Raw genomic sequence first — 56,809 nt, forward strand, 5'->3', positions numbered from 1 at the left:
GGGCGGGGTGGCGGGGCCGCTGCCGGGGGCGGACGCGGCAGGGCAGCCGCCGGGGCGCCGGGCCTGCTCGCCCCCTGCGGCGGTGGGCCAGGAGCCGGGCCGCTGGGCGGGGGCCGGGGCTTCGGCGGGGGGCTGCGGGGCGGGCTCGGCGGCGGGCGGCGCGTAGGCGGCAGGCGCGGGGGCCGGCGCCTCACCTCGTACGGCGGCACGGGCGGCGTCCGGACCGGCGGGGGCGGCAGGTGCGGCCTGGGGCACGTGGGCCTGCGGGGCGTGGGCCTCGGGCCCGGGGACGTACCCCATGGGCACAGCGGCGGCGGGCGGCACCGCGAACGAGGCGGCAGCGGCAGACGCACCCCGCTCCAGCCGGTCGAGCCGGGCCTGCATCGACCGCTCGTCGTCGAAGGCGGCGGGAAGCAGGACCCGGGCGCAGATCAGCTCCACCTGGAGGCGCGGCGAGGTGGCGCCGCGCATCTCGGTGAGCCCGTCGTTGACCAGGTCGGCGGCGCGGCTGAGCTCGGCGGCACCGAAGACGGAGGCCTGGGCCTGCATACGCTCGACGACATCGGCGGGGGCGTCGATGAGCCCCTTCTCCCCCGCGTCCGGCACGGCGGCGAGGATCACCAGATCGCGCAGCCGCTCCAACAGGTCCGCCACAAACCGTCGCGGGTCGTTGCCGCCCTCGATGACCCGGTCCACGACCTCGAAGGCGGCGGCCCCGTCACCGGCGGCGAAGGCGTCGACGATCGAGTCGAGCAGCGAGCCGTCGGTGTATCCGAGGAGCGAGGTGGCCATGGCGTATGTCACACCGTCGTCACCCGCACCGGCGAGCAGCTGGTCCATGACGGACATGGAGTCACGCACGGACCCGGCGCCGGCCCGCACGACGAGCGGCAGGACACCGTCCTCGACAGGACTGTTCTCCCGCCCGCACACATCGGCCAGATAGCTGCGCAGGGTCCCCGGGGGAACGAGCCGGAACGGATAGTGGTGCGTACGCGACCGGATCGTCCCGATGACCTTCTCGGGCTCGGTGGTCGCGAAGATGAACTTGAGGTGCTCCGGCGGCTCCTCGACCACCTTCAGCAGGGCGTTGAACCCCGCCGGGGTGACCATGTGGGCCTCGTCGATGATGTAGATCTTGTAGCGACTGGAGGCGGGCCCGAAGAACGCCTTCTCGCGCAGATCACGGGCGTCGTCCACACCACCGTGCGAAGCGGCGTCGATCTCGATGACATCGATGGACCCCGGCCCGTTGCGCGCGAGGTCCTTGCACGACTGGCACTCCCCGCACGGGGTCGGCGTGGGCCCCTGCTCGCAGTTCAGACAGCGGGCGAGGATGCGCGCACTGGTCGTCTTTCCACAGCCACGCGGCCCGCTGAACAGGTACGCGTGATTGACCCGGTTGTTCCGCAGGGCCTGCTGGAGCGGGTCAGTGACATGCTCCTGACCGATGACCTCGGCGAACGACTCGGGGCGGTAGCGGCGGTACAGCGCAAGGGACGACACATCTACGAGGTTATCGGGGCGGACTGACAACCAACCCCACACGGCCCACGCGCAGGCTCCCGGCCCAGCTCAGCCACCGGAAGACGGCCCGGAACCCCGCACCTGGCCCAGTCCCGGCCCCGGAACGCAAAGGGCCCCCCACGCACCCGCCAGAGCCAACCTACCCTTGCTGCCTTCCGGCCCTGGGGGAGTTCAGTCAGATAGCGCCACGTGAGGGGCTGACGCCCACCTTAGCGGATCCCCACCCCGTCCGGTCCACCCGCCCGTCCACCCGACCGCCCCGGCGGACGACCTGCACGGCCCCTCCGGACGATCTTCGGCGAACGTGTTCGCGAGCACCCTCCAACGTCTTGTATTGTTTGCGGCGGAGGATTCGCCTAGTGGCCTAGGGCGCACGCTTGGAAAGCGTGTTGGGGGCAACCCCTCACGAGTTCGAATCTCGTATCCTCCGCCATTGCTCTCACCGGGCAATACGTTGTAGGGCCCCACCGCTTGCGGTGGGGCCCTACGGCGTTGGTGGTTGCCGTTGTCGCCTACCGCCCGTTGAGGGTGGCCCGGCAGGCGTTGCAGTACATGGCTGCGTGCGGCCCGTACCGGCGCATCATCTGGCGGCAGCCGGCGCACACAGCGCGCGATCGGCCGCCGACACCCACATGTGCCGTCCGGCGCGGCCGCTCCCCCGACTGGGCACGTAGACCGGAACGCTCTCCCCCGTAGCGCTCCGCAGGACCAGGTCCTCGATGAGGACCGGCTTTCTCTCCGGGAGGCACAGCGCCGGTACGAACCAGTCCGCATGGATCGCACCACAGTGGCCTGCCCCCTCGCTGACGAGGCAGTGGCGCTCGCTGCTCGGGACGCACCTCCAGACTTCGAGGTGCCGGTACCCGCCGCGGATCACCATCTCCCTGCCGCCGGCGATGTCCCTCCACGGCATGTCGTCCACGCGCGCCCACGGGGCCCGGTCGATCAGGGAAGCCGTCCGGTTCTTCGCCACCCAGAGCGGAGTGATGCCGTTCTCCACGGCGTTGACCGACCGCCGGTGCACGCTGCTGGGGCTGAGGTGGTGGTACTGGAACTCCCAGCCGACCCTCAGTCCGGCGGGGCCGGTGACGACGGCGTCCGAGACGCTCCGCCGGTTGGCGACGGGAACCTCGGCCTCGGCGTCCAGGCCGTACCGCCCTGCGGTCGCGACGACCCGCTCCTTGGTGGCCTTGTGCTGGGCGCTCTCCTCCGGAGTCGCCTTGTGCGTGATCGGCAGATGCGAGGCGACGAGCGGCCGCCGGCCGCCGACGCGCCCTCGGCGGATGAACATCCAGGGCGACTTCCCACCCGACTCCGACAGGCACTCGCGCTTGTCATGGTGCGCCAGGCATTCGAGCAGCTGTGGGTCGCGCTCGGAGACACTGGCGGTGATCTCCCGGAGGAGACCGGGACGGTACGGGTGCCCGAGGTCGGGCAGAGACAGATTGATCTCTATGCCATATCCGGTGTGCCACACCCCATTGGCCATCTCTCAACCGTAGGGATGGTGACGGACATTCAACAGAGCGCCGCCGAGCGCACGTTCCTCCATACGCTCCCGAAGGCATGGAAATTGTCAGAAAACCGCCCTGCCGACCCGGAGTTGCGTCACCATCCACCTATGAGCCAGGGACAGACGCATGGGTAAGCGCGAACGCCGCCGCAAGCGGGAACGGGGCAAGAACCCATCACCACGGCGACCGGTTACTCCGGAGCCGATCGTTCGCGAGTTTCCCTTGGACGCTCCCCGCCTCCGCGTCGTGATCAAGCACGATGCTCCGGAGGACGCCCAGAGAATCAGTGCCCTTTACTGGGAGATCAAGGACGACGGAACCTGGGCCCGGACCGTCGGCAGCATCGGCGTGGCCGGCGACATCAGCGCGGTGGCCGCAGCGCACTCGTACGCCACGCTCCTCAACTGCCCGTGCGCGAACTGCTCCGAACCGATCTCCGTCACCAATCGGTCCTGGGCCAACAAGGTCGGCGGGAAGAACCTCGACGCGGAGGCTCCCGCGTACCTCTGCGGAGAGTGCACGAAAATCCGGCAGCAGGAGGAGACCGAGCGGAAACAACGCGCCGCCGAACAGAAGCGCATCGAGCGGGAACATGAGCAGCAGCAGGCTGAAAGGCTCCAGCGTCTGGTAGCTCACGTCCTTGCGGACGAGGGGAGAAAGACCGAGCCGGCCGATCCCCTCCCGAAGGACAGCCCTCTGGCCCTTGCCCTCTACGTGGCGTTGATCAGCTATGCCACACGTAATCCCGGCAAGCCGCTTCCCAGTCTCACGAGTACCGGCCCCTTGGGTTGGACAGGTGATGCCGAGCAGGACAGAGAACTCCTGTCCGATCTCTACCACGCGAAACTGCTGGCCCTCGCGCCGGAAAGTCCGCCGCAGGCGTTCACTCTCTCTCAGGACGGCGACGGCATCGCCTTCTTCTCCACCGAAGTCGCGTGGCGGGTGGTCGGTGGCCTGACCGCCGCGCAGGAGCGCGTCACGAAGATCGAGGATGACCTCCGGACTCGGCCCGGTCCTGAGCCGGCTGAGGCGCGTGAGGCCTTCACCGCGCTGGTGGACCGGCTGGAGGTCCTCGACATCTCCGGCTACCTCGACAACCTGCTCACCAAGAAGTACGGCTATCCCGCGGTGCCCGAAGCGCGGCGCGAGGAGCTCGCCGACGTGATCCGGAAGGGCTTCGCTCACGGGTACACCTCCGGTCAGATGATCTGCTTCGCCTGGCGGGCTGCCGACTCCGCCGCGGCGTGGAAGGAGCGCAATCCCCGGATGGGGCCACCGGAGGCGGCGTCCGCCTCGGTGACCAGCCTCAACGGCAAGATCGACAAGGCGATCGAGCTGCACCATTCCATCCCCGAGTACGAGGCCCCGCGTTGGCACGCATCGCCCCTGGCGCTCGCCTGTTTCCGGCGGCTGCACGCCGACATCCGCCGGGTGTACGCCCGCGAAGTCATCGGTGCGTGCACCCAATGCGACCACCTGGGCCTCAAGGAGACCGTCCACCCCGAGACCGGCGCGGACACCGTGTGGCGCTGCACCCATCCCGTCGAGATCCCCGCCCAACCCCATGGAGAGGAAGAGCCGAGCGGCCGGGATGCCGCGTCCGACCCTGCCGGCGTCTGATCCCTGGGCTCCCTCGACGTCGGCGGACTCGGTCGTTGCGGGGTCTCACACCTCGCGGGTCCGCGCCAGACGAAGGGCGGAGACCAGGAAGAAGACGCCGCCGATGAAGGCGTAGCCGGCCAGGTTGGTCAGGGAGGCGTCGTCCGCGCCCGCCTGGGCGAAGAACGAGGCGCCGGCGAGGGTGGAGATCGCTCCGCTGGCGATCATCGCCCACTGGCCGCCGAGGTGGCGTCGGGCGGCGCCGACGAGGAGTTGGACGACTCCCGCGGTGATGGCCCAGACGCCCCAGACCCGCAGAACGGCGGGGATGCCGGACGTGGCGGCGACGGCGAGGCCGATGGTGGTGAGGGTGCTGAGCGCGATGTTCACGTACAGGCCGCGTACCGGTTGGGCGTTCGCCCGGGCGGAGCGGAGGTCGATGACCGCGCACGCCACGTCGAACAAGGGGTAGATCACCAGCAGCGTGGCGGTGAGCGCGCCCAGTGTGTCGGCGGTCGCGAACAGCAGGGCCGCCCACACCGCGGCGAATCCGAAGCGCAGGAAGTACAGCTTGCGCAGGGCAGTGGGGACGCCGGTGGGAGCGGTGGCGGTGAGAGTGTCCACGGAAGTTCCATCCAGGAGGAGAGAGGCGTCACGCTGGCGAGGGAGAACGTTCGGTCTCTTTGTATTGAAGGAGGCGCGGACCGGACCGTCAAGACCGAACGTTCTCCCTCATCGGTGCGGTAGCCTGACCGCATGAGTGAGGGCACGGGCGGAAGCAGCACGTCGGCGGCGCGGGCGCGGCTGCTGGACACGGCGACGCGCATCTTCTACGCGGAGGGCATCCACTCCGTAGGCGTCGACCGGATCATCGCGGAGGCGCAGGTCACCCGCGCCACGCTGTACCGGCACTTCACCGGCAAGGAAGAGCTCGTCCTCGCCTACCTCGACCAGGCCGACCAGGGGATCCGGGCGGGCATCGAGGCCGCGCGGGCGGGCGAGGAGTCGGCGGCCGACGCGGTCCGGGCGGTCGGCCGGTTCATCACCGGAGGCATTCAGAACCCCGGCTTCCGCGGCTGCGCCTTCCTCAACGCGGTGGCCGAATACCCCGACCCCGCCCACCCCATCCACCAGGCCGTCATGGCCCACCGCCAGTGGTTCCTGGACACCGTCACCGAGTTGCTGGCGCAAGTCGGCGACCAGCCCGCCGACGGAGCCGGCCGGCACCTCGTCATGCTCCGCGACGGCGCCATGGCCGCCGGCTGCCTCTCCGACCCGAAGCCGATCGCCGAGACCTTCCTCCTGGGCGTCGAGGGAATTCTGCGGGCGCGCGGCGCCTGAGCGGCTTCAGCCGGCGGCCACCTGCCAAGTCCCTAACAAGAGCTCCCGCGCCGCGTAGTAGGCGCGCAGCGCGGCCTCGCTGCCGGAGCCCATGGCCGTCATGATCCGCTGGAAGCGGGGCGAGCGCAGGTCGCCTGCCACCATGATGCGCGGGTGTTGGCCGGTGGGCGGGCAGTAGCCGTCGGTGCCCCGGACCAGGTCGCCCGTGGGGGCGGTGGGCGCGCTGCCGAGGCTGAGGTGGACGGTGTCCGCCGTGATCGTGTGCCGTCGGCCGTGCGGGGTGATTACGTCGGCCGTCACCGTGGTCCCGTCCGAAGGGTGCAGCGTCAGGTGCTCAACGGGCAGGAGCGTGACGCGGGGGTCGTCCCGGATCTCCTCGGTCTTGTACGCGTCGGTCTGCGGGTAGGCCACGAGCAGGCGGGTGGCGGTGGCCGGGTGGGCTCGCAGGAAGGTGCCGATCGGGCGGTCGCCGCCGAGGACGAGGAGCGTACGGCCTTCGGCGTCGTCCGGGCCGGCCTGCCAGAGCGGGGGCAGGGTGAGGTCCCTGGGGGCGGTGGTCCAGGGGACGTCGCCGGGCTGGAGGGGGCCGACTCCGGTGGCGACGACCGCGTACGGGGCCGTCAGGTGCCGACCTGTGTCGAGGGTGATGGCGACCTGGTCGTCGGCGACGCGGAGTTCGATGACGTGGCAGCCGAGTTCCAGGTGGCACAGCTCCGTGTTCGCCAGTTCCTCGGTGATGGCTTCGGCAAGCGCGGGGCCGCTGGTGTGGCCGCCGAGGACGTTGTTCAGGGCCGGGATGCGGTAGAGGTTGCGGCAGAGGGTGTCCGGCTCGATCAGGACCGAGCGCAGGCCCACGCTCGCGGCTGTACGCGCGGCGGCGCAGCCGGCCGGGCCACCGCCGATGACGATCAGGTCGGTGGCGTGGGCTTCACGTGATCCAGGTCCAGGGCGGGGCGACATGTCGGCCATGGTCGCCATTCCAGCACCGAGGCGGTCGACACCGGAGGTCAGGGCCAGGCGGGTGGACGACACACAGACGGTGATCACCGACAGATGGGACGGCGCACCCCGGCGCCCGCGTCAGACATCCCAACGTGATCGTGGTGTACGACGCCGTCGACCATGAGTGTCTGCCCTGCACCGTCACGGAGTACGGGCCGGCGGTCACCCTGGGCGGCGCCCTGCGGTCTCGGGGGCCATGGTCGCCGCCCCGAACGTCGGACCTCTGCCACGCGTCGCGTCGGGGCCCGGTGCCCGCCGGACACCGGCTGCCGACGCCCGCTGCCTGACTCTGCGAGCACGTGGAGAACGGGACCGGGAGTGGACATGCACCGTCCCGGCCCCGCCGCCCTCTGTTCAGTACCAGGCGTCGGCCCGGCCACGCGCGATCCGCGCACCCGCTTCGAAATCGTCGTAGTGCACGCGCACGTCCTGGATGCTGAGAGCCCGCATCAGGTCCGTCAGCCGCACGACGTACCGTCGCCCGACTTTCCTTAGCGGGCAGGGGAATTCCCCGCTCCTCGCCCGCTTGTACGCCGTGCTCAGACCCAGGCTCAACGCCTCCGCGGCCATGCGCATCCCCACTTCCGCCGGAAGTCCGAACACAGCGGAGAAGGCGACGGACTCATCACGATGGCGCTTCATCGGGCGGGCCCCCGCATCCCGAACAGGTCCAACTGCTCGCTCACCACGGGCTCGACGCCACGACTCGCTCGGCGTCGCCCACGTTGACGTATCTGGCGCACATGGGCCAGAAGGCCCAGTCGGTACGCCAGCGAACCGAGGCGTTCGCCCTGTGCCTGCTGGGCGAGAGTCCTGGACATCCTCTCGACGCGTACGACTTCATCGGCTGCGATAGCCAGCGGATCGGGCCCTACCGGCTCCTCCACCGTTCCCCACTCCCCCACCGGCATCTCCTCCGGACTACGGCGGCCTGTCCGCCACCCGGCGTCGAAAGCCGCATCGACCAGGTACTGCTCTGCGGCCGATGCGTCCACCCGGCCGAGGGTTCGCACACCCTCCAACGTTCCTTGCAGCAGGGCGGAACACACGTCGGCGTGCTCGGCCCCGGTGCGGCGGGAGAGCGAGTACGCCGCTCCTCTCAAGCGCGGCGCGAGCAGCCACACGGCGAGAAGCGTCCAACTCCGTCCGCTCTCCGCATCCTTCTCCAGGTCCCGCCGGATGTGGTCGGTGATGTGCCGCCAGTGAGCGATCCGGTCAGGGTGGTCCGGTTCTGCTCGGAGGGCCTGGTATCGCAGATCGTCCAGCGAGATGCCTGTTCCGGCACAGTGTGGCTCCGTTTGTGTGTCCGAACCGCCGCACAGCGGCCGGCCGTGGGCGTACCGCTCCTCCACGGACCTGCAGATGCGGGTGAAGACATCGGCGGACGGGCACGGACTCATCGCTCACCCCCGGGCCACTCCGGGCCGGTGTCGCCCCGCGCCCAGGCGCCGGGGTCGAACTGGCGGGTGGTGCCGTTCGCTTCGGAGGCCATGCCTTCCCGAGTCGTCTGCCGGCTCCCGGTGCTCGACGGTTCCGCCGCGTCGGTCGGGTGGCCGGCCGCGTCTCCGCCGTACGGAGGCGGCGGAGAGGAAGCGGGTCCGGGCGGCGGCGGATCCTCCGTGGCGGCCTCTTCGAAGGGGTCTGCAGGAGTTCGCCCACCCTCGTGGTCGGCCCGGCGCATATGTCTGCGAATGTTCTCCGCGGCCTCCGGCCGGCCCGCCGCGTCCGACATACGCGCGAGGCGGTCAAGGAACACCCTGGTCTCGTCCGACCCGTCGGTGAACCCCTCGCCGTCCAGCCAGGCCGCCAGGCTGTCGGTCGGCGGCTGCTCCTGCCCCGCCGCCGAACGGATCGGCCCATGGCCCGACGGGGCCTGCCCATCGCCCGGCTCCGGGTGGTCGAATCCGCTCATCGGCTCCCCTTCCACCGGCTTTCCACGGTCCCGGAACAGGTCCCGGTACTCCTCGGGAATCTCCTCGTCGTTGGCGGCGGCGGACAGGACCGTCAGAGGAGCGATCATGTCCACCGCGCGCTCGATCTCGTCGTCGTGGCGGGCCATCCACCAGACCACGGCGTTGCCGGGGCTCCGTAGAACGTCTTCCCCCAGGTACTCCCGGAGGTTGCGCTCGTGCTGCCGTCGGCTCTCCCAGCTGCCCATGGCCTTGCGGAGACCGTCCAGCTCTTCCAGATGCCGCTGGTCCCTCGGCCGCAGGACCAGCCGGACGTCCGTGGCGAAGGCCACCACCAGCCCCGAATCATCGAGAGAGGGTGTTCCCAGCAGTCCCTCCAGCGAACGCTCCAGGAACGTGCACCGGCCGGGATCCTCGGTCAGCGTCATGTTCTGCACTCGTTGCAGGACGGATGTGGCGGCCAGCGCGGCCGGGTTGCCGTGCGTCGAGAGAGCGAACCTTCCGGCCGGCCGCCACCAGACGACGGCGGAGAACAGGAAGGGGCAGTCGTCGACGGCGCTCTGGACGGGCACCACCACGATCGACGTCTCCTGGTAAGGGACTTCGGTCGGCGGCTCGGGGGTCGACTCGTCCAGGTCCTGAGCTGTCGGCCGGCTAGCCTCCGCACGCGACACCCGCATATCGATCAGCAGAGCAGCGGCGATGAGCGAGGCCAGGAGGAACCACAGCCAGAGCGGCCAGCCGAGCGCGGCTCCCACCGCCAGGACGGCGAGAACGAGTCCGGCGGAGAGAAGACGCGTGATGTGCTGGGTGTTCATGGCCCTTCCTCTGTCCCTCGTGCACCTGTAGCGGAGGAGAGGCCTCCGACTCCTTGTGCAAGGTCGATCTCCCGGCAGAACCGGTCGGCGGTCCGCACGCGGTCGTCACGCTGCGCCCGGAATTCCTCAGGCATGTCGACGGGCTCCGAATCGGCCCAGTCGCACGTCGCCACGTAGAGCTGGTTCAACAGATCCCTGTCTCCGTAGGCCGCGATCAGCAACGCGTTCAGGACCTCGTCCCCCACCTGCCGCAGCGTCAGAGCGGCGAGCCAGCGCTGGGCCGCCGGGGACCAGGCGCGCGCCGGTTTCCCCGCCATCACGGCCCGCCAGGCGAGGACGAACGCCTGCCAGGGCGGGTCGACGCGCCGTTCAGCGGGGTCGAGCAGCGCCAGCAGTACGTCCAGGCCGCCGTCCACCGGTCTCGCCCGCGGCAGGAGGCGGTGCACCAGCCGCCCGTACAGCCGGCGGTTGCCGCGCGCCAGCTCCAGGAGAGCGGAGCGGGCACCCTCCTTGATGTCCTCGGGGTTCTCCTGCCGCAGGGTGAGATGCCTGAGCCGGACCATGGCCTGCTCCGGATGGGTGACAGCCATCACCTGCCGGCACACGACCGTCAGCACCCGCGCGAGATCGGGCTCTATGCGCGCCGTGGTCACCCACTGGTAGACATGCGAACGGAACCGCGACCCGTATCGCTCGTGGCTGAGGCCCAACTCGAGCGCCGCTGCGGCCTCGGCCCGCAGCCGGCCCCCTGCCGAGGGCTGGGTCCACTTCTCTATGAGCAGGTGCAGATCATCGGGCCGATCGGTCCGCAGGGCCTGTTCCGCGAAGCGGCTGACCAGACGCGCACGGTCCTCCGCCCCGAGGCCGGGAAGCTCCATGCACTCCCCCACCCAGCTCCGGAAGTCCGCGCGGAGGTCGGGAAAGTTCTCCCAGAAGTGCCGTCTGACAGCGTCGTCGTAGGCGAGCCTGACGAACCGCACCCGCCCGTCGTCCTCCCGAACGAGGGACAGCTCCTCGAACTGTTCGCCCAGACCCGCCCGAGCCAGCCTGGGCGTTTCGTCCTGAGGGTGCCCCAGAACGCCCAGGAGGCTGTGCGCGGCGCTCAGCACCGTGTCCGCCGGTCCGCCACTCGTCATGCTCGCCGCGAGCAGCAGTGCGCGTTCCTCGGCATCCCGGTGCTGCCGCAGGTCTCCGGCCACCTGCTGCGACCAGTTGGTCGCGGCGGCCACGGCCTCCTCCCGCCAGTGCTCGAATTCCGTGCCTCGCCGGGCCCGGTCCCGGGCCTGGACCACCAGGCCCGCCAGACGGTCCAGCTCCCCCATCGGAGCGGTCTCGAACAGATGCGGCAGGTCGCCGTGGTCCAGCTGTTCGTACGCGAACCCCACACCCCGCACCCTCAGGTGCCGGCTGAAGACCGCCCGCCCGCTCGGCCGTTGGAGATGCACGGCCAAGGGGGCGAGTTCAGCGTCGAGCATCCATTCCAAGCCTGACGGAGATACGGCGACGAGCCGGGCACCGCTCTTCTCGACCAGCGCGCAGTAGGACATGAGCGTGCGCTGAGCGGCCGGATAGTCTCCGTCGCCGATGCTCGACAGGTCCAGCAGGTAGCGGTCATCGGGCGACGGGTCGAGAGGCTCCTCCTCCCTGACCGTCGGCAACTCCTCGATGCGGCTGCCCGGCACCGACGCCCCTATCAACAGCATGGTCGCCGCGGAGCGCCGGCCGATGCCGGGCGGGCCTTCCAGCAGCACCGCCGCACCGGGCTGCGCCAGCCGGTCGGCCGCCCGGGCGTATCCGCCGGGCCATACGAAGCACTTGGCGAGCCGACGCCGGTGCTCGCGTACGATCTCCAGCCGGTCGACCCCGGTCCTGACCAGGGGTTCTCGCGGGCCGACCGAGTAGTAGTAGATGTTGTTCTGGTCACCGCCACCGCTGTGCACCGGCCCCTGCGGGTCGCTGATCGACGTGCCACCCGTGCCGATCACCGTTCCTCGTCCAGAGGCCGTACGTTCCGGTCCGCCCGCTGCCGGACTTCCCCGTGGTTCTCGCCCACGTACTGCACAGGGCCTCCGTCGCCGGAGATACGCGGGCCCAGGTACTGCTCACGCGCCTGATACAGGTGTCCGCTCCCGGTGTGGACCGGGCCCTGGGGCTCACTGACGAAGGTTCCGGAGAAGTCTCCGTTGACATTGCCGATCCCTCCGTGCTGGCGATGCTTGATCACCCTTGCCTGCACCCGGGCGCTCTTGGCCCCGTCCGTCCCACCGTCCCGGTCGGCCGCCGACACCGCCGAACGTGGTCGGTAGCCGTTGCTGCGGGCGGCGGCTTCGAGCTCGGGCAACAGCTCCACGAGGTCGTCGGCCAGCCCCATCAGATCGGCGTCCGCATTGCGGTGGCTGAGCCGCCGGTACTGGCAGGAGGCCAGCGCCTCGATGTCCTCGGGAAGGTCCTGTGAGCGCAGCCTCTTGGCGCCGCCGACCAGCAGAGGGATGACCACGGCCCCCGTCTCGAGCGCTTCCCGGATCTCTCGCCGGGTCCAGTCGTCCTGGTCCTCCAAGGGGCTCGGGCCATCAGGGTCTCCCGGCTGCAGCCAGCGGGGCCCCATGACGGCCAGCAGCACGCTGCTGCGCCGAACCGCCGTGAGCAGCTCCTGGGGGAACCGGCTTCCCAGCCCGATGGACTTGCTCGCCCGGAAGACATTGTCATTGCCGAACACCCTGGAGAGCTCCCTGTCCACGAGTGTGGCGGTGGCTTCTTCGTCATTGGTTCGATAATTCACAAAGATCAAAGGCATGCGGAATCCCTTCTTGGTGATGACCCCATTGGAGGCGGGAAAAGCAAATGAATGCCGCCGGGCCGCCGAAAGCTCGAGCAGGTGGAAGAAGTCCCGGCAGAGCGAAAAGCGGCCTGCGCGCTATGCGGCCGAAACCGCCATGGCTGGAAACGACCGTCAGCGGCCAGTGCCGAGTACGTTGGCGAGTGCGGGACGGAGCCCGCGCACCGCCGGGTTTCCCCGGAACCGCAACCATTCACGGTCCAGCCGGCGCACGTCCGTACGGACGGTCGCCGAGGGAACGACGCTCATGAAGGCCAGCAGTTCGCGGGCCGTTTCACAGGACCTCTCGATCTCACCCGACGCGGCGAGCGCCAAGGCGTGCCGGAGGCCGTACCGTGCACGGGTGTTCAGTGCATGGGGTGCGATGCGTCGACACTCGCGTTCCAGCACTTCGGCGGCCCGACCGGGGCGGCCCAGGTCGTAGAGGCACCACCCCTCCACCATCGAGACCGGGTCCTTGAGCTGGGTGGTGCCGAGCACCGGTCCGGCCGATGGGCCCACATCGGCGGCGAGGAGATCACGCGCCCGGTCCAGCGCCCTTCCGCAGGCCTTTTCGTCGCCGGCGAGCGCATGGCCCTGGGCCTCGCGCTGGGCCGCCAGACCTCTGACCCTGGGGGGCGCGGCGCTGCGCTGGGCCTGGCGGGCGAGTGCGATCGTCCGGGTCGCGTTCCCGTTGTAGTAGGTGACGAGCGCACGGCGGACCAGCGCGTAGTCCACCAGGTCCGTGTCTCCACCGGCCCGTGCCAGCTCCACCGCCTCGGCCGTGGCGTGCAGCGCGGCGGTCTCGTCGCCGCTCTCCTGGGCCATCCATCCGATGTACTCGGTGAAACGGGATGCGGTGATGAGCAGACCGGCCCGGGAGGATCCGGTGGTCCGGGAGGCCAGCGCCGTGACGGTGGAGGCCTGTGAGCGTAGAACGGGCAGCATCGCGGCGGGCGCCAAGCTCTGGCCCAACAGCTTCATCTGATGCAGCTGTTCCTGGAAGAGGGCGCCCGGCGGTAGGTCCTGACCGCCGACATGAACGGCTCCGCCACCGTCCACGATACGGGCGGCGAGCAGGGAGCCCACTCCCGTGACGATCACCCGGCGCCGCGCAGGCCTCGGCTTGCTTCCGGCCTGCTGATCCTCCGCCGAGAACAGTCGACGCAACCGTCCCCCGGCATTGAAGTAGGCATCGCAGCACTGGGCCAGATTCATCGTGGGGGGATTTACTCCCCGCTCGATCTTGGAGAGGTGTCCTGTGCTGTAGGTCGTTACTTTCGCCAGCTGTTTCAGCGTCATTCCCGCCTCTTCGCGCAGCCGACGCAGCTCCGCACCGAAACGTAACGGGACGTCCATATTCCTACCTTTCCAACGCCCTGGACGACGGATTACTCCTCGGTCGCCTCCTGAAGAAGATTCTGGCACGGCCACGCGTTGTTCTGCCGGGTAAAGCGAAGTTTCATGTTTCCTCCTTCTGTTCGGGCGCGGGAAATCGTTGCGCAGCCCGCAGTTCCCTGGTGTGATCACGGCCCGGAGTCGGGCGGGCGACGTGCAGGGATGCCGGTGATGCCGATTCCGGAACCCAACCCGTTCGGCGATGCGAAACATTCGGTTCCGCATCACACGATTTCCGTGATTACCCCTGCCGACCGCACGAGCTGACTATCGTGTCGACGGGCCGAAGACCGAGTGGGAGGGGCCAGGTGTTACCGGAAGCACTGAGCAGGATCGCGGCAGAGGCCGGTGTGGCCGTGGTGGAGACGGCCGGAACCGATCACTGGGCGCTCTTCGGGGAGCAGGTGGCCTCCTGGCTCGCCCGGGACGGGCAGGCCGCGCAGGCAGACCTCGCCCGCCTGGCCGAGACCGAGGCCGCGCTGCGGGCGGCCGTCGATGCCTCGTCCCGAACGATCGCCGCCCGCCATGCGATGGCCTGGCAAGGCCGTTTCACCGCCGTGCTGGAACAGTTGACCGCCGAGGAACGCCATCCTGCGGCCGCACACCTGCAGCGTCTCGTGCGCGACCACTCCGCCGGCGGTGCCCCGGCTGCCCCGGCTCCCGGCGTCATCGCCGGCGAGAACGTGCGGCTTCAGGCCGACCACGGCTCGCTCACGGTGGGCCTGGTGAATGGAGACGTCAACTTCAACTCCCCTTTCCAGCCGGATCCGGCCCAGGGCTGACCGGACCGGGTGATTCAGGCCCACCCCCAACAGAACGCATCGCGCGGGAGGCGGCCGACGCCGCCCGCGAGGCCGTCCTGGCCGCCCGGCAGCGCTTCCTGCGGCGCGGCAGACGCGTCCGGCCTCCGTTCGGCCTGGCCGCACGGTCCCACGCACAGGAGTTGCTCGACCGGCTGACAGCAGGGGACGGGCCTACCACCCTCGTCTGTGAGGGCCCCGCGGGAATGGGTAAGTCCGCCGTCGTCGAGGAGGTCATCGGCCTCGCGGCCGACCGGGGATGGCCGGTCCTGCCCTTTCGGATGGACGAGGTGGAGGCGGACGACCGGACCGCACTGGCAGTGGGCTTACGGCTGCGTCTTCCCAGCTCCCCCGCCGAGCTGATCGCCCAGGTGGCGGACGGCGGTCCCGCCCTGCTGGTCGTGGACCAGCTCGACGCGGTGAGCAGCTACAGCGGTCGCATCCCTGAAGTCTTCGAAGCCGTCGACGAGATGCTGGAAGCGCTGGCCACCTCGCCGAACGTCAAGGTCGTGCTGGTGGCGCGGACGGTCGATGTCGAAAAGGACCCTCGGCTCACGAGTCTGGTCGACCAGGAGGACACGGTCGAGCGGTTCGCGCTGGGACTCCTGGAAGACCGAGCCGTTCGCGCAGTCCTCGAACACGGCGGCACGCCTGCGGAGAGGCTGGGCGCGGAGACTTTGGCCCTGCTGCGGACCCCCCTGCATCTCGCCGTCTTCAGCAGACTGACGAAGACAGCACGGACGACGGCCTACCGGAGCCTGCAAGACCTCTACGACCGGTACACGGACGAGAAGCGACGTGAGGCGGAGCGATCGCTCCCCCGTGAGGCCTGGCCGGCCATCACCCAGCAGCTGGTCGAGGAGATGAGCCGACGCGAGACCGTCACCGTTCCTTACGCGCTCCTGGACCGGTTCGCCAGAACCGACCTGGCCGTGCTCTCCTCGGCCGGAATCCTTCTCCACGCGGAGAACGGCCGTATCGGGTTCTTCCACGAGACGTACTTCGACTATCTCTTCGCCCGCTCCTTCGTCCTGGCCGGCCACGACCTCCATGACTTCCTCGCGGCGAGCGGACAGGCCCTGTTCCGCCGGGCACAGACCCGCCAGATCCTGGAGCATCTGCGGGACACGGACCGCACCGCCTTCAGAGACACGACGGTCCGCCTGCTCACCTCGGACCTGGTCCGGCCGCACCTGCGGTTCGTGGTCCTGGCCGTACTCGAACACCTCGACGCCACCAGCGAGGACTGGGCCTCGTTGGAACCGCACGCGTGGGGCGAGGACGTGACCGCGGACAGCCTCCGCCGTCTGCTGGCCCTGCCGTCCTGGTTCGAGGCGGCCGACACCGGGAGCTGGGAGAAGTGGCTCGCCGCACCCGAGGTCGTACCGCTGGTCCTCCCCCACCTGGAGTGGAGCACCCAGCACCATCCGGCCCGGGTGACGGAGCTCCTCGAACGGTATCGGGACGCCGACGGCCCATGGCGGCAGCGGCTCATCTCCTGGGTCCAGTCGCGGCCCTCGGTGCACGCCTTGATGCTGATCCTCGCGCTCATCGGCCGGGGTGACTTCGATGTCGCGCCCGACGGGTCCTCCGACGTCGGGGCGGACTTCTGGCGCCTCTTCGAAGAACTCGCGGACAAGGACGCGGTCGCGGCACTTCAGGTGCTGGGAGCCTTCCTCACCCGCGCTTTGCGGCAGGCCGCCGCCGCGGAGCACGGCGACCCCTTCGCCTCCGGCCATCTGCCTACTCGCGCAGGGACCAGCCTCGGCACGCTCGTCACCGAGGCGGCCGAGGCAGCCCCTTCGGCAGCGCTCGAACACGTCCTGCCGTTCGTCGTCGCCGTGGCGAGGGCCAGCCACACGGCACTCGCGGACGTGTCACTGCTGCGCCCCCGGTGGGCGCTTCCTCCTTCCGAGTTGCAGCCCGACCTCGATGAAGCCCTTTACGGGGCAGTTCACAAGAGCCTGCGGACCATGGCGCAGCAGGACCCCTCCTCCATCGCCAAGGCCATGGGAATCCTGACCACCGCGGGTGCGGGGCGCGCCATCAACTTCCTGATCTGCCGGACCTACACGGTCTGGAACCGCCCGGACGAAGCGCTCGCCTGGCTGATGAGCGACCCTGAGCATGCGCGTATCGGCTGGATGGACAGCGCGTGCTGGGGTTCTCGTGAACTCATCGCCGCGGCGACGCAGAGGTGCGAGGACGCCACTCTGGAGCGGCTCGTCCACCTGCTGCTCCACCTCGTCCCCAGGTGGGAGCGGATCCCCGAGAACCGTGAACTGTTCGGGCGGACGCAGTACGTGCTCCTCGACGCGGTCGACGAGGAGCGCCGCACCACCGCCGTGGAAAGGCGCATCGGCGAGTTGGAACGAAAGTTCGGGCAGCATCCTCCGGTGGGGCCCCGGAATTCAGCGGCCCACCTCGTGGGTCCTCCGGTGCCCCGCTCCGCGGGTGAGCACATGACGGATGAGCAGTGGCTGCGCGCACTGAGGAAGTACGACACGGAACAGACCAACTGGGACGGTGACGTCCCGACGGGTGGGGCCCGCGAACTGGCCTCCTTGCTGGGCTCCATGGCCGAGCAACAGCCAGAGCGGTTCGTCCGGCTGGCACTTACCTTCGATGAGACGGTTCCGGCTCCGGCCTTCGACGCCGTGATCAATGGGGTCGCGGGAAAGACGGATGCCGACAGCCTGCTCGAGCTCTGCGTTCACGCCCGCCACCTGGTGGGGACAAGCGTAGGCAGAACCGTCTGCCGAGCGATCGAAACCGCTGCCTCGGGAGTCGTGGGGCACCCCGACCCCATCGACCTGATGGTCAGCTGTGCCGACGACCCGGACCCCCACTTCGAAGCGGCGCGAACCGGGGCGGTTCCCGGGCAGGAGTCCTACGGTGGCGACCTCCTGACGGCGGGGATCAACTCCACGCGAGGAGAGGCCGCGCTCGCCGTCGGCGCCCTGCTCCGGGCCGCGGATACCGCACCCCAAGGGCTCCTCCCGCTGCTCGGCAGACTCGCCGTGGACCCGGTCATGCCGGTCCGCGTCTGCGCTGCGGAGGCCGTGGTCGCCCTGCTGCGTCATGCCCCGGAGACCGCCCTCGACCTGGCGGAAGACCTCTTCACCGACGCACCCGTCGATATCCACGAAGCCTTTACCACCCACAGACTGCTCACCTGGGTCCTGATCCGCGACACCCGGCGCTTCGCGCCGGAACTGCTCCGGGCGCTCGACGGACCGGAGATAGCCGCCCGGCACGCCGGAGCGACCTGGTCCGTACTCAGCATGCAGGGACGGCTGATTCCCGGCCTGCCGGCCGACCCCGCCGAGTTCGGGACGGCGGCACGCCAGGGAGCCGCCGAGGCGGCTGCCGGGGATCCCACGTACGGCGCATCGTTGCTCCAGGGGATGTTCCACGACGGCGATGCGGAGGTACGCGCAGCGGCAGCCGGCTCAATGACCGACGTGGCGTCGCTGCCGCCCGGCGCCGCGGACGACCTCATCGGCGCATTCCTGAGCAGCCCCGCTCTTCCGGAGCACCCTGAGACGCTGGCCCGTGCCCTGGCCGGCTCGGCGTCGCGGCTGCCTTCCCGGGCGATCGAGGCGTGCCAGGCACTGGCATCCGTTTCCGAACGGAGCAGCAGGGAAGAGCGACGCGGCTACGCCCTGATCCAGCGTCATCTGATCGAGGCGGTGCTCCGCCTGTACCGCCAAGGTGACGCCCAGGTACGCGCACAGTGCCTCGACATCATCGATGCTCTCTACCGCACCGGCGCCCACGGACTGACCGACGCGCTTTCGGGAGAGCGCTGAACCTGCACGTTGCCACGTCGTCTCGCAGCGGCACCGTGTCCGCAGAAGGATCGACCACCGCCGGACGAAAGGCCCCATCGACCCGTCCCGGGCCCGTGGCTTGAACGCGCACTGCCTCCGCGTCGGCGAAACCGCTGCTCAGCAGCTTCGCCACCCTCGCCGAGTCCAGCGCCCTGGATGAGATTTCCGGCCACCCTTGGTCCGTTCGGTGGACCCCAGACAACCCCAGACACCCCACACCCCCTCTCACAGGCCGGACACAGCGTCGCCACAGGTGAGTTGGGGCCGTGCTGTTCGTCCGCGTCCCGTCACGCACCCGGAAAGCCGGAAGTACGAGGAATGATGACCAGATCCCAGCAGGGCCGCACCAACCGCCTCGCCCGCCCCTCGATCGCCGTCGCCGCGGCCGTCGCCGTGACGGCGGGGGTCGTCGCCGCCGCGCCTGACGCGAAGACGGCGGCGGTGGCAGGGCCGAAGCTCAGCCTGATCGCCGCCTCCAAGTCGGTGACGCTCGACTCGTGGAAGGAGGAGCCCGGGGTCTATCTCGATCTCGGGACCTACCTCACCTCCGAGAAGGGCGCCTTCGAGTTCAAGGTGACCAGGAAGTCCTACAAGGATCCGGTCGTCGCCTCGCAGATCATCCGGAACGGGAAGAAGACCACCACCAAGGTGCTTCCCGCGGGGCTGGTGAAGGACTTCTCCGGGCTGCCGGACTTCATGGAGGTCAGCGTCGTCGACGCGGCGGGGAAGTCGGTGCTGAAGAAGACCGAGAGCTTCTGCCCCAACAACGCCTCCGGGCGGGTGCGGCCCGACGCTCCCGCCAACTCGAAGTTTCCGCAGAGCTGTCCGGCCAACCCCTTCACCCTCGGCTCCGTGTGGGGCGTGGAGAACGGGTGGGCCGCCAACACCTATGCCGGTTACTACTCCGCGCCGGTCCAGCTGGCCGCCGGCACGTACACCGCCAAGATCTCCGTGACCAAGAAGTACCGCGACCTCTTCGGGATCGCGAACAAGCCGCAGAGCGTCAAGGTCACCGTGCGCGAGCGTAGTTGGGAACAGCCGGAAGGTGGTTCCGGTGGCGCTGCCGCCAAGGTCGCCTCCAGCTCCCCGCACGCCGGTCATGCCGGGCACCAGGCCGCCGCCGACCCGGCCCCCTCCGGGCACGCCGGCCACGGCGCCCCCGCCCGCACCGACGCCCCCGCCGCCGCGACGACCGGCGCCGGGGCCACGTTCAACGTCGGTCACGGGCCCTACCCGCCGGCGCCGCCCGCCCTTCCCTGGGCGCTCAAGAAGCAGGCCGCCGAGAAGCAGGCCGGGAAGGACGCCTTCGGGGCGCAGGGGTTCTCCGCCGCTCGCGTCAGTGACCGGGCCGGGCAGACCGACGGGTCGCGCCAGGCGCCCGGCGCGCAGCCCAACGCCAAGCGGCCGACCGGCAAGGCGGCCGTGCCCAACGTGCCCAAGCCCGACCTGCGCTCGCTGCCGGCGTACGGCATCACCGTCAGCGACGGGTACGAGGACGTGCCCGGCAAGGACTACCTCGCCTTCAGCGCCAACGTGTGGAACGCGGGCCCGGCCAAGCTCGTCGTGGACGGTTTCCGCTCCCCGGGCAAGGAGCTGATGGACGCCTACCAGTACTTCTACGACGCCAAGGGCAAGCAGGTCGGCTACACCCCCACCGGCACCATGGAGTGGGACCCGCGCCCGGGCCACGAGCACTGGCACTTCACGGACTTCGCCAGCTACCGGCTGCTGAAGGCCGACAAGAAGGAAACCGTGCGCAGCGGCAAGGAGGCCTTCTGCCTCGCCAACACCGACGCCGTCGACTACACGGTCAAGAACGCCAACTGGCACCCCAGCAACACGGATCTGTCCACCGCGTGCGGCCAGGAGAACTCGATCTCCGTCCGTGAGGTTCTCGACGTCGGCTCCGGTGACACCTACACCCAGGACCTGCCCGGCCAGTCCTTCGACATCACGAACCTGCCGAACGGCACGTACTACATCCAGGTCCTCGCCAATCCGGAGAACCGCCTCAAGGAGACCAACCACAAGAACAACAGCGCGCTGCGCAAGGTCGTCCTCGGCGGCAAGAAGGGCGCTCGTACGGTGAAGGTCCCCGCCCATCACCTGGTGAACGCCAACTGACCCCTTCTCTGTGTCTGTTCGTGCCGTCGGCCCCGGGAGCTTCTCCCGGGGCCGGTCGCATGTGCGGCGGCACATACGCCTCACCTGCTCCTCCCCTGTCGGCCGCCTCTGCCGGGGGCCAAACCTGACTTCTCGCCAAGTCGACCGGTACCCGTAACTTCCGGGCCAGGGCTCCGCACACCGCCCTCGCCGCCCCTTCCCGGTGCGATCTCCCCGGTCAGCGCGGTGGAGGAAGGTTTGTCCGGAACCCGTGGGTGGTGAACGTTTTTCCGGGCTGCCGAATGGTCGGAGCGTGTCGCCGGGCGGCCGCACCATCGCTCACCTGGCCCTGCATCAGTTACCTGTGCGTAGTGCATATGTGGCGCAATTCACTCCACCCGAAAGAGGGCTCTGGGAGCATCTACGCCAACGAGATCGGGCCGTACAGACCGCCGCGGGGTGAGTGGCCATGGGGGTGCTCGGCGATGAGCTGGCCTTCGGGCGGGCTCTGACCGCGCCGGAGTACGAGAACGTCATGGCTCTGGGGCGGCGCAAGGAGTTCCCGGCCGATGCTTCGCTCCTGACCGAAGGCGACCGGACCAGCCATGTCGTGATCGTGCTACGGGGCTGGGTGACCGTCTCCTGTGCCACCGACCGGGGCGCCACCCGGCTCATACTCGGGCTGCGGGTACCCGGCGAACTCCTGTGAGCGATGGCCGCGTTGGACAACCACCCGCGCAGCGCCACCGTACGGGCGCTGGGGCCCACGGAGGCGGCCGTCATCGGCGGTGACGCCTTCCGTCGGTTTCTCGCCACCCACCCCCGGGTCAGCGGACTGGTGATCCGGCAGCTGACCTTCCGGCTGCGCAGCGCCGACCAGGAGCGCTCCGCCCTCGCCTCGCTGACCGTCCTGCAACGGCTGGCCAGCCGGCTCACCAAGCTCTCCCGGGTCGAGGCCTCGGGCCCCTACACACCCAGCGCGCCGGGCCCCGCGCACGCCGGCACCGTCGTCCACCTGGCCCAGGACGAGCTGGCCGCCACCGTCGGCGCCACCCGCGAGGCGGTCGCCAAGGCGCTGCGGCTGCTGCGCACCCAGAAGGTGGTGCGCACCGGTACGCGGATGGTGGAGATCCTCGACCCCGCGCTGCTCGCCCTCCTCGCGGAGGGGCACCGGGAGTAAACCCCCGCTCTGCCGTGTGTAAACGGCTACAGACGGCCTCCGTCCCGGGCCGGAAGCTTTACGGGGACGGCAAGCGGAGAAGAGCGGGGGGGGTGGGGTGGAGCACGACGCGTTGGATGCCGGTGAGGCGCGCTACGAGCTGGTGATCAGCGTGGACGCCAGGGGTTCCGGGCAGTACAGCGACGACGAGAAGCCGCTGATGCGCCGGCAGATCTACGAGGTCCTGGAGACCGCGTTCGCGCAGGCCGGGGTCGGCCGGAACGCCGTCCACCTGGAAGACCGCGGGGACGGCGTGCTGATATCCGTTCCCGGGCGGTTCGCGGTCGCGCGGCTGCTCGGCCTGTGGATGACGGAGCTCCACGAGAAGCTGCACCTGGACAACCGCCGCGAGCGCCGGCCGCTCGGGCTCCGGGTGGCCATGCATGTGGGCCCCGACTTCCGCACCAGGCAGCAACTCCAGCACCTCCTCACCGAGTTGCTGCACCACCAGCGCGCCGACACCGTAGGTGCCACGCGCCTGGCCGCCCGCCTCCAGGACCTCCCGGACCACCCCCTGCTGACCCTCCTGGGCGCCGAGGACCTGCCCTGGGCCTCCTCCTCACCGAGCTGGGCCACTCCGGCCGCCTGCGCACCCGCGACGACGAGACCGCGCACGCGCTCTGCACCGAAGTGCTGCGGAACAACCTCTACGTCAGACAGAACCGCCGGCACGCGTCGGACAGCCCGTCGGTGGCGGAGATGCGCGAACGGGCGGGCGACCTCTTCTCCTGGGCGGTCGCCCCGCTCGTACGGGACCCCCGCCACACCCTCGACCTGGGCGAACTGCTCAACCTCATGGTCCTGGAAGGCCGCACGACCGGCCAGGACCAGCTGCGCCGGATCCTGGTCTCACCACCGGGCGGCCGGGCCCCGGATCTGCCTCCGCAGCTCTGGCAGCAGGTGGTGAAGGGCCTGCTCACCCCCACACCTGCCCCGGCCCCGTCCTCGCCCCCTCCACCGTCCCCTCCGCCGCCTCCGCCACCGCTCCCCGCCGTGACCGCCGCGGTCATCACCCTCACGGCGATCGTGATCAACTGACCCCCACCGCCCGCCGATCCGTGATCCGCCCCGTCACGTCCGCGTCCAGGTGGGCCGTCCCCTCCGTGCCGCTCACCGTGACGCGAACTCTCGGCCCCACCCCGGCGCCGCCGCCCGGGGTGACGTCGATGCGCCAGCTCTCGGCATCGCGGACGCCCAGGGTGGCGCGGGCCTCACGGACCAGGCCGGGGAGGAGTTCGTACGGGAGGGACGGGAGGTGGACCGTCTCGGCGAGCGGGCGGGCGGAGTCGCCGCGCACGGCCATGCGGTGGTCCTCGATGCGGAGGGAGGTGACGTACGCGCTGTCCACCCGGGCCTCCAGCTCCATCGCGGTCACCCGCATCCGCCCGAAGGTGAGCAGGGAGGAGGAGGGCCCGGAGACGGTGGTGGAGGTGGAGAACGTACGGGAGGCGGACGAGGAGGAGGGCTCCTTCGGCGCGCTCCCGCCGGCGTCCCCGGACGTGAACAGCTCCCCCCGGAAGGACAGCACCACCAGCGCCGCCCCCGCCAGCAACCCGACCAGCACCAGCAGGCACCACGCCCCCGCGCCCCCGTCCGGATCCCTCACCAGGGTGGACTCGGGCGCGGAGTCGATCTCCGCCTCCTCGGCCCGGCGGCTCCACTCGGGGGTCGGCCGGGTGACGATCAGTACGTCCCAGGGCTTCTCCGGGTGGTACTCCACGACCGCGATCCCGCGTGGCCGGTAGGCGGGGATGTCGACCAGGTTGACGGACTGGCTGATCTTCACGCGGTAGGCAGGCCGCTCGTCCTCCGGTTCCGGTGCCACGGTCAGCCGGAACGTCACCGGCACGTCGGCCGTTTCGCCGCCCGTGGCCCGCAGGTCCTCGATCCGGGCCAGGGCGGTCCGGCGGGCCGGTGGCGCGTCGCGCCCCGCGCCCCGCCGCCCACCGAGAAAGGCGAGCAGGACCAGGAGAGCCAGGACCCCGCCCCCAGTCGCGAGAACGGGCACGTCCTTCAGGATCACGCCGACGACGAGGGCAGCGAGAGCCGCGCCGATCACCGCCGAGACGGCCGCCAGGCGATGGGCGGCCAGGACCCGCCCGACACCCGAACGCCTTTGTTCCACAGGCCCGTTGACTTCACTCACACGCCGCTGCCCCGTCGTCCCCATGACGGCGATTGTGCCGGTCGTGGGGACAACAGGGCAGGGGACGGAAGAAGAACGGGAAGAACGGGAAGAACGGAAGGAACAGGCAGGACGGGTAGAACGGGTAGAACGGTCAGGACGAGGAGGTCAGTCCTCCCCCTCCAGATTCCCCTCGGTCTCCAGGTAGACCTGCCGCAGCGCCTCCAGCACCGCCGGGTCCGGCTTGGCCCACATGCCGCGCGACTCGGCCTCCAGCAGCCGTTCCGCGATGCCGTGCAGGGCCCAGGGGTTGGCCTCCTGGAGGAACTGCCTGTTCTCCGGGTCGAGCACGTACGTCTCGGTGAGCTTGTCGTACATCCAGTCGGCGACGACGCCGGTCGTGGCGTCGTACCCGAAGAGGTAGTCGACGGTCGCGGCCAGCTCGAACGCGCCCTTGTAGCCGTGGCGGCGCATCGCCTCGATCCACTTCGGGTTGACGACCCGGGCGCGGAAGACGCGGGAGGTCTCCTCGACGAGCGTGCGCGTGCGGACGGTCTCGGGGCGGGTGGAGTCCCCGATGTACGCCTCCGGGGCCTTGCCCTTGAGCGCGCGCACGGTGGCGACCATGCCGCCGTGGTACTGGAAGTAGTCGTCGGAGTCCGCGATGTCGTGCTCGCGGGTGTCGGTGTTCTTGGCGGCGACCTCGATGCGCTTGTAGGCCGTCTCCATCTCCTCGCGGGCCGGGCGGCCGTCGAGCTCACGGCCGTAGGCGTAGCCGCCCCAGACCGTGTAGACCTCGGCGAGGTCGGCGTCGGTGCGCCAGTCGCGGGAGTCGATGAGCTGGAGGAGCCCGGCGCCGTACGTACCGGGGCGCGAGCCGAAGATCCTTGTCGTGGCGCGGCGTTCGTCGCCGTGCTCGGCCAGGTCGGCCTGGGCGTGGGCCCGTACGTAGTTCTGCTCGGCGGGCTCGTCGAGCGAGGCGGCCAGCCGTACGGCGTCGTCGAGCAGCCCGATCGTGTGCGGGAACGCGTCCCGGAAGAAGCCCGAGATGCGGAGCGTCACATCGATACGCGGACGGCCCAACTCCTCGTACGGGATGGGCTCCAGGCCGGTCACGCGGCGCGAGGCGTCGTCCCAGACGGGCCGGATGCCGAGCAGCGCGAAGGCCTCCGCGATGTCGTCGCCCGCCGTGCGCATGGCGCTGGTGCCCCAGAGGGAGAGGCCGACCGAGGTGGGCCAGTCGCCGTTGTCGGTGCGGTAGCGGGTCAACAGGGAGTCCGCCAGGGCCTGCCCGGTCTCCCAAGCCAGCTTGGACGGAACGGCCTTGGGGTCGACCGAGTAGAAGTTACGGCCGGTCGGCAGGACGTTGACCAGCCCGCGCAGCGGCGAACCCGACGGACCGGCCGGCACGAAGCCACCGTTCAACGCGTGGACGGCGTGCGTGAGTTCATCGGTCGTGGCCGCCATGCGCGGAACCACCTCGGTGGCCGCGAAGGTGAGGATGTCGGCCACCGCGTCGGGAAGGCCCGCTGCCACCCCTGCCACCGCCGCCGGGTCCCACTCCGCGTCGTCCATCGCCTGGACCAGCGCACGCGCCTGCTCCTCGATGGCGTCCGCGTCGGTGCGGGTCGCGGCCGACTCGTCGAGCCCGAGCGCCTCGCGGAGCCCCGGCAGCGACGCCGTACCGCCCCAGATCTGGCGGGCGCGGAGGACGGCGAGCACCAGGTTGACCCGGTCGTTCCCGGCCGGCGGGTTGCCGAGCACATGCAGGCCGTCGCGGATCTGGACGTCCTTGATCTCGCAGAGCCAGCCGTCGAGATGCATGATGAAGTCGTCGAAGCCCTCGTCCTCCGGCCGGTCCTCCAGGCCGAGGTCGTGGTCGAGCTTCGCGGCCTGGATGAGCGTCCAGATCTGCGCGCGGATGGCGGGCAGCTTCGCCGGGTCCATCGAGGCGATCTGGGCGTGCTCGTCGAGGAGTTGCTCCAGACGCGCGATGTCGCCGTAGCTGTCGGCGCGGGCCATCGGCGGGACCAGGTGGTCGATCAGCGTGGCGTGGACGCGCCGCTTGGCCTGAGTGCCCTCGCCCGGGTCGTTCACGAGGAACGGGTAGACGAGCGGCAGGTCACCGAGGGCGGCGTCCGGACCGCAGGCGGCCGACAGACCGGCGTTCTTGCCGGGCAGCCACTCAAGATTGCCGTGCTTGCCCAGGTGGATCATGGCGTCCGCGCCGAACCCGTTGTCCTCGGCGGAGGCGGCGATCCAGCGGTAGGCGGCCAAGTAGTGGTGGGACGGCGGGAGATCGGGGTCGTGGTAGATCGCGATCGGGTTCTCGCCGAAGCCGCGCGGCGGCTGGATGAGGATGAGGAGATTGCCGCGCCGCAGAGCGGCCAGGACGATGTCGCCCTCCGGGTTGGCGGACCGGTCCACGAACATCTCACCGGGCGCCGGACCCCAGTGCTCCTCCACCGACTCCCGGAGTTCCTGCGGGAGTTGGGCGAACCAGCGGCGGTAGTCGGCGGCCGGGATACGGACCGGGTTCTTGGCCAACTGCTCCTCGGTAAGCCACTCCTGGTCATGGCCGCCCGCCTCGATCAGCGCGTAGATCAGCTCGTCGCCGTCCCCGGAGACCAGCCCCGGGATGTCGGCCTCGGGCCCGAAGTCGTACCCCTCGGCGCGCAGCCGCCGCAGCAGGGCGACGGCGCTGGCGGGCGTGTCGAGCCCGACGGCGTTGCCGATCCGGGAGTGCTTGGTCGGGTAGGCGGAGAGCACGAGCGCGATGCGCTTCTCCGCGTTCGGGATGTTCCGCAGCTTGGCATGCCGTACGGCGATCCCGGCGACCCGGGCCGCGCGCTCGGCGTCGGCGACGTACGCGGGCAGCCCGTCCTCGTCGATCTCCTTGAAGGAGAAGGGGACGGTGATCAGCCGGCCGTCGAACTCCGGCACCGCGATCTGGGTGGCCGCGTCCAGCGGGGAGACGCCCTCGTCGTTCTCCTCCCACGCGGCGCGCGGGCTGGTGAGGCAGAGCGCCTGAAGGATCGGCACGTCGAGTCCGGTCAGCGCGCCCGCGTCCCACGACTCGTCGTCGCCCCCGGCCGACGCCTCGGCGGGCCGGGTGCCGCCCGCCGCGAGGACGGTGGTCACGATGGCGTCGGCGGCGCGGAGGGCGTCGATCAGCTCGGTCTCCGGCGTACGGAGGGAGGCGACGTACAGCGGGAGCGGCCGGGCCCCCGCGTCCTCGACCGCCGTGCACAGGGCGTCGATGAACGTGGTGTTCCCGCTCATGTGGTGGGCACGGTAGTAGAGGACGGCGACCGTCGGGGCGCCCTCGGGCACCGCACGGGCGGAACGTTCCAGCGGGCCCCACGCGGGGGCCGGGGCGGGCGGCTCGAAGCCGTGGCCGGTCAGCAGCACAGTGTCGGAGAGGAACCGGGCCAGCTGCTCCAGGTTGGCGGGCCCGCCGTGCGCGAGGTAGGCGTGCGCCTCGGCAGCGATCCCGATCGGCACGGTGGAGGCGGCCATCAGCTGCGCGTCCGGAGCCTGCTCACCGGTCAGCACGACGACCGGCCGCCCGGTGGCCAGCACCGCGTCGAGCCCCTCCTCCCAGGCGCGTACGCCGCCGAGGAGGCGGACGACGATGAGGTCGACGCCGTCCAGCAGCGCCGGGAGCCCGGCCAGGTCGACGCGGGAGGGGTTGGCGTACCGGTAGCTGACCGGTCCCTCGGAGGCTCGTGCGCTCAGGAGGTCGGTGTCGGACGTCGACAGGAGCAGGATCATGCTGCGTCAGGCCTTCCTCGGGGTGTCCACGCCCCGGGCGGTGTCGGAGGGATCTCCCCGCATCCGGCTCCAGGAACCGGGCGCTGCGCCCGGCTCGGAAACCGGACGCTCGGGGAAGGGAGTTCCTGACTCGCCCGGCCGGTGGTGGCGGCCGGGCTCACAGTGGCGGGACCGCGCCGGAATCTCACCGGGCTTCCTCCCCTGTCGCCGTCTGGCGATGGCGGCCTGAACGGACCACCGCCTGCATCCTAAGCGGCGGGGGTGGGGGCTGGGCAGGGGGCGGGGGTGCGGTGGTGATCACTGTTCGCGGGCGGTGGGGCGGGTGGCCGTGATCCCCTGTCCCGCAGGTCACAGGCGCGAGCCGGGGCCCTGTCCCGCAGGTCACAGGCGCGACCCCGCCGCCGGGACCGGCCCGGTCGGTATGCTCGCCGCCATGCCCGATTCCGCCCCCTCGCCCCTTTCCGCGGGCGGCGCCTCCCCCCGCGACGGCGGCGCGGCAGGTGCCACCCCCCACGCCGGCGGCGACGCCTGCCCGGGAACGCTGCGGCTGCACCGGGCGGACGACGGGGCGCTGGCCCGCGTACGCATCCCCGGCGGCGTGCTGAGCGCGGACCAGGCGGAGGCGCTGCTGACCGCGGCGGCCCGGTTCGGGGACGGTGAGCTGCATCTCACCTCGCGAGGCAACGTACAGCTGCGCGGCCTCGGTACGGAGTGCGGCGGCGAGCTGGCCGCCCTGCTCACGGACGCGGGCCTCCTGCCCTCCGCCGCCCACGAGCGGGCCCGCAACATCGTGGCGTCGCCGCTGGCGGGCCTGGACGGTTCACCGTCGGTCGGGCGGTGGCTGACCGAGCTGGACCACCTGGTCTGCTCGTCGCCCGCCGCCGCCACGCTCTCCGGCCGCTTCCTCTTCGCGCTGGACGACGGCCGGGGCGATGTGGACGCCCTCGGCGCGGACGTGACGCTGATCGCGGAGGGGCCTTCCGGGGCGGCCCTGCTGCGGATCGGGGCGGCCGACGAGGTGTTCCGGATCCCGGTCGCCGAAGCCCCGCGCGCGGCGCTGCTGGCCGCCGAGGAATTCCTGCGCGCGGCCCGGGAGTCGGGCGCGTGGCGCGTGAAGGACCTGCCGGAGGACGTACGGGCGAAGCTGGTCGGGTCCATCGGCTCGGGACCGCCGGGCCCGGCGGTCCCTCGCCCCCGCCCCCGTACCACCCCGTGGCGCGGGGTCGTCATCCTCGGGCCGGTCCCGCAGCCGGAAGCGGCGGACGCACTCCGCACGCTCTCCGAGTCCGGCCTGATCACCGCCCCCGACTCCCCCTGGACGGGCGTCGGCGCCTGCATCGGCCACCCCGGCTGCGCGAAGTCGCTGTCCGACGTCCGGGCCGAAGCGGGGGCCGCTGTCGGACCGCCCGGCAGGCTACCTGTGTACTGGTCCGGGTGCGAACGCCGCTGCGGCCACCCCCACGGGGAGTGGATCGACGTGGTCGTCACGCCGGACGGCCACCGGATCTCCCATGTACGGGGAGAGCGCCGGGACCTCCCGACGACGGTACGGAACGACCCGGCGCGGCTGGCGGCAACGGTGGCCGAGGCCCGCGCCTGAACACCCGTAACACCCTTCCTTGACGACCTCACGGCAGAAGAAAGCGACAGCACTGTGCACCAGTACGAGAAGGACGGACCGGCGATCTACCGCCAGTCCTTCGCCACCATCCGCGCGGAGGCGGATCTGGCCGGGCTGCCCGCCGACGTCAGCCAGGTCGCCGTCCGGATGATCCACGCCTGCGGCATGGTCGACCTCGTGACGGACCTCGCCTTCTCGCCGAACGCCGTGGCCGACGCCCGCGCGGCCCTGCGCTCCGGCGCCCCGATCCTCTGCGATGTGGCGATGGTGGCGAGCGGGGTCACCCGCAAGCGGCTGCCCGCGAACAACGACGTGGTGTGCACGCTGTCGGACCCGTCCGTGCCCGAGCTGGCCGCGAAGATGGGCACGACCCGCAGCGCGGCGGCCCTGGAGCTGTGGCGGGACCGGATGGAGGGGGCGGTGGTCGCGGTGGGCAACGCCCCGACGGCCCTGTTCCGGCTGCTGGAGATGATCGAGGAGGGCGCCCCGCGCCCCGCCGCCGTCATCGGCGTCCCGGTCGGCTTCGTCGGCGCGATGGAGTCCAAGGAGGCCTTGGCGGAGCACGCGTCGGGCCTGGAGCACCTGATCGTGCGGGGCCGGCGCGGCGGCAGCGCGATAGCGGCGGCAGCGCTCAACGCCATAGCCAGCGAGGAAGAGTAGTGATGAGCGAGTCCAGCGGCGGCACCGGCCGCCTCTACGGTGTCGGCCTCGGCCCCGGCGACCCGAGCCTGATGACGCTCCGGGCCGTCCAGGTCATCGGCGAGGCCGACGTGATCGCGTACCACAGCGCCCGCCACGGCCGTTCGATCGCCCGCTCCATCGCCGCGGCCCACCTGCGCCCGGACCACATCGAGGAGCCCCTGGTCTACCCCGTCACGACGGAGACCACGGACCACCCGGGCGGCTACCGGGGCGCGCTGGAGGAGTTCTACGAGAAGGCCGCGGCCCGGCTGGCGGCGCACCTGGACGCGGGCCGGACGGTGGCGGTACTCGCCGAGGGCGACCCGATGTTCTACGGCTCGTACATGCACATGCACAAGCGTCTGGCGGACCGGTACGCCACCGAGGTCATCCCGGGCGTGACGTCCGTCAGCGCGGCGGCGGCCCGCCTCGGCACCCCCCTGGTCGAGGGCGAGGAGATCCTCACGATCCTCCCCGGCACCCTCCCGGAGGAGGAGCTGACGGCCCGTCTCGCCGCCACCGACACGGCGGTGGTGATGAAGCTGGGGCGGACGTTCCCGGCGGTGCGCGGGGCGTTCGAGGCGTCGGGGCGGCTGGCGGAGGCGCGGTACGTGGAGCGGGCGACGATGGCCGGGGAGCGCACGGGCGACCTGGTGGACATCGACCCGGCGTCGGTGCCGTACTTCTCGGTGGCGGTGCTGCCGAGCCGGGTGGACGCGCCTCGGCCTTCTGGGCGGCAGGGCTCGGGCGAAGTGGTCGTCGTGGGCACCGGCCCGGCGGGCCCGCTGTGGCTGACGCCAGAGACTCGGGGCGCCCTGGCGGCGGCGGACGCACTCGTCGGCTACACCACCTATCTGGACCGGGTCCCGGTCCGCCCCGGCCAGGCGCGGCACGGCTCGGACAACAAGGTGGAGTCGGAGCGGGCGGAGTTCGCACTGGACCTGGCCCGCCGGGGCCACCGCGTCGCGGTGGTCTCGGGCGGCGACCCCGGGGTCTTCGCGATGGCGACGGCGGTGCTGGAGGTGGCCGCGCAGGAGGAGTACGCGGAGATTCCCGTACGGGTCCTGCCCGGGGTCACCGCGGCGAACGCCGCCGCAGCCCGCGCGGGCGCACCGCTGGGCCACGACTACGCCACGATCTCCCTCTCGGACCGCCTCAAGCCGTGGGAGGTCATCGCGGAGAGGCTCCGCGCCGCGGCCTCCGCCGACCTGGTCCTCGCCCTCTACAACCCGGGCTCCAAGTCCCGTACATGGCAGGTCGGCAAGGCGCGCGACCTGCTCCTGGAGCACCGCTCCCCGGACACCCCGGTCGTCCTGGCCCGGGACGTGGGCGGCCCGACGGAGAGCGTACGTACGGTGCGGCTGGCGGACGTCGACCCGGCGGAGGTGGACATGCGGACGCTGCTGATCGTGGGCTCGTCGCAGACGCGCTGGGTACAGCGGGGCGAGTCGGGCAGGTCCATCGTGTGGACGCCGCGCCACTACCCGGAGGCGTAGAGCTTCCGTACGACCCACTCCCCGGCCTCGTCGGGCGTGGCGGCCACCGGCACCCCTTCGGGAACCGGTGGCCGCCGCACCACGACGACGGGAATCTGGGCCTCGCGGGCGGCGGTGAGCTTGGGGGCGGTGGCGTCGCCGCCGCTGTCCTTGGTGACGAGCACATCGATCCCGTGCCGCCGGATGATCTCCCGCTCACCGTCAAGGCTGAACGGCCCCCGATCAAGCAGGACGTCCATATTCCTCGGACAGGGCGGCTCCGGCGCATCGACGGACCGCACGAGAAACCACAACGCATCGAGACCTTCACCGGCAAAGGCGGCGAGCCCCATCCGCCCGGTGGTGAGGAAGACCCGCTCACCGAGTACGGGCAGCAGCTCGGCTGCCTCGGCGAGCGACCCGGCGGAGTGCCAGCGGTCGCCGTCCTGGGCGACCCAGCCGGGCCGGCGGAGGGCGAGGAGAGGAACATGGGCCTGGGCGGCGGCCAGGACCGCGTTGCGGCTCATGGTGGAGGCGAAGGGGTGGGTGGCATCGACAAGAGCGTCGACGCGGTGCTCACGTACCCACTCCGCAAGCCCCTCGGCGCCCCCGAACCCTCCGACGCGCACGTCACCGGGCGGCAACCGGGGAGCGGCCACGCGCCCGGCGAGCGAGGTGGTGACGCGCACGCGCGGTTCACCGACCAGGCTCTCGACGAGCCGACGGGCCTCGGTGGTCCCCCCGAGAACAAGGACGTGCTTCACGTGCACCATGCGGAACGGACTCTTCTCATGTACGACGCTCATGACCGCTGAGGCGCGGGGCGGTCGCAGTGCCCAACTCAAGCACACGGGCCTGCGCCCCGGCTGGACGACCGGTGCGTGCGCGACGGCGGCGACGACGGCCGCGTACACGGCCCTGCTGACCGGCGACTTCCCGGACCCGGTGAGGATCACGCTGCCGAGGGGCCAGACGCCGGCGTTCGCGCTGGCGGTGGAGGAGCTGGGCCCCGGGCAGGCGAGCGCCGGGGTGGTGAAGGACGCGGGGGACGACCCTGACGTGACGCACGGGGCGCTGGTGAGGGCGACGGTACGGAGGCTGCCGCCGGGCTCCGGGGTGGTGTTCCGGGCGGGCTCCGGCGTCGGTACGGTCACCCTCCCCGGCCTGCCGCTGGACGTCGGGGAGCCCGCGGTGAACCCGGTGCCGCGCCGGCTGATGCGCGAGCACGTGGAGCGGGTGGCGGCGGAGCACGGGGAGGCGGGCGACGTGGAGATCACCGTCTCGGTGGACCACGGCGAGGAGATCGCGCGCTCGACGTGGAACGGCCGCCTGGGCATCCTGGGCGGCCTGTCGATCCTGGGCACGACGGGTGTCGTGGTCCCGTACTCCTGCTCGGCCTGGATCGACTCGATCCGCCGGGGCGTGGACGTGGCGAGGGCGGCGGGCTTGACGCACGTGGCGGGCTGCACGGGCTCGACGTCGGAGAAGACGGTGGTCGCGGAGTACGACCTCCCCGACATAGCCCTCCTGGACATGGGCGACTTCGCGGGCGCGGTCCTGAAGTACGTACGCCGCCACCCCATCCCCCGCCTCACGATCTGCGGCGGCTTCGCGAAGCTCTCCAAACTGGCGGCCGGCCACCTGGACCTGCACTCGGCCCGCTCCCAGGTCAACAAGCCCTTCCTGGCGGACCTGGCCCGACAGGGCGGCGCGACCGAGGAGCTGGCATCCCGGATCGCCACGGCCAACACGGGCCTGGAGGCACTCCGTCTCTGCGAGGCGGCGGGGGTACGGCTGGGCGACCTGGTGGCGGCGCGGGCCCGGGACGAGGCGCTGGCGGTCCTGCGGGGCGCCCCGGTGGAGGTGGACGTGATCTGCATCGACCGGGCGGGGGTGGTGGTGGGACGGGCGTAGGTTCTCCTCCCCTAGCTCTTCTGGAGAGCGCGGGTGACCCCGGCGACGATGGCGGTGGTCAGCACCCAGCCGAAGGCGATCAGCAGATAGGCCAGCCACTGAACGCCGCCGTTCGACCAGTACCACCCGCCGCGCTGCCCCAGATCGCCGATGGGCACCAGGAGGTCGAGGGTGTAGACGAAGGGCTGGAACGGACTGCCTTCGCCCTCCTTGACCGCGCTCGGCGTGTGCGTACTGAAGACCACCGTGCCCAGCAAGGTCAGCGCGAGGAGCCAGACGCCGGCCATCCAGGGCCGGTAGCCGTAGCCCACGGTCACGTCGAGCAGGTGCCCCCACACCCGCGCCGGCGGGGAGAGGGTGAGTCGCCGGTGCCGTTGTTTGGCCAGCAGCACCCGGCGGGCGTGGTCGTCATGGCCGATCTGCCGGTACCAGCCGGCGAGTTGCTCGTACGGCTGCGGGGCATAGCCGGGATTCCGCCCGACCCAGTCCAGCCGACGGGCCACCTCGTCACGCGCGCGCGTCCCGTCGGCGCCTGCCACGGCCGGGTCGCCGCCGGACCGGATGGACCCGTAGGTGAACCCGTCCAGGAGCACCTTCTCGGGCCAGCTCTGCTCGCTGTCCCGGAACCAGGTGGCCTGCGCGGACCGGAGATCCACCAGCCCTGAGGGCGTCGCCGCGAGCCGGTGGTCGAATTCCCCCACGGACATCGATGCGCAGTCCAGGGCGGTACCAGTACCGCCCCCGTCCAGATGTGCGCCCTCGAAGGTCAGCAGCCCACCTATTCGGGTCCTTGGCAGCCGCACCTCCCCTTGCGCCGTGAACCCTTGTGAGCAGTCCACGGACGAAGCGACCACGGCGCCTGCGGCCAGGGCGACGCCACCGGGGTTCTCCAGCCGTGCGCCGGGCAGGAACAGCCCGTTGAGCAACTGCGCGCCGGGCACCCGCAGCCCGCCCCGGGTCACGAGCCGCTCGCCGAAGACGCTGCCTTCCAGGACGAGGCCGCCGGCGAGCACCGCCCACTCACCAGGTCCCGAGACCTCGGCATCCTCGACCACCAGATTCGCGGCCATACGGGCGTTGATCAGGTTGAGAGCGCCGCCCGCGACAGCCGATCGCCGCAGGTCCAGATCACCCCCGATGCGCGCGAGTTCGGCGTCGACGCCCGGAACCCAGCTGTCCGCGATCACGATGGTCCGGGTCGTAGCGCCGTACAGCCGGACCGGCTCATCCAACCGGCAGCCCTCCAAGGACAACGTGTGGGAGATCTCCGCCCCTGACAGATCGAGCCGCCCACTGACACGCGCCCCCACGAGCCGCAGGGCAGCCACGGCGCCGGACCGCTCCTCCTCGTTCGCACCGAGCAGCAGCGCCGCGACGACGGCGGCACGGACGGTTCGCCCGGCCCCCCACCGAGCACCGTCAGCCGGATCATCCGCCTCTGCCACCCCGGTACGCAGATCAACGCGACGCCCCTCGGGAAAGGCGTCCCACAACGCGCGCTCCGGCGGGGTCAACTCCTCATATGACAGCACCAGTGCAGCGTAATGATCTGGGCGCCGGGAGCCTGGCGGTCGAGCGTGAATTCCTCCAGCACACCCGCACAGCCCCTGACACCACGGCCTGAGCCCCACGGCCCACAGCCCCACCGCCCCACCCCCGCGGCTACTGCTCGGCGCCGCCCCCGGCAGCGGCGGCGGCGAGCCGAGACCGCCACCCGTCCGAACCCCGCCCGGCCTCCACGGCCTTGGCGGCGTCCTCGGCAAGGTCCACCCCGAGATCGGCGGCGCGCCGCTCGGCCCACCGCGCCCAGGCGGCAGCCTGCTGGCAGTCGGGACACAAGGTCGCCCCGCCATAGGCCCGGAACACATGCTCATTCCCGGGCCCCTCACAGGTCACGAGAGGAGCAACGCGCGGAGGAACAGGAGGCACATCAGGCAGGGCAGGCGGCGCGGGCTCAGCAACGGAGGCGGGCTCAGGCGCAGGCTCAGACACGGGCGCAGGCGCCTCGGGCATCTTCATCTCCAGCCGATGCCGCAGGAACCCCACAGCGGACCGCACCCCCTTAGCAGGCAACCCACTGCTCAGCACCCGCCGGAGCTCACCGGCAGACACCCCCCGCCGCAACCACTCAACGGCCAGCCCGACCAGCTCACGAGCCTCACGAACCCCGAGACGCAACTGCCGATCGAAGTTCCGCAGGGACAACAACACCCGTTCAGCCTCGGCCTCTTGAGCCGAGAGCTCCACCACCTCCCCAGCCACGACCACGCCTTCGCCTTCACCTTCGCCTCCGCTGGGCGCTTCGGTGGGTGGGCGGGATGAGTTCTTCCCCAGTTCTTCGTCTACCGGTAGTTGATGACCGACGCTCCGAGGACCCGGCTGACCGACGGTCGGAGACTGCGCACTCGGAGAAGCCCCCGCCCCCACACCGGCCTCCCGCCACACCACAAGGGCATCGGCATCGGTCAACGGCACATTGGAGACCAACTGATGGGTGGCCCACAACCCACGCTCCCCAGCAGCCCGCCGCTCATGAACGAACCCGTTCACGACCAACTGCTCCTTGGCCCGCTGAAAGGCCCGCCCCTTGATGCCCAGCTTCTGCCCATGCTCGGACAACGCCACATGGGTCTGGTCGTCGGGCAACCCCTGCACGTACAGCAGCAGGATCTTCGCGTCACTGCACAGACGCGGATGACGCACGACATCGTGCGAGGCCTTCGTGTAGCGCCGAACAGGCGCGATAGCATGCCAAAGCATCCCGGTGGATTTCCGTTCCACTAGTTGGGTGAAGGCCCTCGGTTCGGTGCTGTGAACACCTCCGGGGGCCGCCCGATGCACACGAGGTGCGCACAGAGCGTGATGACGAAATGACGCTACCGCAGCCGGGAAGCGCCCTGCGGACAATCCGCCAATCGGCCGGGCAGACCGCAGCAGATCAACCCGCAAGAGCGAAAACCGAGTTCACGTTGACGCGCCGACCAGAATCCAGATGCGGCCCCGGTCAGCTCAGCTCCTTCTCCACGGCATCGAAGATGTCGGCATCGGTTTCCTGCTGCCAGACGGGCAGGTCGGCCCAGTCCGCCACGTAGCCCGGCTTCGGATCGTCGAAGTGCTTGAACATCTGAGCCGTCCAGCAGATCGCAACGAAGCCCCCACGCTGCTCACGTGACAACCGCGGCGTAAGCCCACCACTAACCGCAACGAACTGATGCACCTGCTCGTACATGGCCCGCGCCGCCTCACGCTCCCACTGCGGGGTGTCGTCCCACGGAGTGACGTAACCGACCTTCGGCTCCCCAGGAAAGTGCCGGCGAACCCCCGCGATCCAGGCCTCCCGAAACAGTCGTGCGCCCTCGGTCTCAGTCTGCGACATGCCATCCCTTTCTTGTCACGGCGCGCTCAGCGCGGCGATCTCAGCCCCCCAGCTCCGCCACGCGGTGGTCACGGCTCAGCTACCGAACTCGCACCACGGCGCCGGAGTTTACGGGCAGCGGCCCCAAGACTTGCGGCATCGACTGATGGCTCCCTCCGCCTCAGATCGACACAACGTGCCGAACTTCCCCGCAGTGCAGCACCGCTCCCGCATGCTGGCGGAGAACCGAAAGGAGCCGCAGCGATGCAGTGGAAGATCCACGGGGAACTCCGATCTACGAGAGATCGTCAGCAGCGGCTCCCTCGTCGGGCTCCTCTACGTACTCATGGACGAGTCGATCCGCTGACTCCAGAGCGCAGTTCTGGCCCAGCTCACAGCCTCCGAGCGAACTTCCGACCGTCGTGCGCGCTTAGCACCTTCGCTGTCACCGACACCGAGGTCCGCTATTGGTGGCCAAGAGCACGCTCGTGCGGCTTTCCATCAGCAGCCAGCCCGTCACCTCCCGCAGACCTGACCCCTGAGGCAGGGACTTGGTAGCTGAGCAAGTGAGGGGCCCCGGACCCCCGCTTCGTCCTCGCTCGGAAGAGGGTCGTGGCCACCGGCGCCTCGCCGTCTCGCCCCGGGTCCTGGACGGTATCGCCGTGCACGACGTCGAACCCGTGCTCCTCCAACAACTCCCTCCACACCGACGCCCCCAGGACCCACCGCTGCATCGTGCCAAGGCGGCCGTCAGGCATGCGGGTCGGGATGTCGGCGGGTCGGCACTCCGTCTCGGGTGGCGCGCCCGTTCGGTAGTGGGCGAGTGTCGAGAACACCAGGGTGCCGCCAGGGCGGAGGGCCACCGCGGCGGACGGGAGCAAGGTCTGCGGGTCGCTGAAGTCGAGTGCGCCGAAGATGCTGTAGACGACGTCCAGGCTGGACGGGTGGTCCCGGAGGTATGCGGCAGCGTCCTCGTGGACGAAGTCCAGGCCGGGCACATCTTCGTAGAGGGCGCGGCCGCGGCTGTGCTGCGCGGTGGAGCTGTCGATCGCGATGACGCGCGCCGCTTTCAGCTCGGCTGCTACATACGCAGCCTGGTAGCCGTCCCCTGCACCCAGCTCCGCGACCGTACGACCGGTGAGGTCCCCCAGCAGTTCGGCCCCAGGTCCGATCCGCTGGTACCAGTCCCAGTGGAGGCGGCTGGGGGAGCGGCGTCCGCGCGAGGAGGCTCCGTAGTGCTGCCAGCGGTCAGGCCCGGTAGCCCGCGAAGTTGAGGTCACAGCCGACATCCTGGCCCGCTCATGGTGATCGGTGCGGAGGTCTCGCCGTATTCACCCCCTACGCGGCCAGACCTGCCTCACGGGCGGCGAAAGGGCCCCGGAGTTCCCAGTGGACACAGCCGGGTGAGGAGATCGCCATATGACCGTAAGACTTCCCGCGTAATATTCACTTGCGTTCTGTACCTATTACGGAGGGATCCGCAATGGACGCCGAAGCCGTACGTTCATGGGTGGAAGGCTGGGTCGTCTCACGCGGAGCCGCGCCGCCGGTGTCCGAGCCCTGGGGCTTCACCATCGACGTCGGGCTGAGCGGCCACGTCACCCGGCACGTGGTGACGGATGCTGACGAGTCGCTGGTCCGCAAACTGACGGAGACGGTCACCGTCCCGGGCACCTGGCTCAAGATCTTCTTGCCGCCGCAGACCGTCGCCTCGTGGGCAGCGCCCGGCTGGCGCCTCGCTGACGACGGTTTCCTGATGTCGACGCCGCTGCGCACGAACGACGCAGTGGCTCCCGACGGCTACCAGGTGCGCACTTGGGCGCGGGGCGGGGTCACGCGGGTGCTCGTGGTGACGGAGGACGGTGCGTTCGCTGCCCGTGGTCAGATCGCTCTGCCCGGTCCTGGGCGCACCGCCGTCTTCGACCAGATCGAGACTTCGTCGGCCCACCGTCGCAGGGGGCTCGGCAGCCTCGTCATGCGGACGCTGGAGAACGCCGCTGTTGCCTCCGGCTCCTCGTCTGCTGTGCTGGCCGGGACGGTTGATGGCCGGGCGCTGTACGAGTTCCTGGGGTGGCGCACACTCGGCCCGATGACCAGCGTGGTCCGCGAAGCTCCGTCGCAGGAGCAGGAACAGGAGCAGGGGATCTGAGCAGGCGTTCGTGGGGCGGTGTCTCTTTCCGAGTGAGCTGGAGAGCCCCCTCAGGGCGTCAGAACCCGCCCCGGTCCCGCCCCACCGCATACAAGTGGCTGTCCCGGAACTGCTCCGCACCCAGCGTCCGCCCCACCATGATGACCGCCGTCCTGATCACCCCGGCGGCCTTCACCTGCTCCGCGATCGAGTCCAGAGGGCCGCGCAGGATGATCTCGTCCGGGCGGGACGCCATCGCGACCACCGCCGTCGGGCAGTCCGCGCCGTAGTGCGGGGTCAGCTCCTCCACCACCCGGTCCACGTAGCGGGCCGCCAGGTGGAGGACGATCAGGGCGCCGCTGCGGCCGAGGGTGGCCAGGTCCTCGCCCTCCGGCATCGCCGTGGCCCGTTGTGCGATGCGGGTCAGGATCACCGTCTGGCCGACCGTCGGGACCGTCAGCTCGCGCTTCAGGGACGCGGCCGCCGCCGCGAACGCGGGGACGCCGGGGACGATCTCGTACGGGACGCCCGCCTCGTCCAGGCGCTTCATCTGCTCGTTCACCGCGCTGAACACCGACGGGTCCCCCGAGTGCAGCCGCGCCACGTCGTGGCCGTCCGCGTGGGCCCGTACGAGCTCCGCGGTGATCTGCTCGATGTCCAGGTTCGCCGTGTCGATCAGGCGGGCGTCAGGCGGGCATTCCGCCAGCAGCTCCACCGGGACGAGGCTGCCCGCGTACAGGCAGACCGGGCTGGCGGCGAGCAGGCGTGCGCCGCGCACCGTGATGAGGTCGGCTGCGCCCGGGCCCGCGCCGATGAAGTACACCGTCATGTTCGATCTCCTGAAAGTGGGGATTTGCTTACGGACCACTGCGTCACCGGCATCGCCTGGCGCCAGCCCGTGAACCCGCCCACCGCGACCGCGTGCGCCACCGCGAGCCGGGTCAGCTCGCCGCCGTACGCCCTGTACCGCTCGGCCAGCAGCGCCTCCGACTCCAGCGTCACCGTGTTCGCCACCAGCCGGCCCCCGGGCCGCAGCGCCTCCCAGCACGCGTCCAGCAGGCCCGGTGCCGTCAGGCCGCCGCCGATGAACACCGCGTCCGGCACGTCGAGTTCGGACAGTGACGAGGGGGCTGCACCGGTGACCACTTGCAAACCCGGGACTCCCAGGTGGTCCGCGTTCCTCGTGATCCGTTCCGCCCGCGCCGGGTCCTTCTCCACGCTCACCGCCCGGCAGGTCGGGTGCGTGCGCATCCACTCGATCGCGATCGAGCCGGATCCGCCGCCCACGTCCCACAGCAGCTCGCCGGGCGCGGGCGCCAGCGCCCCGAGCGTCGCGGCCCTGATGTGGCGCTTGGTGAGCTGGCCGTCGTGTTCGTACGCCTCGTCCGGCAGGCCCGGTACGGCGCCGAGCCGCAGCGCGTCCGCCGATGCCCGGCAGTCGATCGCGATGACGTTCAGGCGGTCCCCGGGCGCGTGCGCCCAGCTCTCCGCGACGCCCTCCACGTACGCCTCCGCCTCGCTGCCCAGCTGTTCCAGGACGCGCATCCGGCTCGGGCCGAAGCCGTGGGCCGTGAGCAGTGTCGCCACCGTCGCGGGCGTCGAAGCGTCCGCGCTCAGGGCCAGCAGCCTCCGGCCCTCGTGGAGGGACACCGCCAGGCGGGACGCCGGGCGGCCCACCAGCGTCACGACCTCCGTGTCCTCCAGGGGCCAGCCGAGGCGCGCGCAGGCGTACGAGACCGAGGACGGGTGCGGGAGGACCCGGAGCGCCTCCGGGCCGAGCTCCTCCGCCAGCGCGCGCCCGATCCCGTAGAACATCGGGTCCCCGCTCGCCAGCACCGCGATCCGGCGCTCCCGGTGCTCGGCCAGCAACCGGGGCACGGCGGGGCGCAGCGGTGACGGCCACGCCACCCGTACGCCCGCGCACTCCGGCGGCAGCAGGTCCAGCTGGCGCTCTCCGCCGATCACCACCTCCGCCTCCCGCAGCGCCTCCCGCGCCCCGCCGGACAGCCCGGACCAGCCGTCCGCGCCGATCCCCACGACCGAGACGGGAGGGGGCGGAACGACCTCAGGAAGGGCGGCAGACACAGTCGGAGGACCTCATTCGAGGGGGTGGGCAGGCGGGCGCAACGTTGGCGAACTTTACTGAACGTGCCGTTCCGACCCCTCCAGCGGGTGAATCCCGAAAAGAATCCGCGCGTCGTGTCGAGAACCCCGCCCCGGCCCCGACGTCCCCTGTGTAAGCGGAGAAGAAGAGAACGACGAAGAGTACGAAGAACGTGCTCCAGGAGGCGATGATCGTGAAGTATCTGGTGATGGTCCAGGGCAGCCAGGCGGACTACGACGCGCAGGCCGGCAAGGGGTCTGTGGACAGTCCGGCCTGGGACGAGAAGGCCATGCAGGAGATGTTCGCCTACATGGGCAGCATCAACGACGACCTCGCCGAGTCGGGTGAGCTGGTGACCGCGTACGGGCTCACGGAGCCCGCGCAGGGGCGGGCCGTCAGCGTCGACGCCGAGGGGCGGCCGGTGGTGTCGGACGGGCCGTACAGCGAGACCAAGGAGCTGCTCGCGGGGTTCTGGATCCTCGAATGCGAGAGCCTGGAGCGGGTGACCGAGATCGCCGCCCGCGTGGCACGCTGTCCGCAGCCGGCCGGGGCGCCCGAGTACCCGGTGCTCATCCGGACCGTCGGCGGCGGCATCGACTGATTCGGCCAGGAGCAACCACTGAAGGCAGACCGTACGAACGACGACCACCACATCGAGGACCTGCTGCGCCGCCACGCGCCGCAGGTCCTCGGCGCGCTCGTCCGCCGTTACGGGCACTTCGACCCGGCCGAGGACGCCGTCCAGGAGGCCCTGATCGCGGCCGCCGCGCAGTGGCCGGAGGACGGCGTTCCGGAGAATCCGCGCGGCTGGCTGATCCGGGTCGCCTCCCGTCGCCTCACCGACCGGTTGCGCAGCGACGAGGCCCGTCGGCGGCGTGAGGAGACCGTGGCCGCCCTCACCCCGGCGGACGCGTTCGTCGCCCCGCCGCCCGGGGAAGGCCCCGCCGGGCTGGGTGGCCGGGCGCCCTCCGAGGACGACACCGTCACCCTCCTCTTCCTCTGCTGCCACCCCGCCCTCACCCCCGCCGCCCAGATCGCCCTCACCCTCCGCGCGGTCGGCGGGCTCACCACGGCGGAGATCGCCCGCGCCCACCTCGTGGAGGAGGCGACGATGGCGCAGCGGATCAGCCGGGCGAAGCGGGCGGTGCGCGGGGCGGAGTTCCGGCGGCCGGAGCCCGAGGACCGGGACCGGCGGCTCGCGGCCGTCCTCCAGGTCCTCTACCTGATCTTCAACGAGGGGTACACCGCCACCGCGGGCCCCGAGCTCCACCGCACCGACCTGGCGCGCGAGGCGATCCGGCTCACCCGTGCCGTACGCCGGCTCCTCCCCCACGAGGGGCGCGTGACCGGGCTGCTGGCGCTCATGGTCCTCACCGAGGCGCGCACTCCGGCGCGCACCGGGCCCGACGGCGAGCTGGTCCCCCTCGACGAACAGGACCGGGCCCTCTGGGACCGTACGGCCATCGCCGAAGGCACCGCGCTGGCCGAGGAGGCGCTCGCCCAGGGGCCGGCCGGGGACTACCAGCTCCAGGCCGCCATCGCCGCCCTGCACGACGAGGCCGGGCGCGCCGAGGACACCGACTGGCCGCAGATCCTCGCCCTGTACGAGCTCCTCGTGCACCGGACCCCCGATCCCGCCGCCGCTCTGGGCCGCGCGGTCGCGGTGGCCATGGCGCACGGGCCGCGAGCCGGGCTGGTGGAGGTCGACGCGCTGGCGGGGGCATCGAGCGGCCACTACCGGCTCGATGCCGTACGCGCCCACCTCCTGGAGCGGGCCGGGGAGTTGGACGCCGCCCGGGCCGCCTATCGCTCAGCCGCCGACGCCACCCTGAGCGAACCCGAGGCCCGCTACCTGCGGGCGCGGGCGGACCGGCTCGCCCCGTAGCGCCCGCACCCCTCGAACACGTACGGCGACGTCACGAGCACGCAGCAGGACCGCAGCAGGGTCAGGCGGGGCGGGACACCGCCAGCCGGGCCCATCGGCGCGGCTGGAGGAGTCACTGGAGTCGCCGTCGGCGCCCGCCCTCGCGATCATCGGATGTATGACCAAGAGTGACAGCGGCAAGGACATCACCCTGCGGATCGCCCAGCAGCCGGCTGCGGACGAGCTCCTCGCCCGCAGCCCCCTGGCCGCCCTCGTCGGCATGCTGCTGGACCAACAGGTCCCGATGGAGTGGGCGTTCACCGGCCCGTACACGCTGGCGGGGCGAATGGGCTCGGACGACCTCGACGCGGCGGAGATCGCCGCCTACGACCCCGAGGCCTTCACCGCCCTCTTCACCACCAAACCGGCCCTCCACCGCTACCCCGGCTCCATGGCCCAGCGGGTCCAGCAGCTGTGCCAGTACCTCGTGGCGGAGTACGAGGGGGACGCGAGCGCGGTGTGGCGGGACGCGGGCACCGGGGAGGAGCTGCTGCGGCGGCTGAACGACCTGCCGGGTTTCGGCACCCAGAAGGCCCAGATCTTCCTGGCGCTGCTCGGCAAGCAGTTCGGCGTACGTCCCACGGGGTGGCGGGCGGCGGCGGGAGCGTACGGGGAGGAGGGGTCGCGTCGGTCGGTCGCCGACATCACCGGGCCGGAGTCGCTCGCGGAGGTACGCGCGTACAAGCAGGAGGCCAAGGCGGCGGCCAAGGCGGCCAAGGCGGCCAAAGCAACGAAAACGGCGAAAGCAGCCAAAACAGCCAAGGGCTCACCCAAGGCCAAGGGCTGACCGGAATGCACAGCTCAGCACGCAGCCGGACAGAACACCCGGCGGAAACGATCAAAATCGGCCACTGGTGTTCCCAGGGGCCACCCCACTCGCTAGCTTTCGCAACAGCTTTCGCAACACGTTCGTTCGCACCTCCAAGCGCACCTCCGTCACGTCTCGACCGGAAGGACTCTTGTGCACGCAACACGTCGCAGAGCCATGGCAGTTGTGGCCGCCACCGCTCTGGCCACGCCGCTCCTCCTGGGCGCAGCCCCGAGCCACGGGCCTTCGCACGGGTCAGGCCACTCGAAGGGCGCCTCGAAGGAGGCGGTCAAGCTGTCCCGGGAGCTGGTGAAGAACGCGTCCGCACGGGACGCCTACCGCCACCTCCAGCAGTTCCAGGCGATAGCCGACTCGGCCGACGGTCACCGCGCGGCGGGATCGCTCGGCCACGACGCCTCGGCGGCGTACGTCTACCGGCAGCTCCAGCGCTCCGGGTACCAGGTCTCCTACCAGACCTTCCGTTTCCCCTACACGGAGACGCTGGCCGAAAAGCTCGCCGTGGTGTCGCCGACGCCCCGCGACGTGACGATCAAGGCGATGACGTACACCCCGTCGACCAGGGTCGGCGGTCTGACGGCCGGACTGGTCAACGTGCCCGTCGACGACACCTCCGGCTGCGAGGCGTCCGACTACGCCTCCGCGAACTTCACCGGCAAGATCGCCCTGATCAAGCGCGGCGGCTGCCCCTTCGCCGACAAGCAGGCGGCGGCTGCTGAGGCCGGTGCGGCCGGCGCGGTCATCTACAACAACACCGAGGGCCTCCTCTCCGGCACGCTCGGCGAGGTCGGGGCGGGCAGGATCCCGACCGGCGGGGTCAGCCAGGAGGAGGGCGAGCAGCTCGTCGCCGACCTGGCCGGCGGCGAGGTGACGGTCTCCTTCGAGGTCCGCCAGCTCCAGGAGGAGCGCACCACCCGCAACGTCATCGCGGAGACGCGCGGCGGCAAGGCGGCGAACACCGTGGTGCTCGGCGCCCACCTCGACTCCGTCACCGAGGGCCCCGGCATCAACGACAACGGCTCGGGCTCGGCCGGACTGCTCGAAGTGGCCCAGGAGCTGGCCAAGTCGAAGAGCAAGCCCGCCAACAAGGTCCGGTTCGCCTGGTGGTCGGCCGAGGAGAACGGCCTGCTCGGCTCGGAGGCGTACGTCGCCGGGCTCTCCGAGAAGCAGCGCCAGCAGATCAAGCTCTACCTGAACTTCGACATGATCGCCTCGCCCAACGGCGTCCAGTTCGTCTACGACGGCGACGACTCCGACGGCGTCGGCGCGGGCCCCGGCCCGGAGGGCTCGGCCCAGCTGGAGCGGGACATCAACAAGTTCCTGGACAGCAAGGGCAAGAAGCACGAGGGCACGGACTTCACCGGCCGCTCGGACTACGGCCCGTTCATCGAGGTGGGCATCCCCTCCGGCGGTACGTTCACGGGCGCCGAGGGCATCAAGACGGCGGCCCAGGCCCGGACCTACGGCGGCCAGGCGGACGTCGCGTACGACCCGTGCTACCACGCGGCCTGCGACGACCTGAGCAACATCAGCATGCGCCACTTCGACGTCAACATCGACGTGATCGCCAACGCGGTGGGCACGTACGCCCACGACCTGCGCTCGCTGACCCGCCCGGTCAAGCCGGTCCCGAGCACCGGCACGCCGGGCAGCGGCGGCGGCCTGCACGACGGCCAAGGCCACGAGGTCACGGAGTAGGCCTACGTCACGGAGCAGGACACAACACGGCCCCGCAGGAGCATTCTCCTGCGGGGCCGTCGTGCCGTCGTGGTCCAGGACCGGACCTCAGTCGGTGAGAGCGTCCTTGACCTTCTCCTTGGCCTGGCGGATGTCGCCCTTGGCCTGATCCGCCCGGCCCTCGGCCGTCAGACGCTCGTTGCCCACGGCCCGCCCAGCCGCTTCCTTGACCTTGCCCTTGGCCTGCTCGGTCTTGGCCTGGGCCTTCTCATCGGCAGCCATGTCACTCACACCCTGATCGCTCGGCAATGTCTCTCCCCCCGCCTGACCCGCTCCATCCGGTTCAAACACACCGGAGCCCGTCACGCCACGGAACCGTGAGCGGTGGACATCGCTTCGACAGGTCACAGGAACAGGTCACAGACCGGTGATGTCCCGCGCCCTCTTCAGTGCGGAGCCGAGCTTGTCCACAGCCGCACCCTGCCGCTTCGCGCGCTCCGCGACGTCTGCCGGCACCAACCGCTCGGCGGTCCGCACGGCGTGGGCGTCCGGGTCTCCGTAGGCGGTCTGCGGGCTCTCTCCCGTATCCGCGCAGTGCGTCGTGACCTCCTTGACCGCCTGGAGCACCACGGCCCGGTCCACACCCGGCTGCATGGCCAGCCGTACCTGGAAGCGCGCCATCCACTTCTCGCGGGCCTTCTCCTCCGCCGCTTCCGCCGTCCGGTCCTTCCTTGCCACGCGCCCTCCCGGGATGGTCGACACAGCCGTACGTATGTCAGGAGGTCAGACGCCGGAGCAAGGGAAAAGGTTCACGGGCGGGAGGCCGATGCCGGGGTGCCGGGGTGCCGGGATCCGCATACCGCCGGGCCGCCGGGCCGCCGCGATCCGCACACCGCCTACCGCCTACCGCCTACGAACGTGGGACACCATCCCGCCCGCGGCGAGCGCACTCGTACGGGCAGCGAACCCCTGTCCCGGTATCCAGCGCTATGCGGCGCTCTACAACGTTTCGCAGGCCACCGCAGTGGGGTTCCCTGGCTGCGCCCGGCGCCCCTTGCCCGGTAGGCTTTCCGTGTGATCTTCAAGCGCATCGGAAATGGGAAGCCATACCCCGACCACGGCCGGGAAAGCACCCGACAGTGGGCGGATGTCGCGCCGCGTCCGGTTCGCCTGGACCAGCTCGTGACCACCAAGGGCCAGCTGGACCTGGAGACCCTCCTCGCCGAGGACTCCACCTTCTACGGTGACCTCTTCGCCCACGTCGTGAAGTGGCAGGGCGACCTGTACCTCGAGGACGGGCTGCACCGGGCGGTCCGCGCCGCGCTCCAGCAGCGCCAGGTGCTGCACGCACGCGTCCTCGACCTGGGCTGACGCCGCCCCTCGCTCCCCGCGCGTCCGTTCGTATCACCCTCATAACAGCCACCCGGCGGCCGCACGCGAATTCGGGCCTTTCGGGTGCTTTCGCGCTCATCCGGGTGCCATACGTTGATCATTTAGTACGCAGCATCACCGGGTCGCACTACGCTGCGTCCATGAGCATGCTCACTCCCCCCGGCATGGGCGGAAAGTACCGCATCACGGGCGACACCTACCCCCGCATGCGCCGCCCCCGGCACCGCCGCAGGATCGTCCTCGCGGGCGTCTCGGCCGTGGTGGCCCTCGGCCTCGCCGGCTGGGGAACACTGCAGCTCATCGACGTCTTCACCGGCGGCGACAAGAGCGCGAGCGCCGCCGGCCACCAGCGGGACTGCCCCACGCCGAAGCCCGTGGCCCCGGCGAAGGCGCTCCCGAAGCCGGCCGCCATCAAGGTCAACGTCTACAACGCGACGACCACCAGCGGGCTGGCCAAGGCCGCCGCGGACGAGCTGAAGAAGCGCGGGTTCACCGTCGGTGAGGTGGGCAACGCCCCGAAGGCGTACGACAAGAAGGTCCCCGGCCCCGGTGTGCTGCTCGGCGCCCCGACCGCGGCGGCCGGCGGCAGTTTCACCGTGCTGGGCACGCAGCTGCCGGGCACGGTGCAGAAGACCGACCAGCGCAAGACGGCGGAGGTCGATCTGATCCTCGGCGCGAAGTTCAAGGCGTTCAGCACCCCGGCGGAGGCCACGGCCGCCATGACGGCCCTCACGAAGCCCTCCCCGGCGCCGTCGGCATCCTGCGCGACGACCCCGTCGACGAAGAGCGGCTGAAGAGCGGCTGAGGAGCGACTGAGGAGCGACTGAGGACGACGAAGAGCGGCTGAGCGACTCACGCACCGGTGCCCCTTCCGCAACGTACGCGGAAGGGGCACCGTGCTGTTCTGCCGTCGGGCGGTCGGGCCGTCGGGGCAGCTACTCCGCCGTCCCGTACATCCGGTCACCGGCGTCGCCGAGGCCCGGCACGATGTAGCCGTGCTCGTTGAGCCGCTCGTCGACGGAGGCGGTGACGACGGTGACGGGGGTGCCCGCCAGCTCGCGCTCCATCACCTCGACGCCCTCGGGCGCCGCGAGGAGGACGACGGCGGTGACGTCGTCGGCGCCGCGCTTGATCAGCTCGCGGATGGCCGCGACGAGCGTGCCGCCGGTGGCCAGCATCGGGTCGAGAACGTAGACCTGGCGGCCGGAGAGGTCCTCGGGCATCCGGGTCGCGTACGTCTCCGCCTGGAGCGTCTCCTCGTTGCGGATCATGCCGAGGAAGCCCACTTCGGCGGTGGGCAGCAGCCGCACCATGCCGTCCAGCATGCCGAGGCCGGCGCGCAGGATCGGGACGACGAGGGGCCGGGGGTGCGAGAGCTTGACGCCTGTCGTGGGCGTCACCGGGGTCTCGATGTCGACCTGCTCGGTACGCACATCCCGGGTGGCCTCGTAGGCGAGAAGGGTGACCAGCTCGTCGGCGAGGCGCCGGAAGGTCGGGGAGTCGGTGCGCTTGTCGCGCAGCGTGGTCAGTTTGTGCGCCACCAGCGGGTGGTCGACGACGTGGATCCGCATGCGTCAACAGTAACCGCGCCTTCCGCCACTCTGCGCTGGCATCAACCACCTGTTCGGGGGGAAGGTGGGGGCATACGGACCCAGCGTTGGGGTGATGTGTCGATGGCGGACGGGGAACAGCCGCGGAGCCCGGGCTCACGCGGAGTGAGCGACGCGCGCGACGCGCGCGAGCCGCAGGGCACGACGGGTGACGTCACGGACGCGCAGGAGAGTGACGCGGCCCGGCGCCGGCGCCGGGCGCAGTTCCTCCGTGAGCTCCACGAGGCCAAGCAGCTACGGGACCGGGTGCAGCCGCGGCGGGCCCGTGCGGCCCGTATGCGGCAACAGATGCGGATGCGTACGTTCCGCTGGTGATGCCGGTGAAGCCCTCCCGTACCACCGGCGCACTCCCCCGCCGATCGGGTCACCGACCGGCCTCGTCAGGGAGACGCCCGACCAGGCACTCCTGGAACTGATGGCCGACGCAACGGCCGAAGAGGTCTCGCTCGGCGCTTGTTTCTGCCACGATGCCGATTGGGCGGGGCTCAGAGCAGACGGACTTTCCCGTCTGCCCTCCCGTCGGACCGATTCACCTATGACCAGTGGGAGAGTCACGGTGTACTTCGCCGCACTGCTCGCGCGCACCGAAGACGGGTGGGAAGCGAGCGATACAGAGCTCGACGATGTGGAGACCCTGTCCGACCTGACGGATCTGGCCCAGGAGGCCTCGGTGGACGAGGACACGGTCCTGGTCTACATCGAGCAGGAGGACGCCTGGTTCGGCATCCTCCGGGTGGACGGTGAGGAGGACCCCCGTATCTACGTCTCGGACGCGTCCGCCGCCGCCCGCTCCTCGTACGGGGAGATCCTGCTCACCGACGAACTGCTCGGCCGTGAACCAGGGGCCGAGGACGAGATCGCCGCGCTGGAGGAGCTCGTCGGCCTCGACGGCACGGAGGACGGCGAACCGGACGGTTCCGCTTCCTCATCCGCAACGACCACCGACCGGACCACCACCCGCGACGCGGATACGGACTCCGATCCCGATCCCGATTCCCACTCCGCCTCCGACTCCGACTCCGTGCCGGCGGGCCCGATCGGCGAGCTGGGCATCCTCGCCGACTTCGGGCTCTCGGAGAAGGACCTGCTGACGCTGCGAACCGACGCGCTGACGGAGATCGCCGACGCGCTGGGAGCGGCCGATGTCCTGGAGGCGGTGCGGTAGGGGGTCGGGCGGCCCTGATCGCCGGACGCTCTCCCGCCCCTCCTGTCCGTTAGGGTCCGCGGGTGACCGCAAGCCCGCCGAACCCTTCCTCCTCCCCCTCCCCCCGGCCCGCCTCGGACCCCGTACGCGATCCGTGGCAGGCCCCGATGCGCCGCGCCCTGGCCGAGGCCGAGCGGGCGGCGTCGGCCGGTGACGTACCGGTCGGTGCCGTCGTGCTCGGCCCCGACGGCACCGAGCTGGCAGCCGCCCACAACGAGCGCGAGGCCACCGGCGACCCGACCGCGCACGCCGAGATCCTGGCCCTGCGCCGGGCGGCCGAGGCCGTGGGCGAGTGGCGCCTGACCGACTGCACGCTGGTGGTCACCCTGGAGCCCTGCACGATGTGCGCGGGCGCCCTGGTCCAGTCCCGGGTGGCCCGGGTCGTCTACGGAGCCCGCGACGAGAAGGCAGGCGCGGCCGGTTCCCTCTGGGACGTGATCCGCGACCGCCGCCTGAACCACCGCCCGGAGGTCATCGCGGGCGTCCTGGAGGACGACTGCGCGACCCGGCTGACGGCCTTCTTCCGCATGCTCTGACCGGGCACGGCCCCGCCCCCGAGAACCGATTTCTGTGCACGCCCCGGGATGGTCTAAGCTCTCTCTCGGTAGCGTGTCCGAGCGGCCGAAGGAGCTCGCCTCGAAAGCGAGTGTGGCGTAACCCGTCACCGTGGGTTCAAATCCCACCGCTACCGCTTCTGACGCCCCCTTGATCCGCGGAAACGCGATCAAGGGGGCGTTCTGCGTTGACGGCGCCGAGGGCGCTCGGAGACGGTTCACCACGTGACGACGACCCACGCAACCTTGCCCCTGAAGTTCGCCGTGCGGCGCAACCGGGGCGACCCTGTGCGGATCATCGCGAGCATCAAGTGAGGTAGGTCGGGGGAAGCGGCGTCGGGGGGACAGGCCGCTTCCCCCGGTGGGAACAGGGCCTCCGGGGCAGCCGTCGCGGTCAGGGGGAAGTCGCGCGGCGGTGGCCCCGTGGTGTGGGCCTGTTCCGGCCCTCCGGTTCCTGCCAGGGCCGGAGGGCTCGCGTCCATCCTGCCGGGGTGCAGAAGCCGTACGGGTGGGCAAAAGGCCTCGATGGGCAGGGCCTAGGTCCCTAAAAGGCGCATCAGTGATCGAGAGCGGCCCCTGGATACGGCCATACGTGCGGATACAATCTGCCGATCGCACGCCAGGTCGCACGCGGCGTGAAGCGGGGTCTACGGGGAGGCAAGGGCAGTGGCGCAAGCGAAGAAGATCGCGCTCTACATAGTGGTGGTCTTCGTGCTGTACTCGATCATCACCATCCCGGAACGGTCCACCGAGCTCGTAGGGGTGGCGTTCGAAGCCGTCTCCACCGCCGCTCATAGCGTCGGCGACTTCATGACCGAACTGGTGAACTAGCGAAACAGTAGGGGTATCGATGATCCGCCACCTGGTCCTGTTCAAGCTCAACGAAGGCGTCGAGCGGGACGATCCGCGCGTCGTCGCCGGGGACCGCGCCTTCCGGGAGCTGGAGGGGCAGGTTCCGGAGCTGGAGTTCTGGGAGTGCGCCTGGAACATCACCGACCGGCCGATCGCGTACGACTACGCCATCAACTCCGCCGTCGCCGACGAGGCCGCCCTCAAGCGCTACATCGAGCACCCGGCCCACCAGGCCGCCGCCGGCCAGTGGCGCGAATTCGCCACTTGGGTGATCGCGGACTACCCCTTCTGACCCTCTTCCGGTCCTCTTCTGATCCGCCCCTGGGCCTTCCCGTGTGCAGATGTCGGACCCGTTCCGGCCTACCCCTCGCCGTTCAGGCGAGGGGTTTCTTCGTGCTGTTTAAACCTTTATGACCTCAACACGGCACTTTGCGGTGCTTGCACACAGTGGACATGTCTTGTGATGCTATGACCGCTTTTGACGGATGAGTTGACCGTAGTTGACCGCGAAGGGGTGGCGTCACCGTGCCGGCCAGTACAGCGCCTCAAGTGCCTCCCCAGTCCGTCCAGCCGTCCCCAGCCGTCTCGCAGAGCGCCTCCCTGGGTGCCACCCAGGCGGCCCCCCAAGGCGGCACCCAGGGCGTCCAGGCCGCTCCTGCCGACGAGATCCAGACCGAGACCCCCGACCCCACCACCCCGCCCGCCAGAACCCGCGGGGCGGACACCAGGGCCCTCACCCAGGTCCTCTTCGGGCAGCTCAAGAACCTGGAGCCCGGCACCCCGGAACACGGCCGCGTCCGGGCCGCCCTCATCGAGGCGAACCTTCCGCTCGTCCGGTACGCCGCCGCCCGCTTCCGCAGCCGCAACGAGCCGATGGAGGACGTCGTCCAGGTCGGCACCATCGGCCTGATCAACGCGATCGACCGTTTCGACCCGGAACGCGGCGTCCAGTTCCCCACCTTCGCGATGCCCACCGTCGTCGGCGAGATCAAGCGCTACTTCCGCGACAACGTCCGCACCGTCCACGTCCCCCGCCGGCTGCACGAGCTCTGGGTCCAGGTCACCGGCGCCACCGAGGACCTGACGACCGCTCACGGGCGCTCCCCCACCACCGCCGAGATCGCCGAGCGGCTGAAGATCTCCGAGGACGAGGTGCTCGCCTGCATCGAGGCCGGGCGCTCGTACCACGCGACCTCCCTGGAGGCCGCCCAGGAGGGCGACGGTCTGCCCGGGCTGCTCGACCGGCTCGGTTACGAGGACCCCGCGCTCGCCGGAGTCGAGCACCGCGACCTCGTACGCCACCTCCTCGTCCAGCTCCCCGAGCGCGAGCAGCGCATCCTCCTCCTGCGCTACTACAGCAACTTGACCCAGTCTCAGATCAGCGCCGAACTAGGCGTCTCGCAGATGCATGTGTCAAGGCTTCTGGCCAGAAGTTTCGCCCGACTGAGGTCCGCAAACAGGATCGAGGCGTAACCGGAACGGGTAGACCCTCCAGAGACCGGTTCTGACGGCATAAAAGCCCTACACCCCCTGTTTCCAGGGCGAATTCAGCGCTGACTTGTCGACATGTCACTACAGCGTGTTGCCGACATGTGACATTCTGCTCGAAGCGCGTTTGCCGCAGCCCCGCCTCCGGTATTCAGGTGGAGGCTGCGTTCCTCCGATGGTCGCGGCCACCGCGACCGTCCGCGACCTCAAGGGGGTGGCATGTCCGCAGAACAGGGCAGCTCGAAGGTGCTCACGCTCACGAAGAGCGTGCCGGCACCCGCCGTGCTCACCAGCTCGCCGGAAGCCATCGACACCCGTACTCTGTCCCGCTCCCTGTTCCTGCGGCTCGCCGCGCTCGGCCCCGCTTCGGGTCCCGAGGGAACGGACAGTCCGGAGCGGACCTATGTGCGGGACACACTCATCGAGCTCAACCTCCCGCTGGTGCGTTACGCCGCGGCGCGGTTCCGGAGCCGCAACGAACCTATGGAGGACATCGTCCAGGTCGGCACGATCGGCCTGATCAAGGCGATCGACCGGTTCGACTGCGAACGGGGCGTGGAGTTCCCGACGTTCGCGATGCCGACCGTCGTCGGGGAGATCAAGCGCTTCTTCCGCGACACCTCCTGGTCCGTACGGGTCCCCCGGCGCCTCCAGGAGCTGCGGCTGGCGCTCACGAAGACCAGCGACGAGCTGGCTCAGCGGCTCGACCGCTCCCCGACCGTCCCGGAGCTCGCCAAGGCGCTCGGGGTCTCCGAGGAGGACGTGGTCGACGGCCTCGCCGTCGGCAACGCCTACACCGCCTCCTCCCTCGACTCCCCCTCGCCCGAGGACGACGGCGGCGAGGGCTCCCTCGCCGACCGCCTCGGCTACGAGGACGCGGCGCTGGAGGGCGTCGAGTACCGCGAGTCGCTGAAGCCCCTGCTGGCCAAACTCGCCCCCCGCGAGCGCCAGATCATCATGCTGCGGTTCTTCGCCAACATGACCCAGTCGCAGATCGGCGAGGAGGTCGGCATCTCCCAGATGCACGTCTCCCGGCTGCTCACCCGCACCCTCGCCCAGCTCAGGGAAGGGCTCATCTCCGACTGAGCCGAGCCCCGAGCGGTAAGCCGTGCACGAGGGTTCTGAATTGACGGGGCGTCAGACACACTGGCGCCATGCGACGTCAGACTCGTCAGTCATGCGGACCCACCGGCCGCCGAGGCACCGTGATCGCCGCCTCGGCGGCCGCGCTGTGTCTGGCCGGCGGCCTCCTGACCGGCTGCGGGGGCAGCCCGGAGGACGGTTACGCGGCGGTGGGCGCGGCCGGTGGCGGTCCCGGGCGGTCCGCGGGCGGGGCCTCGGGGGGTTCAGGGGCCTCAGGGCCCTCGGGGAAGGTGACGCTGGTCCCGTTGGACGGCGAGGGTACGGAGGAGGGCTCGGGGCGACCTGGTGCCGGCCGGGCTCCGGGAGACTCCTCGCCGCCGCCCGCCGGAGGCTCCGGCGGGCCTGCCGCTGTCCATGGGCCTACGGGGGGTCCCTCGGCCCGCACTCCGGGGTCCGGGGCGGGAGGAGGCGGCGGGAGCGGGAGCGGGAACGGGAACGGAGCGCGTACGGGAGTGGCCGGCGAGGCCGGGGCAGGGGGCGCCGGGGCCGGAGCCGGGGTGGGAACCCAGCCCGGTGAGCCCGCGCAGCCGCCCAAGTCCTCCAAGCCGTCCAAGCCCGCCGAGCCCTCCGCCCCCGGCAGCGGGTCCAAGCCCGGCGGCGGCGGGGACGGTACGACCAGCCCTCCACCCAGCCCCCCGCCCGGCAAACCCGCTCCTCCCCCGACCCCCGCCGCCCTCACCCTGAGCGCCCCGCAGCGTGCGCCGGCGGACAAGCGGTGGTGCGAGAAGGTGACCGTGGAGTTCCGCAACACCGGCCGCTCCCCGGCGCGTTCGGGAACCGTCACCTTCGCCACGCACATCATCGGGGCCCTCGGCGTCGACTGGGCCACCATCCGGTCCAGCCAGTCACTCCCGACGCCCATCGCGGCCGGGGCCACGCGCTCGGAGACGTACACCGTGTGCGTGGAGTCCTGGCGCGTACCCCTGGGGATGCGCGTCGAGACCCAGGACGTCTCCGCCGTGTGGGAGTGAGCCGCGGGCGTGCCGAAACAGAAACGCCTGAGGGGGGCGGGCGGCGGGCGCGCGTGCGCGGTTCCGCTGCCCGCCCCCCTCAGGCGTTCAGGTCGTCATACGTCGTTCAGTGGTCGGTGCGTCAGCCCAGTGCCAGCCACGCCACCGCGCCGAGGACGACGACGACCGCGACGACCGCCGCGATCACCCCGACTCTCGGCCCGGACGAGGTCGCGGCCGGCTGCGCCCGGCGCTGCGGCTCGCCCTCGTCGACGAAGGCGCGGAACATCTGCGTGCTGCCCGCCGGATCAGGGGTGCCCTCGGGGCCCGGCTGAGGGGCGTGGGGGTTGTGTGCCATGGGGCAGGACCCTAGCGAACTCGGGCCTTCCGCCCAACCCCCGGGCCGCCCGGCACCCCGCCCGAGCAGCGCCGAAGCGCAGGCGGAACGGAGGCGGGACGGGCTTGACCCGGAGCCTACGGAGGCTTTTGCGTTCCTTTACTTCTGCAAGGCCGTTTTCGTTTGCCTGTAGCAACCAACGGCTTCTATGGTTGCCCTAAGCAACAACATAGTCAGGCTAGGCATCAGTGCGTTGGGGGTCCCGGTGGCCGCACGGAGTCGGTACGAGGAACTCGCCCGGCAGCTCAGCGCGGTCGGGGCCGTCAAGCGCGGACTCGCCCGCGCACTCCCCCCGGAGTGTCCCGGTGGCTCCGCCGCCGTGCTGACGCTCCTGGACCGGCACGGCGAGATGCGGATCAGCAGGCTCGCCGAGCTGATGGCCGTGGACCTCTCGGTGACCAGTCGCCACGTGGCCCATGTGGCCGAGCACGGCTGGATCGAGCGGTCCCCCGACCCGGCGGACAAGCGGTCCCGCATCCTGCGGCTGACCCCCGGCGGTCGCGCGCAGCTCGACGAGCTGACGCGGCGGACCACCGAGATGTTCGCCCGCAATCTCGCCGACTGGTCCGACGAGGACGTCGGCCGGCTCAACGCGCTGCTGTCCCGGCTGCGCGACAGCTTCGCCTGTCGCGGACCCGGTGGCTGTGCTCCCGGAAGCCACTCCGGCGAGTGCCGGAACGGGCTCGGCGACGACGCGTACACCCGTACACCTGTGTAACAGAAGCAAATACGCACGGATAAGGAACTCAATGGCTACGACCACACCGACCGGTGTGCGGGGCGGCCACGCCAAGCACGGAGGTCACGGAGGCCACAGCGGCTCCGGCGCCTCCGACGGCACGCCGATGACACACCGGCAGATCATGGAGGCGCTGACCGGGCTGCTGCTCGGCATGTTCGTCGCGATCCTGTCGTCGACGGTCGTCTCCAACGCCCTGCCCGAGATCATCTCCGACCTCGGCGGCGGGCAGAGCGCCTACACCTGGGTCGTCACGGCCTCGCTGCTGGCCATGACCGCCACCACCCCGCTCTGGGGCAAGCTCTCGGACCTGTTCAGCAAGAAGCTGCTGGTCCAGATAGCCCTGATCATCTACGTCCTCGGATCGGTCGTCGCCGGTCTGTCGACCAGCAGCGGCATGCTCATCGCCTGCCGCGTCGTCCAGGGCATCGGCGTCGGCGGTCTCTCCGCCCTCGCGCAGATCGTGATGGCCGCGATGATCGCCCCGCGCGAGCGCGGCCGCTACAGCGGCTACCTGGGCGCCGTCTTCGCCGTCGCCACCGTCGGCGGCCCGCTGCTCGGCGGTGTCATCACCGACACCAGCTGGATGGGCTGGCGCTGGTGCTTCTACGTGGGCGTGCCGTTCGCGATCATCGCGCTCATCGTGCTCCAGAAGACCCTGAAGCTCCCCGTCGTCAAGCGCGAGGGCGTCAAGGTCGACTGGACCGGCGCGTTCTTCATCAGCGCCGCCGTCTCGCTGCTGCTGGTCTGGGTCACCTTCGCGGGTGACAAGTACGACTGGCTGTCGTGGCAGACGTACGTGATGGTCGCGGGCTCGGTCCTGCTCGGCCTGATCTTCGTCTTCACCGAGTCGCGGGCCAAGGAACCGATCATCCCGCTGCGCCTCTTCCGCAACCGCACCATCACGCTGGCCTCGATCGCCTCGCTCTTCGTCGGTATCGCGATGTTCGCGGGCACGGTCTTCTTCAGCCAGTACTTCCAGCTCGCGCGCGGCAAG

Annotated in this window: 51 protein-coding genes, 2 tRNA genes, 1 other RNA gene, 1 pseudogene and 1 riboswitch (1 of these 56 cut by a window edge); of the genes and pseudogenes, 30 read left to right on the plus strand and 25 right to left on the minus strand. The window is 70.8% G+C overall.

The genetic code is table 11. From position 1 onward, the window contains the following. Both IF17_RS0105425 and ffs read right to left on the minus strand, forming a co-directional pair. On the minus strand, positions 1-1,506 hold a 1,506-nt coding region (locus IF17_RS0105425), incomplete at its 3' end, for a DNA polymerase III subunit gamma and tau (protein ID WP_030562710.1). 126 nt (positions 1,507-1,632) lie between these two features. Continuing rightward, positions 1,633-1,729, minus strand: an RNA gene (gene ffs / locus IF17_RS1000000137330) — signal recognition particle sRNA small type. A 143-nt stretch (positions 1,730-1,872) separates the two neighbouring features. Here ffs and IF17_RS0105430 point away from each other — a divergent pair. Then, positions 1,873-1,960: transfer RNA gene (locus IF17_RS0105430), tRNA-Ser, on the plus strand. A gap of 147 nt (positions 1,961-2,107) precedes the next feature. Here IF17_RS0105430 and IF17_RS01000000136160 read toward each other — a convergent pair. Beyond that, on the minus strand, positions 2,108-3,016 hold the full coding sequence (locus IF17_RS01000000136160) for a competence protein CoiA family protein (RefSeq protein WP_244890417.1): 909 nt from the start codon (positions 3,014-3,016) through the stop codon (positions 2,108-2,110). A 151-nt stretch (positions 3,017-3,167) separates the two neighbouring features. On the opposite strand from IF17_RS01000000136160, the gene IF17_RS0105440 reads away from it, so the two are divergent. Further along, positions 3,168-4,661: a hypothetical protein gene (locus IF17_RS0105440; protein ID WP_244890418.1), complete on the plus strand. Its 1,494-nt coding sequence runs from the start codon at positions 3,168-3,170 to the stop codon at positions 4,659-4,661. A gap of 45 nt (positions 4,662-4,706) precedes the next feature. On the opposite strand, the gene IF17_RS0105445 is transcribed toward IF17_RS0105440, so the two are convergent. Further along, on the minus strand, positions 4,707-5,264 hold the full coding sequence (locus IF17_RS0105445) for a hypothetical protein (RefSeq protein WP_030562714.1): 558 nt from the start codon (positions 5,262-5,264) through the stop codon (positions 4,707-4,709). Between the two features lie 132 nt (positions 5,265-5,396). On the opposite strand from IF17_RS0105445, the gene IF17_RS0105450 reads away from it, so the two are divergent. Beyond that, on the plus strand, positions 5,397-5,981 hold the full coding sequence (locus tag IF17_RS0105450; RefSeq protein ID WP_030562716.1) for a TetR/AcrR family transcriptional regulator: 585 nt from the start codon (positions 5,397-5,399) through the stop codon (positions 5,979-5,981). 6 nt (positions 5,982-5,987) lie between these two features. Here the strand turns inward: IF17_RS0105450 and IF17_RS0105455 are convergent, their stop codons facing one another. From IF17_RS0105455 to IF17_RS0105485, 7 genes are all read right to left on the minus strand, one after another. Next, complete coding sequence (locus IF17_RS0105455; protein WP_051883900.1) at positions 5,988-6,941, minus strand: FAD-dependent oxidoreductase; 954 nt, start codon at positions 6,939-6,941, stop codon at positions 5,988-5,990. A 396-nt stretch (positions 6,942-7,337) separates the two neighbouring features. Beyond that, entirely contained in the window at positions 7,338-7,625 is a 288-nt protein-coding gene (locus IF17_RS0105460) for a helix-turn-helix domain-containing protein (protein ID WP_030562720.1), read from the minus strand. Beyond that, positions 7,622-8,335: a hypothetical protein gene (locus tag IF17_RS0105465; RefSeq protein ID WP_237667129.1), complete on the minus strand. Its 714-nt coding sequence runs from the start codon at positions 8,333-8,335 to the stop codon at positions 7,622-7,624. Before IF17_RS0105465 ends, IF17_RS0105460 begins: the two co-directional genes overlap by 4 nt. Before the next feature lie 44 nt (positions 8,336-8,379). Next, complete coding sequence (locus IF17_RS0105470; protein ID WP_051883892.1) at positions 8,380-9,711, minus strand: hypothetical protein; 1,332 nt, start codon at positions 9,709-9,711, stop codon at positions 8,380-8,382. Continuing rightward, positions 9,708-11,696, minus strand: coding sequence for a hypothetical protein (locus IF17_RS0105475; RefSeq protein ID WP_051883893.1), 1,989 nt, complete (start codon positions 11,694-11,696; stop codon positions 9,708-9,710). The genes IF17_RS0105470 and IF17_RS0105475 overlap by 4 nt, the downstream gene beginning before the upstream one ends. Beyond that, positions 11,693-12,505 (minus strand): toll/interleukin-1 receptor domain-containing protein, encoded by an 813-nt coding sequence (locus tag IF17_RS0105480; protein WP_030562728.1) that lies wholly within the window; start codon positions 12,503-12,505, stop codon positions 11,693-11,695. Before IF17_RS0105480 ends, IF17_RS0105475 begins: the two co-directional genes overlap by 4 nt. A 156-nt stretch (positions 12,506-12,661) precedes the next feature. Then, entirely contained in the window at positions 12,662-13,885 is a 1,224-nt protein-coding gene (locus tag IF17_RS0105485) for a helix-turn-helix domain-containing protein (protein ID WP_030562730.1), read from the minus strand. Between the two features lie 389 nt (positions 13,886-14,274). Here IF17_RS0105485 and IF17_RS0105490 point away from each other — a divergent pair, with 389 nt between their 5' ends. From IF17_RS0105490 to IF17_RS01000000136165, 4 genes and pseudogenes are all read left to right on the plus strand, one after another. Continuing rightward, positions 14,275-14,706 (plus strand): hypothetical protein, encoded by a 432-nt coding sequence (locus tag IF17_RS0105490; protein WP_244890420.1) that lies wholly within the window; start codon positions 14,275-14,277, stop codon positions 14,704-14,706. Positions 14,707-14,930: 224 nt separating this feature from the next. Beyond that, positions 14,931-18,536: a hypothetical protein gene (locus tag IF17_RS0105495; RefSeq protein ID WP_030562734.1), complete on the plus strand. Its 3,606-nt coding sequence runs from the start codon at positions 14,931-14,933 to the stop codon at positions 18,534-18,536. 339 nt (positions 18,537-18,875) lie between these two features. Continuing rightward, a complete protein-coding gene (locus IF17_RS0105500; protein WP_030562736.1) occupies positions 18,876-20,681 on the plus strand; it encodes a lysyl oxidase family protein in 1,806 nt (601 codons plus the stop codon). 448 nt (positions 20,682-21,129) lie between these two features. Beyond that, a pseudogene (locus IF17_RS01000000136165) lies at positions 21,130-21,840 on the plus strand (Crp/Fnr family transcriptional regulator). Positions 21,841-21,898: 58 nt separating this feature from the next. On the opposite strand, the gene IF17_RS1000000138880 reads toward IF17_RS01000000136165, so the two are convergent. Next, the gene (locus IF17_RS1000000138880) at positions 21,899-22,390 is read right to left on the minus strand and encodes a hypothetical protein (RefSeq protein ID WP_030562738.1); all 492 of its coding nucleotides are present in this window, start codon (positions 22,388-22,390) and stop codon (positions 21,899-21,901) included. A 179-nt stretch (positions 22,391-22,569) separates the two neighbouring features. On the opposite strand from IF17_RS1000000138880, the gene IF17_RS1000000138885 reads away from it, so the two are divergent. Continuing rightward, entirely contained in the window at positions 22,570-22,917 is a 348-nt protein-coding gene (locus tag IF17_RS1000000138885; RefSeq protein WP_157851124.1) for a hypothetical protein, read from the plus strand. Here the strand turns inward: IF17_RS1000000138885 and IF17_RS0105520 are convergent. Together IF17_RS0105520 and cobN are read right to left on the minus strand one after the other, a co-directional pair. Next, a complete protein-coding gene (locus tag IF17_RS0105520) occupies positions 22,910-24,049 on the minus strand; it encodes a hypothetical protein (RefSeq protein WP_030562742.1) in 1,140 nt (379 codons plus the stop codon). The two genes, IF17_RS1000000138885 and IF17_RS0105520, sit on opposite strands and share 8 nt — an antisense overlap. 123 nt (positions 24,050-24,172) lie before the next feature. Continuing rightward, a complete protein-coding gene (cobN, locus tag IF17_RS0105525; RefSeq protein WP_030562744.1) occupies positions 24,173-27,778 on the minus strand; it encodes a cobaltochelatase subunit CobN in 3,606 nt (1,201 codons plus the stop codon). Between the two features lie 119 nt (positions 27,779-27,897). Then, positions 27,898-27,977: riboswitch (cobalamin riboswitch) on the minus strand. Positions 27,978-28,199: 222 nt separating this feature from the next. Here cobN and IF17_RS0105530 point away from each other — a divergent pair. Genes IF17_RS0105530 through IF17_RS0105540 form a run of 3 tightly spaced genes read left to right on the plus strand, consistent with a single transcriptional unit; the run spans position 28,200 to position 31,576 of the window. After that, on the plus strand, positions 28,200-29,378 hold the full coding sequence (locus IF17_RS0105530; RefSeq protein ID WP_030562747.1) for a cobalamin biosynthesis protein CobG: 1,179 nt from the start codon (positions 28,200-28,202) through the stop codon (positions 29,376-29,378). A gap of 54 nt (positions 29,379-29,432) precedes the next feature. Then, positions 29,433-30,059: a precorrin-8X methylmutase gene (locus IF17_RS0105535; protein ID WP_030562749.1), complete on the plus strand. Its 627-nt coding sequence runs from the start codon at positions 29,433-29,435 to the stop codon at positions 30,057-30,059. A 2-nt stretch (positions 30,060-30,061) separates the two neighbouring features. After that, a complete protein-coding gene (locus IF17_RS0105540) occupies positions 30,062-31,576 on the plus strand; it encodes a precorrin-2 C(20)-methyltransferase (RefSeq protein WP_030562751.1) in 1,515 nt (504 codons plus the stop codon). Here the strand turns inward: IF17_RS0105540 and IF17_RS0105545 are convergent. Beyond that, on the minus strand, positions 31,561-32,328 hold the full coding sequence (locus IF17_RS0105545) for a cobalt-precorrin-6A reductase (RefSeq protein ID WP_030562752.1): 768 nt from the start codon (positions 32,326-32,328) through the stop codon (positions 31,561-31,563). The genes IF17_RS0105540 and IF17_RS0105545 overlap by 16 nt on opposite strands. Before the next feature lie 31 nt (positions 32,329-32,359). Here IF17_RS0105545 and IF17_RS0105550 point away from each other — a divergent pair, with 31 nt between their 5' ends. Beyond that, the gene (locus IF17_RS0105550) at positions 32,360-33,469 is read left to right on the plus strand and encodes a cobalt-precorrin-5B (C(1))-methyltransferase (protein ID WP_030562753.1); all 1,110 of its coding nucleotides are present in this window, start codon (positions 32,360-32,362) and stop codon (positions 33,467-33,469) included. A gap of 11 nt (positions 33,470-33,480) precedes the next feature. Here IF17_RS0105550 and IF17_RS0105555 read toward each other — a convergent pair whose 3' ends face one another. The 4 genes from IF17_RS0105555 to IF17_RS0105570 form a co-directional block, all read right to left on the minus strand. Next, on the minus strand, positions 33,481-35,001 hold the full coding sequence (locus IF17_RS0105555) for a hypothetical protein (protein ID WP_030562754.1): 1,521 nt from the start codon (positions 34,999-35,001) through the stop codon (positions 33,481-33,483). A gap of 130 nt (positions 35,002-35,131) precedes the next feature. Further along, entirely contained in the window at positions 35,132-36,229 is a 1,098-nt protein-coding gene (locus tag IF17_RS0105560) for a hypothetical protein (RefSeq protein ID WP_030562755.1), read from the minus strand. 244 nt (positions 36,230-36,473) lie between these two features. Continuing rightward, entirely contained in the window at positions 36,474-36,845 is a 372-nt protein-coding gene (locus tag IF17_RS0105565; protein ID WP_030562756.1) for a hypothetical protein, read from the minus strand. A gap of 443 nt (positions 36,846-37,288) precedes the next feature. Continuing rightward, positions 37,289-38,104 (minus strand): class I SAM-dependent methyltransferase, encoded by an 816-nt coding sequence (locus tag IF17_RS0105570; RefSeq protein ID WP_244890422.1) that lies wholly within the window; start codon positions 38,102-38,104, stop codon positions 37,289-37,291. Positions 38,105-38,307: 203 nt separating this feature from the next. On the opposite strand from IF17_RS0105570, the gene IF17_RS0105575 reads away from it, so the two are divergent. After that, the gene (locus tag IF17_RS0105575; RefSeq protein WP_030562759.1) at positions 38,308-38,973 is read left to right on the plus strand and encodes a GNAT family N-acetyltransferase; all 666 of its coding nucleotides are present in this window, start codon (positions 38,308-38,310) and stop codon (positions 38,971-38,973) included. Between the two features lie 58 nt (positions 38,974-39,031). On the opposite strand, the gene cobM is transcribed toward IF17_RS0105575, so the two are convergent. Both cobM and IF17_RS0105585 read right to left on the minus strand, forming a co-directional pair. Further along, on the minus strand, positions 39,032-39,781 hold the full coding sequence (gene cobM / locus IF17_RS0105580) for a precorrin-4 C(11)-methyltransferase (protein WP_030562761.1): 750 nt from the start codon (positions 39,779-39,781) through the stop codon (positions 39,032-39,034). After that, the gene (locus IF17_RS0105585; protein WP_030562763.1) at positions 39,778-41,037 is read right to left on the minus strand and encodes a bifunctional cobalt-precorrin-7 (C(5))-methyltransferase/cobalt-precorrin-6B (C(15))-methyltransferase; all 1,260 of its coding nucleotides are present in this window, start codon (positions 41,035-41,037) and stop codon (positions 39,778-39,780) included. Before IF17_RS0105585 ends, cobM begins: the two co-directional genes overlap by 4 nt. Positions 41,038-41,249: 212 nt before the next feature. On the opposite strand from IF17_RS0105585, the gene IF17_RS0105590 reads away from it, so the two are divergent. The 4 genes from IF17_RS0105590 (at position 41,250) to IF17_RS0105605 (ending at position 45,504) form a co-directional block, all read left to right on the plus strand. Then, positions 41,250-41,657 carry a YciI family protein gene (locus IF17_RS0105590; RefSeq protein ID WP_030562765.1) on the plus strand — a complete coding sequence of 136 codons (408 nt, stop codon included), beginning with the start codon at positions 41,250-41,252 and terminating at the stop codon, positions 41,655-41,657. A gap of 18 nt (positions 41,658-41,675) precedes the next feature. Beyond that, entirely contained in the window at positions 41,676-42,941 is a 1,266-nt protein-coding gene (locus IF17_RS0105595; RefSeq protein WP_030562767.1) for an RNA polymerase sigma factor, read from the plus strand. A 157-nt stretch (positions 42,942-43,098) separates the two neighbouring features. Further along, entirely contained in the window at positions 43,099-43,767 is a 669-nt protein-coding gene (locus IF17_RS0105600) for an HhH-GPD-type base excision DNA repair protein (RefSeq protein WP_030562769.1), read from the plus strand. Between the two features lie 198 nt (positions 43,768-43,965). Continuing rightward, positions 43,966-45,504: a M28 family metallopeptidase gene (locus IF17_RS0105605; protein WP_030562771.1), complete on the plus strand. Its 1,539-nt coding sequence runs from the start codon at positions 43,966-43,968 to the stop codon at positions 45,502-45,504. Between the two features lie 87 nt (positions 45,505-45,591). On the opposite strand, the gene IF17_RS1000000137500 is transcribed toward IF17_RS0105605, so the two are convergent. After that, the gene (locus tag IF17_RS1000000137500) at positions 45,592-45,765 is read right to left on the minus strand and encodes a CsbD family protein (protein ID WP_076967709.1); all 174 of its coding nucleotides are present in this window, start codon (positions 45,763-45,765) and stop codon (positions 45,592-45,594) included. 135 nt (positions 45,766-45,900) lie between these two features. Then, the gene (locus tag IF17_RS0105615) at positions 45,901-46,221 is read right to left on the minus strand and encodes a hypothetical protein (protein ID WP_030562773.1); all 321 of its coding nucleotides are present in this window, start codon (positions 46,219-46,221) and stop codon (positions 45,901-45,903) included. A gap of 336 nt (positions 46,222-46,557) precedes the next feature. On the opposite strand from IF17_RS0105615, the gene IF17_RS0105620 reads away from it, so the two are divergent. Next, positions 46,558-46,854: a type II toxin-antitoxin system VapB family antitoxin gene (locus IF17_RS0105620; protein ID WP_003967677.1), complete on the plus strand. Its 297-nt coding sequence runs from the start codon at positions 46,558-46,560 to the stop codon at positions 46,852-46,854. 185 nt (positions 46,855-47,039) lie between these two features. Further along, positions 47,040-47,669: a LytR C-terminal domain-containing protein gene (locus tag IF17_RS0105625; protein WP_030562775.1), complete on the plus strand. Its 630-nt coding sequence runs from the start codon at positions 47,040-47,042 to the stop codon at positions 47,667-47,669. Positions 47,670-47,810: 141 nt separating this feature from the next. On the opposite strand, the gene upp is transcribed toward IF17_RS0105625, so the two are convergent. Beyond that, positions 47,811-48,446: a uracil phosphoribosyltransferase gene (gene upp / locus IF17_RS0105630; protein WP_018513622.1), complete on the minus strand. Its 636-nt coding sequence runs from the start codon at positions 48,444-48,446 to the stop codon at positions 47,811-47,813. 102 nt (positions 48,447-48,548) lie between these two features. On the opposite strand from upp, the gene IF17_RS0105635 reads away from it, so the two are divergent. The 9 genes from IF17_RS0105635 (at position 48,549) to IF17_RS1000000139605 (ending at position 54,697) form a co-directional block, all read left to right on the plus strand. After that, the gene (locus IF17_RS0105635; protein ID WP_030562778.1) at positions 48,549-48,800 is read left to right on the plus strand and encodes a hypothetical protein; all 252 of its coding nucleotides are present in this window, start codon (positions 48,549-48,551) and stop codon (positions 48,798-48,800) included. 241 nt (positions 48,801-49,041) lie between these two features. Next, positions 49,042-49,650: a tRNA adenosine deaminase-associated protein gene (locus tag IF17_RS0105640; protein ID WP_030562780.1), complete on the plus strand. Its 609-nt coding sequence runs from the start codon at positions 49,042-49,044 to the stop codon at positions 49,648-49,650. A gap of 146 nt (positions 49,651-49,796) precedes the next feature. Further along, entirely contained in the window at positions 49,797-50,225 is a 429-nt protein-coding gene (gene tadA / locus IF17_RS0105645; protein WP_030562782.1) for a tRNA adenosine(34) deaminase TadA, read from the plus strand. Between the two features lie 67 nt (positions 50,226-50,292). Then, positions 50,293-50,380: transfer RNA gene (locus IF17_RS0105650), tRNA-Ser, on the plus strand. Positions 50,381-50,909: 529 nt separating this feature from the next. Continuing rightward, positions 50,910-51,074, plus strand: a complete 165-nt coding sequence (locus tag IF17_RS1000000139200) for a hypothetical protein (RefSeq protein WP_018513651.1) — start codon at positions 50,910-50,912, stop codon at positions 51,072-51,074. A gap of 19 nt (positions 51,075-51,093) precedes the next feature. Continuing rightward, complete coding sequence (locus IF17_RS0105660; RefSeq protein ID WP_030562785.1) at positions 51,094-51,387, plus strand: Dabb family protein; 294 nt, start codon at positions 51,094-51,096, stop codon at positions 51,385-51,387. A 257-nt stretch (positions 51,388-51,644) separates the two neighbouring features. Continuing rightward, entirely contained in the window at positions 51,645-52,568 is a 924-nt protein-coding gene (locus IF17_RS0105665; protein WP_373036952.1) for an RNA polymerase sigma factor SigF, read from the plus strand. Positions 52,569-52,802: 234 nt separating this feature from the next. Next, positions 52,803-53,669: an RNA polymerase sigma factor SigF gene (locus IF17_RS0105670; RefSeq protein ID WP_018513654.1), complete on the plus strand. Its 867-nt coding sequence runs from the start codon at positions 52,803-52,805 to the stop codon at positions 53,667-53,669. Positions 53,670-54,223: 554 nt separating this feature from the next. Continuing rightward, a complete protein-coding gene (locus IF17_RS1000000139605; RefSeq protein WP_237667123.1) occupies positions 54,224-54,697 on the plus strand; it encodes a hypothetical protein in 474 nt (157 codons plus the stop codon). 121 nt (positions 54,698-54,818) lie between these two features. Here the strand turns inward: IF17_RS1000000139605 and IF17_RS0105680 are convergent, their stop codons facing one another. Beyond that, positions 54,819-55,034: a hypothetical protein gene (locus tag IF17_RS0105680; RefSeq protein ID WP_018513656.1), complete on the minus strand. Its 216-nt coding sequence runs from the start codon at positions 55,032-55,034 to the stop codon at positions 54,819-54,821. Between the two features lie 244 nt (positions 55,035-55,278). On the opposite strand from IF17_RS0105680, the gene IF17_RS0105685 reads away from it, so the two are divergent. Further along, on the plus strand, positions 55,279-55,791 hold the full coding sequence (locus IF17_RS0105685; protein ID WP_030562791.1) for a MarR family winged helix-turn-helix transcriptional regulator: 513 nt from the start codon (positions 55,279-55,281) through the stop codon (positions 55,789-55,791). A 127-nt stretch (positions 55,792-55,918) separates the two neighbouring features. Continuing rightward, positions 55,919-56,809, plus strand: the 5' portion of a protein-coding gene (locus IF17_RS0105690; protein WP_483316154.1) for an MFS transporter. 1,572 nt of this gene lie beyond the right edge of the window; only the first 891 of its 2,463 coding nucleotides appear in the window; its start codon is at positions 55,919-55,921; its stop codon lies off the right edge, out of view.

This window comes from Streptomyces cyaneofuscatus, assembly GCF_000718135.1.
Lineage (GTDB): Bacteria > Actinomycetota > Actinomycetes > Streptomycetales > Streptomycetaceae > Streptomyces > Streptomyces cyaneofuscatus.

Coding starts and splice junctions, on each gene's coding strand:
- IF17_RS01000000136160 (WP_244890417.1), bottom strand. CDS start 3,016: ATGGCCAATGGGGTGTGGCACACCGGATATGGCATAGAGATCAATCTG.
- IF17_RS0105440 (WP_244890418.1), top strand. CDS start 3,168: ATGGGTAAGCGCGAACGCCGCCGCAAGCGGGAACGGGGCAAGAACCCA.
- IF17_RS0105450 (WP_030562716.1), top strand. CDS start 5,397: ATGAGTGAGGGCACGGGCGGAAGCAGCACGTCGGCGGCGCGGGCGCGG.
- IF17_RS0105455 (WP_051883900.1), bottom strand. CDS start 6,941: ATGTCGCCCCGCCCTGGACCTGGATCACGTGAAGCCCACGCCACCGAC.
- IF17_RS0105460 (WP_030562720.1), bottom strand. CDS start 7,625: ATGAAGCGCCATCGTGATGAGTCCGTCGCCTTCTCCGCTGTGTTCGGA.
- IF17_RS0105470 (WP_051883892.1), bottom strand. CDS start 9,711: ATGAACACCCAGCACATCACGCGTCTTCTCTCCGCCGGACTCGTTCTC.
- IF17_RS0105480 (WP_030562728.1), bottom strand. CDS start 12,505: ATGCCTTTGATCTTTGTGAATTATCGAACCAATGACGAAGAAGCCACC.
- IF17_RS0105485 (WP_030562730.1), bottom strand. CDS start 13,885: ATGGACGTCCCGTTACGTTTCGGTGCGGAGCTGCGTCGGCTGCGCGAA.
- IF17_RS0105495 (WP_030562734.1), top strand. CDS start 14,931: ATGGGTAAGTCCGCCGTCGTCGAGGAGGTCATCGGCCTCGCGGCCGAC.
- IF17_RS0105500 (WP_030562736.1), top strand. CDS start 18,876: ATGATGACCAGATCCCAGCAGGGCCGCACCAACCGCCTCGCCCGCCCC.
- IF17_RS0105520 (WP_030562742.1), bottom strand. CDS start 24,049: ATGGGGACGACGGGGCAGCGGCGTGTGAGTGAAGTCAACGGGCCTGTG.
- cobN (WP_030562744.1), bottom strand. CDS start 27,778: ATGATCCTGCTCCTGTCGACGTCCGACACCGACCTCCTGAGCGCACGA.
- IF17_RS0105530 (WP_030562747.1), top strand. CDS start 28,200: ATGCTCGCCGCCATGCCCGATTCCGCCCCCTCGCCCCTTTCCGCGGGC.
- IF17_RS0105540 (WP_030562751.1), top strand. CDS start 30,062: ATGAGCGAGTCCAGCGGCGGCACCGGCCGCCTCTACGGTGTCGGCCTC.
- IF17_RS0105545 (WP_030562752.1), bottom strand. CDS start 32,328: ATGGTGCACGTGAAGCACGTCCTTGTTCTCGGGGGGACCACCGAGGCC.
- IF17_RS0105550 (WP_030562753.1), top strand. CDS start 32,360: ATGACCGCTGAGGCGCGGGGCGGTCGCAGTGCCCAACTCAAGCACACG.
- IF17_RS0105560 (WP_030562755.1), bottom strand. CDS start 36,229: ATGCTTTGGCATGCTATCGCGCCTGTTCGGCGCTACACGAAGGCCTCG.
- IF17_RS0105565 (WP_030562756.1), bottom strand. CDS start 36,845: ATGTCGCAGACTGAGACCGAGGGCGCACGACTGTTTCGGGAGGCCTGG.
- IF17_RS0105575 (WP_030562759.1), top strand. CDS start 38,308: ATGGACGCCGAAGCCGTACGTTCATGGGTGGAAGGCTGGGTCGTCTCA.
- cobM (WP_030562761.1), bottom strand. CDS start 39,781: ATGACGGTGTACTTCATCGGCGCGGGCCCGGGCGCAGCCGACCTCATC.
- IF17_RS0105600 (WP_030562769.1), top strand. CDS start 43,099: ATGACCAAGAGTGACAGCGGCAAGGACATCACCCTGCGGATCGCCCAG.
- IF17_RS0105605 (WP_030562771.1), top strand. CDS start 43,966: ATGGCAGTTGTGGCCGCCACCGCTCTGGCCACGCCGCTCCTCCTGGGC.
- IF17_RS1000000137500 (WP_076967709.1), bottom strand. CDS start 45,765: ATGGCTGCCGATGAGAAGGCCCAGGCCAAGACCGAGCAGGCCAAGGGC.
- IF17_RS0105625 (WP_030562775.1), top strand. CDS start 47,040: ATGGGCGGAAAGTACCGCATCACGGGCGACACCTACCCCCGCATGCGC.
- upp (WP_018513622.1), bottom strand. CDS start 48,446: ATGCGGATCCACGTCGTCGACCACCCGCTGGTGGCGCACAAACTGACC.
- IF17_RS0105635 (WP_030562778.1), top strand. CDS start 48,549: ATGGCGGACGGGGAACAGCCGCGGAGCCCGGGCTCACGCGGAGTGAGC.
- tadA (WP_030562782.1), top strand. CDS start 49,797: ATGCGCCGCGCCCTGGCCGAGGCCGAGCGGGCGGCGTCGGCCGGTGAC.
- IF17_RS0105660 (WP_030562785.1), top strand. CDS start 51,094: ATGATCCGCCACCTGGTCCTGTTCAAGCTCAACGAAGGCGTCGAGCGG.
- IF17_RS0105670 (WP_018513654.1), top strand. CDS start 52,803: ATGTCCGCAGAACAGGGCAGCTCGAAGGTGCTCACGCTCACGAAGAGC.
- IF17_RS0105680 (WP_018513656.1), bottom strand. CDS start 55,034: ATGGCACACAACCCCCACGCCCCTCAGCCGGGCCCCGAGGGCACCCCT.